At 49.2% G+C, this 57,671-nt stretch carries 47 protein-coding genes and 1 riboswitch (2 of these 48 cut by a window edge); of the genes, 6 read left to right on the top strand and 41 right to left on the bottom strand.

The features are described 5' to 3' along the window. From FGS84_RS22975 to FGS84_RS22860, 24 genes are all read right to left on the bottom strand, one after another. A protein-coding gene (locus tag FGS84_RS22975; RefSeq protein WP_138310649.1) for a hypothetical protein crosses the window boundary here: on the bottom strand, positions 1-226 show its start. It extends 1,013 nt beyond the left edge of the window; 226 of the gene's 1,239 nt are visible here — the first part of the coding sequence; the start codon lies at positions 224-226; its stop codon lies off the left edge, out of view. After that, a complete protein-coding gene (locus FGS84_RS22970) occupies positions 223-1,440 on the bottom strand; it encodes a glycosyltransferase (RefSeq protein ID WP_138310648.1) in 1,218 nt (405 codons plus the stop codon). Before FGS84_RS22970 ends, FGS84_RS22975 begins: the two co-directional genes overlap by 4 nt. Before the next feature lie 84 nt (positions 1,441-1,524). Further along, entirely contained in the window at positions 1,525-2,352 is an 828-nt protein-coding gene (locus FGS84_RS22965) for an acyltransferase (RefSeq protein ID WP_138310647.1), read from the bottom strand. Further along, the gene (locus tag FGS84_RS22960; protein WP_138310646.1) at positions 2,342-3,667 is read right to left on the bottom strand and encodes a glycosyltransferase family 4 protein; all 1,326 of its coding nucleotides are present in this window, start codon (positions 3,665-3,667) and stop codon (positions 2,342-2,344) included. The genes FGS84_RS22965 and FGS84_RS22960 overlap by 11 nt, the downstream gene beginning before the upstream one ends. Positions 3,668-3,673: 6 nt before the next feature. After that, on the bottom strand, positions 3,674-4,648 hold the full coding sequence (locus FGS84_RS22955; RefSeq protein WP_138310645.1) for a glycosyltransferase family 2 protein: 975 nt from the start codon (positions 4,646-4,648) through the stop codon (positions 3,674-3,676). After that, entirely contained in the window at positions 4,649-5,581 is a 933-nt protein-coding gene (locus FGS84_RS22950; RefSeq protein WP_138310644.1) for an NAD(P)-dependent oxidoreductase, read from the bottom strand. After that, on the bottom strand, positions 5,578-6,732 hold the full coding sequence (locus FGS84_RS22945) for a glycosyltransferase (RefSeq protein ID WP_243130042.1): 1,155 nt from the start codon (positions 6,730-6,732) through the stop codon (positions 5,578-5,580). Before FGS84_RS22945 ends, FGS84_RS22950 begins: the two co-directional genes overlap by 4 nt. A 19-nt stretch (positions 6,733-6,751) precedes the next feature. Further along, entirely contained in the window at positions 6,752-7,600 is an 849-nt protein-coding gene (locus tag FGS84_RS22940) for an aldolase/citrate lyase family protein (protein WP_138310642.1), read from the bottom strand. Positions 7,601-7,618: 18 nt separating this feature from the next. Further along, a complete protein-coding gene (locus FGS84_RS22935) occupies positions 7,619-8,221 on the bottom strand; it encodes an acetyltransferase (RefSeq protein ID WP_138310641.1) in 603 nt (200 codons plus the stop codon). 2 nt (positions 8,222-8,223) lie between these two features. Next, positions 8,224-8,877 (bottom strand): sugar transferase, encoded by a 654-nt coding sequence (locus FGS84_RS22930; protein ID WP_138310640.1) that lies wholly within the window; start codon positions 8,875-8,877, stop codon positions 8,224-8,226. Between the two features lie 75 nt (positions 8,878-8,952). Next, the gene (locus FGS84_RS22925; protein ID WP_171042701.1) at positions 8,953-10,218 is read right to left on the bottom strand and encodes a DegT/DnrJ/EryC1/StrS family aminotransferase; all 1,266 of its coding nucleotides are present in this window, start codon (positions 10,216-10,218) and stop codon (positions 8,953-8,955) included. A gap of 240 nt (positions 10,219-10,458) precedes the next feature. Beyond that, a complete protein-coding gene (locus tag FGS84_RS22920) occupies positions 10,459-12,786 on the bottom strand; it encodes a hypothetical protein (protein ID WP_138310639.1) in 2,328 nt (775 codons plus the stop codon). Continuing rightward, positions 12,783-13,271, bottom strand: a complete 489-nt coding sequence (locus FGS84_RS22915; protein ID WP_138310638.1) for a hypothetical protein — start codon at positions 13,269-13,271, stop codon at positions 12,783-12,785. Before FGS84_RS22915 ends, FGS84_RS22920 begins: the two co-directional genes overlap by 4 nt. A gap of 54 nt (positions 13,272-13,325) precedes the next feature. After that, complete coding sequence (locus FGS84_RS22910; protein WP_243130044.1) at positions 13,326-15,356, bottom strand: nucleoside-diphosphate sugar epimerase/dehydratase; 2,031 nt, start codon at positions 15,354-15,356, stop codon at positions 13,326-13,328. Positions 15,357-15,479: 123 nt separating this feature from the next. Further along, entirely contained in the window at positions 15,480-16,160 is a 681-nt protein-coding gene (locus tag FGS84_RS22905) for a hypothetical protein (RefSeq protein WP_138310637.1), read from the bottom strand. Positions 16,161-16,247: 87 nt separating this feature from the next. Next, positions 16,248-17,336, bottom strand: coding sequence for an LCP family protein (locus tag FGS84_RS22900; RefSeq protein WP_138310636.1), 1,089 nt, complete (start codon positions 17,334-17,336; stop codon positions 16,248-16,250). Beyond that, positions 17,305-18,105 (bottom strand): polysaccharide biosynthesis tyrosine autokinase, encoded by an 801-nt coding sequence (locus FGS84_RS22895; protein ID WP_138310635.1) that lies wholly within the window; start codon positions 18,103-18,105, stop codon positions 17,305-17,307. The genes FGS84_RS22900 and FGS84_RS22895 overlap by 32 nt, the downstream gene beginning before the upstream one ends. A gap of 2 nt (positions 18,106-18,107) precedes the next feature. After that, positions 18,108-18,878: a Wzz/FepE/Etk N-terminal domain-containing protein gene (locus FGS84_RS22890; RefSeq protein WP_138310634.1), complete on the bottom strand. Its 771-nt coding sequence runs from the start codon at positions 18,876-18,878 to the stop codon at positions 18,108-18,110. A gap of 42 nt (positions 18,879-18,920) precedes the next feature. Beyond that, complete coding sequence (locus tag FGS84_RS22885; RefSeq protein WP_138310633.1) at positions 18,921-19,676, bottom strand: CpsB/CapC family capsule biosynthesis tyrosine phosphatase; 756 nt, start codon at positions 19,674-19,676, stop codon at positions 18,921-18,923. Between the two features lie 375 nt (positions 19,677-20,051). Next, complete coding sequence (locus FGS84_RS22880) at positions 20,052-20,969, bottom strand: tyrosine-type recombinase/integrase (RefSeq protein WP_138310632.1); 918 nt, start codon at positions 20,967-20,969, stop codon at positions 20,052-20,054. Between the two features lie 163 nt (positions 20,970-21,132). After that, positions 21,133-21,615 (bottom strand): YbaK/EbsC family protein, encoded by a 483-nt coding sequence (locus tag FGS84_RS22875; RefSeq protein ID WP_138310631.1) that lies wholly within the window; start codon positions 21,613-21,615, stop codon positions 21,133-21,135. Positions 21,616-21,697: 82 nt separating this feature from the next. Continuing rightward, positions 21,698-22,510, bottom strand: coding sequence for a tetratricopeptide repeat protein (locus FGS84_RS22870; RefSeq protein WP_138310630.1), 813 nt, complete (start codon positions 22,508-22,510; stop codon positions 21,698-21,700). Further along, positions 22,507-23,730, bottom strand: a complete 1,224-nt coding sequence (locus tag FGS84_RS22865) for a DUF5716 family protein (RefSeq protein ID WP_138310629.1) — start codon at positions 23,728-23,730, stop codon at positions 22,507-22,509. Before FGS84_RS22865 ends, FGS84_RS22870 begins: the two co-directional genes overlap by 4 nt. Positions 23,731-23,744: 14 nt before the next feature. After that, positions 23,745-27,335, bottom strand: a complete 3,591-nt coding sequence (locus tag FGS84_RS22860; RefSeq protein WP_138310628.1) for a DUF5717 family protein — start codon at positions 27,333-27,335, stop codon at positions 23,745-23,747. 268 nt (positions 27,336-27,603) lie between these two features. Between FGS84_RS22860 and FGS84_RS22855 the strand changes: the two genes are divergently transcribed. Next, on the top strand, positions 27,604-28,758 hold the full coding sequence (locus FGS84_RS22855; protein ID WP_138310627.1) for a malic enzyme-like NAD(P)-binding protein: 1,155 nt from the start codon (positions 27,604-27,606) through the stop codon (positions 28,756-28,758). 29 nt (positions 28,759-28,787) lie between these two features. Then, entirely contained in the window at positions 28,788-29,306 is a 519-nt protein-coding gene (locus tag FGS84_RS22850) for a DUF4364 family protein (RefSeq protein ID WP_138310626.1), read from the top strand. A gap of 42 nt (positions 29,307-29,348) precedes the next feature. Here the strand turns inward: FGS84_RS22850 and FGS84_RS22845 are convergent, their stop codons facing one another. Continuing rightward, on the bottom strand, positions 29,349-30,248 hold the full coding sequence (locus FGS84_RS22845) for a metallophosphoesterase family protein (RefSeq protein WP_138310625.1): 900 nt from the start codon (positions 30,246-30,248) through the stop codon (positions 29,349-29,351). Positions 30,249-30,470: 222 nt separating this feature from the next. Beyond that, positions 30,471-30,622: riboswitch (cyclic di-AMP (ydaO/yuaA leader) on the top strand. Positions 30,623-30,796: 174 nt separating this feature from the next. Here FGS84_RS22845 and FGS84_RS22840 point away from each other — a divergent pair. Then, the gene (locus FGS84_RS22840) at positions 30,797-32,215 is read left to right on the top strand and encodes a sodium:solute symporter family protein (protein ID WP_138310624.1); all 1,419 of its coding nucleotides are present in this window, start codon (positions 30,797-30,799) and stop codon (positions 32,213-32,215) included. Positions 32,216-32,237: 22 nt separating this feature from the next. On the opposite strand, the gene FGS84_RS22835 is transcribed toward FGS84_RS22840, so the two are convergent. Next, on the bottom strand, positions 32,238-33,584 hold the full coding sequence (locus FGS84_RS22835; RefSeq protein WP_138310623.1) for an NCS2 family permease: 1,347 nt from the start codon (positions 33,582-33,584) through the stop codon (positions 32,238-32,240). Between the two features lie 19 nt (positions 33,585-33,603). Further along, positions 33,604-35,331: an adenine deaminase C-terminal domain-containing protein gene (locus FGS84_RS22830; protein WP_138310622.1), complete on the bottom strand. Its 1,728-nt coding sequence runs from the start codon at positions 35,329-35,331 to the stop codon at positions 33,604-33,606. A gap of 130 nt (positions 35,332-35,461) precedes the next feature. Here FGS84_RS22830 and FGS84_RS22825 point away from each other — a divergent pair, with 130 nt between their 5' ends. Continuing rightward, positions 35,462-36,373: a LysR family transcriptional regulator gene (locus tag FGS84_RS22825; protein WP_138310621.1), complete on the top strand. Its 912-nt coding sequence runs from the start codon at positions 35,462-35,464 to the stop codon at positions 36,371-36,373. Between the two features lie 142 nt (positions 36,374-36,515). Here FGS84_RS22825 and yihA read toward each other — a convergent pair whose 3' ends face one another. From yihA to FGS84_RS22795, 6 genes are all read right to left on the bottom strand, one after another. Further along, a complete protein-coding gene (gene yihA / locus FGS84_RS22820) occupies positions 36,516-37,097 on the bottom strand; it encodes a ribosome biogenesis GTP-binding protein YihA/YsxC (RefSeq protein ID WP_138310620.1) in 582 nt (193 codons plus the stop codon). 62 nt (positions 37,098-37,159) lie between these two features. Further along, entirely contained in the window at positions 37,160-39,469 is a 2,310-nt protein-coding gene (gene lon, locus FGS84_RS22815; RefSeq protein WP_138310619.1) for an endopeptidase La, read from the bottom strand. A 150-nt stretch (positions 39,470-39,619) separates the two neighbouring features. Next, the gene (clpX, locus tag FGS84_RS22810; protein WP_138310618.1) at positions 39,620-40,939 is read right to left on the bottom strand and encodes an ATP-dependent Clp protease ATP-binding subunit ClpX; all 1,320 of its coding nucleotides are present in this window, start codon (positions 40,937-40,939) and stop codon (positions 39,620-39,622) included. A gap of 76 nt (positions 40,940-41,015) precedes the next feature. Then, positions 41,016-41,597, bottom strand: coding sequence for an ATP-dependent Clp endopeptidase proteolytic subunit ClpP (clpP, locus tag FGS84_RS22805; RefSeq protein ID WP_138310617.1), 582 nt, complete (start codon positions 41,595-41,597; stop codon positions 41,016-41,018). A gap of 180 nt (positions 41,598-41,777) precedes the next feature. After that, positions 41,778-43,064 (bottom strand): trigger factor, encoded by a 1,287-nt coding sequence (gene tig, locus FGS84_RS22800; protein WP_138310616.1) that lies wholly within the window; start codon positions 43,062-43,064, stop codon positions 41,778-41,780. 181 nt (positions 43,065-43,245) lie between these two features. Beyond that, positions 43,246-43,800, bottom strand: a complete 555-nt coding sequence (locus FGS84_RS22795) for a DJ-1 family glyoxalase III (protein ID WP_138310615.1) — start codon at positions 43,798-43,800, stop codon at positions 43,246-43,248. A gap of 157 nt (positions 43,801-43,957) precedes the next feature. On the opposite strand from FGS84_RS22795, the gene FGS84_RS22790 reads away from it, so the two are divergent. Continuing rightward, positions 43,958-44,410, top strand: coding sequence for a CYTH domain-containing protein (locus tag FGS84_RS22790; protein ID WP_138310614.1), 453 nt, complete (start codon positions 43,958-43,960; stop codon positions 44,408-44,410). 167 nt (positions 44,411-44,577) lie between these two features. Here FGS84_RS22790 and FGS84_RS22785 read toward each other — a convergent pair whose 3' ends face one another. From FGS84_RS22785 to FGS84_RS22750, 8 genes are all read right to left on the bottom strand, one after another. Further along, positions 44,578-46,233, bottom strand: coding sequence for a galactoside ABC transporter permease (locus FGS84_RS22785; protein WP_138310658.1), 1,656 nt, complete (start codon positions 46,231-46,233; stop codon positions 44,578-44,580). Between the two features lie 15 nt (positions 46,234-46,248). Continuing rightward, positions 46,249-47,757, bottom strand: coding sequence for a sugar ABC transporter ATP-binding protein (locus FGS84_RS22780; RefSeq protein WP_138310613.1), 1,509 nt, complete (start codon positions 47,755-47,757; stop codon positions 46,249-46,251). Positions 47,758-47,891: 134 nt separating this feature from the next. Then, entirely contained in the window at positions 47,892-49,232 is a 1,341-nt protein-coding gene (locus FGS84_RS22775) for a substrate-binding domain-containing protein (protein WP_138310612.1), read from the bottom strand. A gap of 158 nt (positions 49,233-49,390) precedes the next feature. Beyond that, the gene (locus FGS84_RS22770; protein ID WP_319638370.1) at positions 49,391-50,443 is read right to left on the bottom strand and encodes a galactose ABC transporter substrate-binding protein; all 1,053 of its coding nucleotides are present in this window, start codon (positions 50,441-50,443) and stop codon (positions 49,391-49,393) included. A 53-nt stretch (positions 50,444-50,496) separates the two neighbouring features. After that, a complete protein-coding gene (locus FGS84_RS22765) occupies positions 50,497-51,468 on the bottom strand; it encodes a substrate-binding domain-containing protein (protein WP_138310611.1) in 972 nt (323 codons plus the stop codon). Between the two features lie 31 nt (positions 51,469-51,499). Beyond that, entirely contained in the window at positions 51,500-53,290 is a 1,791-nt protein-coding gene (locus FGS84_RS22760) for a sensor histidine kinase (RefSeq protein ID WP_138310610.1), read from the bottom strand. 65 nt (positions 53,291-53,355) lie between these two features. After that, the gene (locus tag FGS84_RS22755; protein WP_138310609.1) at positions 53,356-54,993 is read right to left on the bottom strand and encodes a response regulator; all 1,638 of its coding nucleotides are present in this window, start codon (positions 54,991-54,993) and stop codon (positions 53,356-53,358) included. Between the two features lie 18 nt (positions 54,994-55,011). Further along, the gene (locus tag FGS84_RS22750) at positions 55,012-56,091 is read right to left on the bottom strand and encodes a pectinesterase family protein (RefSeq protein ID WP_138310608.1); all 1,080 of its coding nucleotides are present in this window, start codon (positions 56,089-56,091) and stop codon (positions 55,012-55,014) included. Between the two features lie 269 nt (positions 56,092-56,360). Here FGS84_RS22750 and FGS84_RS22745 point away from each other — a divergent pair, with 269 nt between their 5' ends. After that, a protein-coding gene (locus FGS84_RS22745) for an amidophosphoribosyltransferase (RefSeq protein WP_138310607.1) crosses the window boundary here: on the top strand, positions 56,361-57,671 show its 5' portion. It continues 96 nt past the right edge of the window; only the first 1,311 of its 1,407 coding nucleotides appear in the window; its start codon is at positions 56,361-56,363; its stop codon lies beyond the right edge, outside the window.

The following is a 57,671-nucleotide window of genomic DNA, read 5'->3' as shown; positions in this document are numbered from 1 at the left end:
TGTACAAGAATGATATAAAAGCGATTAGAAATAAATATTTTACAATAATAGTCGACAATTTCATACCATTTCGTATTGTACCTATCACAATATAAACAAAGACAAGTGCTAACGGAAAAAGGAATGTCAATTTTGCCGAAACCGAAGGCAATATATAATACATTGAAAAGAACACTATAAATATCGTGTCTATCGTTAAAATTCGATTATTTCTATTTTCACTCATATTACACACTCATTTTTATATAATTCTAAATATTTCTTATAGTTTGTCCCCTTATTGAACTCCTTAATAACAAACTCTCTGCATTTTTTAGAATAGCTTTGTTTCTTCTTATTTTTTACTGTCTGAATCGCATCTAAAAACTCTTTAATGTCTCCGTTTCTTACTTTAAAACCAGACATACCATCAACTGTTTCATATACCCCAGTGTCTGAATATGTGACGACAGGAACTCCACAAGCTTGTGCTTCTACGTTAACTAAAGATAAAGATTCTTCCCATGTACAGTTCGTAAATACGTCACATGCAGAATAAATATTTCTCAATTCGCTTCTGTCAAAAATGAAGGGAAATGCCTTGATTTTTTCGGGTAATATCTGTCTCTGTTTTTCTGTACAGCCAATCATAACAAAAACCATATCTTCATACAAAAAATCAATCATCGCAGTTAATAATGTCTGATTAATTGGTAATAACCATTTATTTGCTATACCTAAAATCACAAATTTTTCATTTCCAATCCCATTCCTTATTCTAAAGTCAGAAAAACTTGGCCTAAAAAAATCTGTATCAATTCCATTATGTATTGTAATAATCTTTTTGCATCCCAAAAAAGTCCTCTTTGCCTCATGCGATATCCACTCAGACACTCCAACTATTGTTAAATCATCTACCTTAGACAAATACTTCTTTTTATCCTTTAATATCTTCTTTGAAGCATCACAGAATAATGCGGAGGTATCTTTTTTTTTCTTAGGACAGTGACCGCATTCTTTTAACCACCCATCGCATCTTGCAGATGCATAATGAAAACACCCACCCGTATAAAACCAGCAATCATGTAATGTAATAATTGTTTTTATTCTTTTTTTCGCTAAATAGTCAAGGAGCATATTTAGATAGATAAAGTTACTATGTAGATTATGTAAATGCACAATATCCGGTTCTACTGTTTCAATATACTTTAATAAATTCCATGTTGCAATTTTGGAAAAGTATGCTTGCTTCCCATTTATCCTTCCCAATAAAGCATGAATCTTTTTCCCAAAAGTATTTCCTATTTGATATCCATTAACAATTTCGTTTCTCGACAAAGGTGATGTAGAATATGCAACGTATGAATCAATTCCATTCTCAATCGAAAGTGTATGAATATCACTAACAATATACCCTGTACTTCCAGAAGCATATACTGCATTTATTTGCATTACTTTCATGACTCAATCTCCCTTTGCATTTTATTCGCCCCGCAAATACAGCATTTGGCGCACACTTCTACTTATCCTGTAGTATTCAGTTTTTTACACTATAGGGTTAATATAGTTTTTGAAAAATGCTTTCTTTTTTGATATTTGAATAACAAGCGATGAAAAAAGAACAGTCACCAAGATAATCGCTGTTGCTCCAATATATTTATTCATAAATACAAAGAAAAACACCACCGGAAAACACTGCGGTAATACTGTCAAAAATAGTCTCTGACTCATAAAAATCAGTATACTCATGTTTCGCATCCATCTTGCATATTTTCCATCTGGCAAACGGATTGAAATCAGAAACCCTAAAATACAGAATACCGTAGGAATCATCATAATTGTTAAGTCAATTCCTGTATGCCCTCCCGATATTTTTCGAATCAACAAGGCTTCTGCTAACACATTAACAGCGGCATTGGGAAGTTTTTCAGTCAGCCAAAAAGTCAGCAGTGTGCCGATTGCCAACATTGGCATAAACCAGATTGTATAAAAGGTAGATTGGAAAACCCACCCCTGAATTTTCCATAAGACAAAACCAGCAGATATAGAATTCCAGTCCCAGCGTAAAATTGTAAAAAGCAAATAAGGAATGCTCCACAAAAGGTATATTCTGTAAATTCTCAAAACCTGTTTTTTTACAATACTCCAGCGTTCTTCTCTGTTATAAATCCCCTCAAGTTTATTATAAAGAAGAAATCCACTGATGACCATAAAGAGCGCTACGGCTACAGCATACAGCGAAAGCGCTTCTTCCAATAGACCTGGCAGTGAACCATGCTCGCTAAAATAATGGTAAAATAGAATCAAAAATGCACAAAAAAATTTTCCGATGTCAATTCCCGGATACACGGATTTTGTAATTTTATTTTCCATTACCTTTCCCCCGCTGCTTCAAATTTGCCTGTTCGATTGTATGGATTAGAATACTATCCATACGCCCACGTTCATGGTGTTCCACTCCGCAATCGTATGCTTTTTTTGCATACTCTAAAACTAAATCCGGAGCATTCACCAGTTCAGTCAGTTTTTCTGAAATCTGCTCGTAGCTGATAGCCGTCACTGCGGAGTCATACCGGTTAAAGTAATCAATCGGTGCAATGTCCTTATCTCCGATTGCAAAAATGCACTTGCCACTTCTCAGATAATCCGTAATCTTAGTAGAGAAGGAAAGTCTGGCTGTGTTTCTGAACTTCTTCTCAAGGCTCTCCACAAAAACAAGAATATCCGCTTCTTTCTGAACCGCCTTCACCTGTTCCAATGTCAAAGCACCTTTAACAGAGCAGCCATTACGATTCAGCAATTTGGTCTGTTCATCCGTCAAAGAATCTGTGGTGTAAATATCAAGCGTAATCTTAATACCATCCCGATTGATTCCTCCAAAAGCCTCCGCAATTGCTGCAAGAGATTTCCAACGGCCGATAATCAGCTTACCCGTGTATACCATCTTAATCGGATTTCCGGCTTGATAAGACTCAAACGGATTAAAATCAATCCCTTTCGTCATGACTACGCTATCCGTACAAAAAATCCTGTCATACTCTTCCTTCTGTTTTGGTGCAATCACCATTAGCTTCGTGCTATGTTCAATAATGTACTTGACATATTTACGCAGAATGTGTCGGTGAATCAGAGAAATGGGATTTTTATGTACAGACTTGTAGGTATAATTGTCATCCGCTAAGTAGGACACCACAGGTTTTTGAGTGCGGCTAATAATATACTTTTGGATTCTTCCCATATATATTGTTGGATAAATCGGAATAAACAGCACATCTGCATTAAATTCATCAATAAAATAGTCCAGCTCTGCGGTTTTCCATTTCCCATATTTCCAAACAATTTCTCTGCAAATGGACAATAATTCCCTTACTTTACCCTTATAGGAAGAGTATATTTTTTGTTCTTTTTTTGCTGATGGATTGTCCATAATTGAATCAACAGTCTCGTTATGAACTTCTTTCCCCGTCGTAATGCTTCTGTTCATGACGCTTCTCATGACAGCATTCTCTGAAATACTGAAAAACTTATTACAAACCGTGGTTTTAGGAAACGTTGCTTTTGTATAAATCTGTGCAATACGATTTGGATTCCAGCATTTAAAAAACTCTATCAGTGTATTGATTCCTGTATTATCCCTCCAAGCATTCGTTGTAACAACCAATACCTTTGGGAAATCTTCCTTCTTCATCTATAACTACCTCAACTTACAAATTATCTTCAATACCATCATCAATGCAGTAAATCCGCCAACCTTATATACTCTATAGAAAGTATTAACTCTCGGATTCCTGTGGTAATCCATCAATCCAGCCAATTTTTTCAAATTATTATACTCGCTTTTCTTATCAATATTAGAATACCTTGTATACCCAATAAGCAAATTGCAGTATAATTTTGCCATTGAATTTAAAATTGAATTTTTATAGTCATCTGGTAAATTAATTCTTTCTATTTCTTTCTTCCAAAACGTGATTATGCTAATTGTGTCTGTAAGATTTTTCATTGTCCAGGATACTGAAGTGGAACTCTTGTGCTGCCTGTATATAATATAGCTCTTGTCAATGCCAATAATAGAATTTGCTCCAATCAAAACATGGTAATACCACTCTTGATCTTCGCTCAACAGCCCTTCTTTAAATTCAACTCCTCCATCCACCAGGATTTTTCTGCGAATGGCTTTTGTCCAAGGCGCACAGTAAAACGCATCACATTTCACGAGTCTGTTTACATAGTCTCCTATTGTTTCACTCTCCATTGGTACTGGCATTGAAAAAGTGCAGGCTGTCATTTCATCAGTATCCTCATAATATTTTCTGAACTTATAACAAATGACATCATATCCCTTTTCTGCCTGTTCCCTTATATCATCCAGGAACATTACATCTTCTATATAATCATCACTATCAATATAGACAATGTAGTCTCCTGACGCCATATTGGTTCCTGCATTTCGAGCTGATGCGGCTCCTTTTCCTTGTTTTCGGTGGATTACATGAAATCGCGTATCTTCGTCGCAGTATTGGTCGCAAATTCTCGGACTATCATCCTCCGATCCATCATTGACCAAAATAACTTCAAAATCCCTGCAAGTTTGTGCCAATATACTATCTATGCATTGTCTCAGATATTTTTCTGAATTGTGGATTGGAATTATAATACTGAAAAACATTTATTCTACCTCATTAACTATACCCATTACCTTTTTTCCTTCTATAGCAGATAATATATTCGCTTCACAATACGTTTTTAATCGTACATTAACTTCCTGTGAAATGGCTGCTACGCCCGGCAATATGATAACATTGCGAAGCCTTCTGAATCTGTTCGTAACCGGATTGGGGATACTCTCAAACATATCCAGAACCGCTCCGCCAATAGACCCGGTCTTTAGGGCCGCAAAGAAATCATCCTCCTTGAATACTGCTTTTCGTCCTACATTCACAATCACCGAAGTCTGTTTCATTCTGCTGAGCAGCTCTTTGTCAAAAAAACCTCTTGTACTTTCACTGCCCGGCAAAGTAGAAATTACATAGTCATAGTTTCCAATTTCTTCAGCTAAAGCTTTACGTCCGCAAATAACGCGATTGAAATAAGGTCTTATTTTTTCCCTTTGGGCATATCCATCAGCAATCATGCCAAACCCGGAAAGACGTTTGGCAATTTCCGTCCCAATACTACCAGCCCCCAGAATAATGGCCTTCTTTACATACAGTTCCTGGATTTCAATATAGTGACGTTGAATCTTTGCATGACGATTGTTCGGATTTGAGTGAAGTTTTTTTGCCATAAGCAGCATTCCAAGCACAACAGTTTCTGCAATCGGAACACTATATGTACTTCCGGCATTTGCAACCATCACACCTCTATCTCTGAATTCTTCCAATGGCACTTCATCAAATCCAGCACTTGTTAACTGAAAAAACTTCAAACCAGGAAAATCCATCTTGTCAGCCTTAATCGCAATTGCTCTTGAACCAGCAATTGCAATAACATCGCTGTTATGGTCATAAGCATCTATGGTTTTATATGTAATTTTCATCACTCGTACATCAGAGGGAAATCCACTATTATCTAAATCCTTTTCTGTTAATACAATTCTCATAATGTCTGAGTTCCTCGTTTACTTAATAGCTTTTCATAGTCTGCTTTTTGATTTTCAAGCATAATTGGGCGATTATAATATTGCTTTGTTCTTTCAAATGCTGCTTGCCCAATCTCTTTCGTCCGTCCTACATCCGAAATCAACCTTTTCATTGCACTAGCAAGCTCAGATATATTCTTCGGCTCTACGAGTACACAAGAGATTCCATTCTCCATTACCTCCGAAGCGCCAGGGATTTTTGTAGTAATCATGGCAATTCCCAATGCGCCAGCTTCCTGAAGCACCATTCCGAACCCCTCTCTATATGTCGGGTGAACCAATACATCCATTGCCGAATAGTATTCATTCATCTTCGACCCGTCAACCATTCCGGTCATAACAACCTGCTCTGATTTTCTCGCCCACTCCAAAATCTCAACCGGAACATCGCAATTATCTTCCATAGAGCCAACGATAAACAGCTTCGCATTCGGCTCCGATTCTCTAATTATCCGAAATGCTGTCAGTAATTCTGTAAAGCCCTTATCCACCGAAACACGCCCAGCAAAACCATATACAAAAGCTTCATCAGATATACCGTATTGATTGCGAATTGCGGAACGATAGTCTGCCTTTTTTGAAATATCGTACCGCTGCATATCTACACCAATCGTACCGCCTTTTCCTACAACAATAGCTCTTTCTTCTGGATAAAGTCCTTCTGATACTGCAAATGCCTTATTCATTGGGCTGACAGCCCGGATATCGGTTGAATTTCTACATACCATTTTCTCAATGGCTTTAAAGATTTTTCGAGATATTCCGTCCATTCCAACATAACGAATCCCCCACTGACAATATAACCGGACAGGAACCTTCGTTATTTTAGCTGCAATACTTGCATAACAGGCAGCGTTCGGCGTGGAATACTGAACCATGTCAAACTTTACATTTCTAAAGATTTTAATAAATTCAATAATGGACTTTATGCCAGTAATATCTACACCTCTTGCCATATGTACAGGGATATAATGTATGTAATTTGGCAATGAAATCTTAAATTCTTCGTCATTATCACAAATCAGAGTTACATCATAACCACATTGTTTATGTAAATATTTAGCTGTTTCCATAACAAAAACCTTAAGTGTCAACGACACTGTAGTTATCATGCAAATCTTTTTCATTAAATTATCCTTTTCCTTTTTTATTTGCTACTATTACCGAAACTTTTTCTCGAATTATATCCAAGTTTTTCAGATATTGTTCCTCACTATATTGAGCAACCTCATGCTCCTTCAGCCTTATATCGCTTACACCCTTTACAAAAATAGATTCAATCTCCATAGGGTCTTTTACAATATTGGCATCACAGAAGCCTCTGGAGAGAATAGCTGCTGTTGAACCAAGACGATAATGTTCTGCAATAATATGCTCTGCCGGAAGCATCCCATACCCAACTCGAGCAATTCCACCAAATCCATATTTGATGCCTTTTGCTTTGATTTTTTTGCAAAGACTTGCAACCGTGTCATCACAAATCAGTTCAAACATGAAAGCTTTGTGCATAGCAAGATGTAAATCATTTAGTCCAATATGAATCTCGTCAACTCCTGGAACTTCCAGAATAGAATCAATTTTAGCTGCGGCTTCGGCTGTTTCCACAAGAAGCTGTACCTTTGCCCTGCCATCGACATAGCTCACAAACTTCTTAACATCATCCGCGGTTTTAAACATAGGAAGCATTATTACATCAGCACCTGCCTCAATAGACTGATTAATCTCATCCTCAGAGCTACAATAATCCTCAGCAGCCGTATGTAACGGATTTACTCTGACCATAAGTTCCGCATTCGTAACAATCGGGCGCATTTTTTTTATATCATCAATAGTATGATGATTCCTGACCGTATCCATCCCGCCTTGTCTTTCATCCTTGCCTATGTATTCCATATCAATCCAGATACGATCAACACCTGCTTCCTGCGCAATGTGCGCCGTAAGAGGATTATTTGTAATATACATCAATGTTAATGCCATCGTTTTACTCCGTTTCTTTTAGATAGTGTTTCTTGCCGGAACTCCAAAATATGTTCCGGCTAAATCAATATTCTTCACTACTACTGATCCAGCACCAATCATGCAGTTGGAACAGATAGAAACATTATTGCTGACGGTTGCTCCTGCACCAATCCATGTTTCATTTCCCACAGAGACAGTCCCGCACAAATGGCTTCCCACCGCGATATGTACATAATCGCTCACTTCACAATCATGATCTACGCACGAACAGGTATTGATGATGCAGCCCTTTCCTATCCTTGCTCCCGGGTTGATGACAGTGCCAGCCATGACTACAGTTCCTGTACCTATTACAATGTCTTCCGCAACAACTGCATCCGGATGAATGAGTGTAATCAGTTTTTCATCTGGAATGGATTCCTGTATCCGCCTCCGAACACTTGCATTGCCAATCCCAACGATTACATCAGCATCTATCATTCCAGCTTCGGCACTTTTCCCTGTGACTGGATAACCTCCACATTCATGGATTCTCTCATCATCGTCCAAAAAAACAATCTCACTGTAACCGTTCTTTCTTGCAATATCTGCAACTACCTTTCCGTGACCACTTGCACCGATAATTGCCAATTTTCTCATATTTATACCTCTGTATTATCTTTTACTTCAGCAGCTTCTGTACCCTTAAATTCTTCCATGGTTGCAGAGGTTTCAGAATTGATTCCTTCTCGTTTCAATACAGTCCATACAGTCTTAAAGATGATTTTCCAATCACCAAGAAATGTAATGTGGTCTACATACTCCACATCCAAATCAAACTTTTCTTCCCAGCTAATAAAGTTCCTTCCATTTACCTGTGCCAACCCAGTAAAGCCCGGTCTGACCTCATGCCGTCTCGCCTGATGCTCATTGTAGAGTGGCAGATATTTTGACAAAAGCGGCCGGGGTCCGCAAACCGCCATCCGTCCGGACAGGATAGCCCCCAGTTCCGGTAGTTCATCCAGCGACGTAGAACGAAGCCGTTTTCCAAAAGGTGTAAGGCGCTGTTCATCCGGCAGTAATTCTCCATTTTCACCTCTCTCATTGGTCATCGTCCGGAACTTGTGCAGCTTAAATATCTCTCCATGTAATCCCGGTCTTTCCTGAACAAACAGGACAGGGGAACCAATCTTTATCTTTACCAGAATCGCAATCACCAGCATGACAGGGCTTAAAACAATACACGCAAGTAATGCACACAGAAAATCCTGGGGACGTTTTATGTGCTTTTCAAAAAAGCCTTTTTTATGCCCCATATCCTTTCGTCCTCCTACAGCACTTTCAATGTTATCTTTTTCTTCATGTTTCTTGCCCATTTATGTTTCAGGGCTTCAGAAACAACTTCTAACAATCTCAATAATCTGCTCCTGCTCCTCAACAGTCATCTTGTTATCACTGGGCAGGCACAAACCTCTTTCAAAAATATCCATGCCCACATTCATACAGGCGCCTTTAATATAGGCATTCGTTTTGGCTCTGCCATTTCCCTCACTAGTGATAAACGGGTTCATTCGGAAAAACGGCTGTTCGTGCATCGGCTTCCAGATTGGACGACCTTCTGCATTGTACTTGGCCAAAGTTTCCAGAATCTCCGTCGGGCAGCTTTTACCCGGTTCGCTTATGTAGAGCGCTTTCTGCTCCCCGCGAACCTGTTCACACATGGCATCTTTATCAATCACCATGCAGCTCAACCAAAAATTCGGCTCACTGTTCTTTTCATCATAAGGGTTCATCTGCACAGGAAGGTCTTTCAGACCTTCTTTATATCGCATATAGATGGCTTTCTTTTTTGCGATATGCTCCTCCAAATATGGTATCTGCCCACGCACAACTCCGGCAATCACATTGCTCATACGGTAGTTATAGCCAAGCTCCTCATGCTGATACCAAGGAGCTGCTTCCCGGCTTTGCGTTGACCACTTGCGTACCTTTTCAGCATCCGCTTTGGAATCGGTCAGGAACATTCCACCGGATGAACCGGTAATAATCTTATTTCCATTGAAACTGATGCAGCCATAGTCTCCAAAACTGCCGGTCTGTTTTCCTTTATAAGTAGCGCCCAGGGATTCTGCCGCATCCTCTATGATGGCAGCTCCATGGGCAGTAGCTATCGTTCTAATTTCATCAAGCTTTCCCGGTGTTCCATACAGATGTACGACAACGATTACCTTGACATCCGGGTAAATTTCAAATGCTTTTTCCAGAGCCACAGGGGCCATATTCCAGGTGTCACGCTCGGTATCAATGAAAACAGGGATACCGCCCTCATAGACTACCGGATTCACCGTAGCATCAAACGTAACGTCAGAGCAGAAAACTTTTCGTTGGTTTAACGCTCCTTTTCCGATTTCAGGCTGACCATACATAGCTTCTCCCGCAAGCTTCATGGCAAGATGTAGAGATGCTGTTCCTGCCGATAATGCGACTGCATATCGGACACCAACCTTTTCAGCAATCAATCGCTCTACTTCGTTAATATTCTTTCCTACAGTGGACATCCAATTTGTTTCATAAGCCTCGGTAACATACTTCAATTCGTCACCGTGCATTGTGGGCGATGACAGCCAAATTTTGTTTTTAAACGGATTAATCATCATTTCTCTTTTCTACCTCTCGCATTCAACATTTATCTAATCAGCGGGTTCATATATGAGCTAAAATACGGCAATTAGCCGAGAATGGTAACCCCTTTAATCACATTGATAATTCATGTCTGCCTTTTTTCACTGTTTTTCTATTGTTTTCATTTCTTTTATTCTCTTCATCTATTAACCCGCGAACAAATGGTTCGTCTTCTGTATCGCTTCCCTCATCCTAAACATCCCAACTTTCTATCTCTAATACGACACCGTAGCCTCCGGCACCTCCAGCTCCGCAACCTCATCCGACCCGTAAACCTTAATACTCCCGCCGGCCCCGGTCTCCCATTTCTGGCCGTTGCCGTCAGTCACCTTTGTATTCTTCATCACCTTCCCGGATGCGTTCACCAGGCATTTCCCTTCCCCCGGAATATCGAACACCTCATAGCGGGCAGCCTTATCTGCCTTTTGCATCTTCCCCTTATAGTATGCATAACCGTCCTTGATACCTGTGATACCCTTGCCCTTGATATCAAAATAATACTGTGAACGGGTGGCGCTGACGCCGTCATCCACCATGGCTTTCCCCACCATGCATTTCCTGTCCCCATCCTCTGTGCCGCAGTAATAAAAGTCGCCCTTTACCTCAACCAGACCGAACTGTGCTGCACCGAACATATCGAAAATGTAATACCCGTCGCCGATTTTCTTTATCTCATAGCTGTCCTCGCCGCCGCACACCGGCTTTCCTGTATTATCGAAGTAATACCACTCCTTCTGGCCTGAACCGCTGGCGTCCGGAGGGCCCTCTAACTTCAGCCAGGCGCTTTCCACCTTTTCTCCGGGAATATACTTCTTATCCTTTTCTGTTTCCGGCTGGTAGAAATAACGGTATCCCTTGATTTCAGGCACAGTACTGCTCATTTTTACCCACCCGGGATACATGATGCCGTAGCTGTCAAAACAATAGGTGATGCCGTCCACATCCTTTTCCTGCCTACCGCCTTCGGACCGTTTCTTCTTTCCCGAGGACGTACTGAAGTAAAAGTAAGCATACTGTCCGTGTTCCTGTACATAATCCGCCACATCGGTATTATCCATCCAGCTTTCCGGTATCTCCAGCCATTGCCATCCCGTTGCCCTGGCTCCGTCTTCTGCGCAGTAGTAATAGGAGCTCTCCTTGTCGTCATCCTCCGGAGTCTCTGTAAGCCAGCCCTTGCGCATAACGCCGGAGGCGTTAAAGCAGTAGTACTTCCCGTCAATCTTATGCCACTTATCTACGATGACCTTTCCGTCACGCTCCGCATAGTACCAGTTATTATAATCCGCATTCCTGGAGTCCAGGCCGCTGATGACAAACCATTCTTTTTTCTTCATGGCCCCGTCATCACCCATATAACGCTTGTCACCGTTATTATCCGTTATCCAGCGTTTCCGGTAGTTCAGCCCGTTTGCATCGAAATAATAAGTCCTTTCCGCTGCCGCCGTATTCTCTGCTTCCCTATTCCCAATTGTCTTATATCCGCCCTTTAACACCGCCCCGTTTTCCCCGGCATAATACCAGTTCTCTGTCACTGCCTTGGTAACACTGTTGACATTATCAATCTTGAACCATCCCTTATCCTGAAGCACGCCGTCTTCATCCAGGTAATACCGGTCACCCTTGACGTTGTCTATATACCAGCGCTTCCTGTAATTCAGGCCGTTTGGGTCAAAGTAATACCATTTTCCGTCGATGGCTCCCCATCCTCCACGCCACAGTACGCCGTTTGAATCTCCATAGTACCAATTGGTGTATTCCTGGCCGTTGGAGGATGTTCCGGTGATGGAAAACCAGCCCTTCATAAGCTCCCCTGTGCCGTCCACATAGTAACGGTTGTCCTCTATGTTGACCCAGCGTTTCCTGGGGGAATTGCCGTTTTTGTCAAAATAGTAGGTTATGCCGTCCAGCTCATGCCATCCGTCCGTCACAAGGGAACCATCCGGCTGGATATAATACCAGTTCACATAGGGATTCCCTTTGCTGTCCACGTTCTCAGTGGAAAACCAGCCCGGCTCCGGTCTGGCTCCCTCCTCATCCACGTAATACCGCTTATCCTCTGCTGTAAAAAAAGCCTTTCTGGGTGAATTGCCTCCCGGATAGAAGTAATAATACCTTCCTCCCAGCTCATGCCAGCCGTTAACCAGGATTTTCCCGTCAGCCCCGGCATAATACCAGGCCGTGGAAGGCTTTCCAGAAGGCAGGCTTGGATTGGATGTGACGCTGAACCATCCATTTTCATAGCGGGAACCGTCCTCCTTTATGCGGTAACGCTCCCCCTCCACATTCACCCAGTTGTTGGTGACAATCAGACCATTGCCGCCCAGATACCTGGGAGTGCCGTCCTCCCAGGTAACCCACCGGTTTACCACCTTCTTATCATGCTCCATATAAATCCATTGCAGTGCGGTATCCTGCTGCCATCCGTCCGCCCCATATACGGGTATGACGGATATGACAAGGGCTGCCCATATGCATATAATCATCTGTATCAGGGTTTTTATATGCATCAGAGTTTTCACCTGCATCCGTGTATTCATCTTCATCCGCTCGATTCCTCGCTGTAAACTACCCTACGGGTTTTATCATTATCATTTATCCTGGCATACATCGTATCCAGATATGGTATGGTGGCAGAGGCCCAGGGATATTCCGCCATATAGGTTCCTGTATAGGCGGTCAGATAGGCTTCATTTCCCTTCACGAACTCGTACAAATCACATTCAAACCATTCTGTATGAATGGAAAATATGCCTCTTTTATGAATCAGCATTTCTTCACATCCATATTCCTCCAGCGTCCTTCGCAGCCGATGATACACCACCCTGATATTTTTCTTGGCCGTGCTTTCCTTAATATTTCCATATAAAATATGTACCGCCTGCGCCAACGACACGCTTCCTCCCCTTTGGTTCACAAGGATGGCCAAAAGTTCCTTGGATTTTTTGCTTGGAAAATAGATTACGCTGCCGTTAACAAAAACATCGAAACCATAAAATGTCTGTATGTATACTTTGGGCTTTTCCGGCACACCGGCACCCTCCTTTGCGTGATTTGTTTCAGGAAACTAAATAATGGTATTTCCCTATTTTGTCATTGTTGCATCCTGTAATGTGTTGTATACTGCCATTGCATTATGAAGCTCTCTCCTGCTCCTTGCCGGAGATTTCACCCCAGGCATTATACCATCCCCCGGTTCCGGTCCGGCTCCTTCCCCACAGCCAGGCTCCATACCGGCGGCGGCCTGTGCCAAAACCTCGTCCTGGTCTGTCATTGCCCCATTGGCATCCTCTTGCGCCCTGTAATGGTACTCCGGCACCATCTCGTGGACCAGCTCCCGGATATTGTCCTTCTCCAGCCATGCGGCCTCATCCAGGCGCGCCAGTCCCTTCTCAAACCGTTCGTAATTCATCTCAATGGGCTTTCCTATAAAAATCCTTTCATTTCCGGTCCTCTGAAGTCCCTCCTCATCCATGAGAAGCTCCTCGTAAAGCTTTTCTCCCGGTCTCAGCCCTGTAAACCGGATGTCGATGTCCCTGTAGGGTTCATACCCCGACAGCCGGATTAGGTTCTCGGCCATATCCAGGATTCGCACCGGTTTCCCCATGTTCAGCACAAATATTTCCCCTCCCATGGCATAGGCGCCGGCCTGCAGCACCAGGCTTACGGCCTCGGGTATGGTCATAAAATACCGTATGATATCCCTATGGGTTACGGTCACAGGCCCCCCGTTTTCTATCTGTTTCTTAAACAGGGGAATCACGCTTCCATTGCTGCCCAGCACATTTCCAAAGCGGACCGCCACAAACTCAGTGCCGCTCTTTTGGTTGCACATCTGTATGACCATCTCGCAGAGGCGCTTGCTGGCCCCCATAATATTGGTGGGGTTCACCGCCTTATCCGTGGATATCAGGATGAAACGGCTGGCGCCGTACTGCATGGCTGCCCTGGCAGTCTTATAGGTTCCCAGCACATTGTTCTTGATGGCTTCGTTGGGGCTGTCCTCCATCAGGGGCACATGCTTATGGGCCGCTGCGTGGTAAACAATATCCGGCCTGTACGTGCGAAACAGGTAATCCATGCGGTTGGTGTTGCGGACGGAGCCGATGAGCACCACCAGGTCCAGGTCCGGAACATTCCGTTTCAGCTCCTGCTGGATTTCATAGGCATTGTTCTCATACATATCAAATATAATGAGCTGCCGGACCCCATGGCCTGCCAGCTGCCTGCACAGCTCGCTTCCTATGGAACCTCCCCCGCCTGTGACAAGGACCACCTTACCGCGCACATAACCCATGATTTCGTCCAGACAGACCTGCACCGGTTCCCTTCCCAGCAAATCCTCTATTTCCACCTTTTTAAGTCTGGATATATTTACCTCACCATTCATCAGCTGATATACACCGGGCAGATACTTAACCTGGCATCCTGTTTGCTGGCATATGCCCAGAATGTCCTTTATCTCATCCCCCGGCGCTGAGGGCAGCGCCACATATATGGCGTCAATATTCTTTTGTTTCACAAGCTCCGGTATGTCGTTCCTTGTACCGGCTACCATGACACCGTCTACGAACCTTCCCTGCTTGTCCCTGTCGTCGTCCACGATGCACGCCGGGAAGCCGTGGATTTTCCCGCTGGCCTTCATTTCCCGGATAATGAGGGTTCCCGCCTGGCCTGCTCCTACCACCATCACCTGGGGCGCGGACTCTTTTTTCCAGGCGCGGTTCAATCTGTTCACAGTCCTCTGGAGGACCTGAAAGCTGACGCGGCCGCATATAGCCGCTCCTGCCATCAGGATAAACCACAGGAGATAATAGCTTCTGGGCATCCGCTGCCCGGATATCAATATACCCGCGGGCTGGGCCAGCGCTGCAATGCTACAGATTAGAACCACTTCCAGCATCTCCCGGGTTCCCGCAGAGCCCCACATGATGGCATACAGGCGTCCGCCATAAAATACCAGGGTAACCACCGCCATCTGCAGCAACCCATATATCCGTAAGGCCTGTACATACGCTGCAGGTATACTGTAAAAATCCAAATCAAACCTAAGCCCCAGGGCCAGACAGGCGCAAATCCATACTGCCGCCATGTCATACGCCCAGAGCAGGCACATCCTTACCCGCTTACTGCGGGGAAGGTATTTATCCAACACAATTCTGTCCCTATTTCTCACATTCCCACTCTTCCCTGTTATCTGTGCTTTCACTGTATATTAACCGGACATTCATCCATCCCTCTATTTCTTATATACAACAGACAAGGTACCGGAGCCGGGTACATTAAACCAAAGCATCTTGGCCCCCGCATCCACCCTGGTGGGTTTGATGAGCTGCCATGTTCCTGTCATATTGTTGTAAAATAACACTTCAACGTCGCCCAGACCGTCCAGCAGGTTTGGCACATAGAGCGGGACCTCCACCTGCCCTGTCTTCTCTGTGTTGGTGGCTGCGTCCTTTATCACGATTGCATGTGTTCCAACCAGGGCGTTATAGCCCGCCAGGTCCAATCCCGGCACTGCTTCGTTTAACGGTTTCCCGTTGTTTATGCTGTTGATGGTATTTACCACCGGTTCAGGCAAGCCTGCCACCGCAGCGTCGGTGCCCTGCACAAATTCCAGGGCAGTATCCCCTATCACTGCCTGCCCCCTGCTGTTGGTTCCCACCGCATGTTCTCCCGCTGTCTGTCCCACTGCTATCCCCACTGCATTGTTTCCCTGCCCGGAACTTGTAACCGTGGAATTCGAGGATGCCCCTCCTTTTATTTGGTCCACCTTTTCCCCGATGTCATAGCTGCTTCCGTCGCTTCCGCCTCCCACAATAACCGGCCCTGTTCCCGGGCTGTTGGCCGCGAATATACATGTGGCCTGAGACACGGTAAGGACCATTGCCAGTGTCATGATTGCTGTTCTTTTTCTCATAATTTCCACCTTTCTTTTCCATCTAAGGGAGATTGCTTCTTTACCAGTTTATTATTTTTCCTTCCCTGCCCCGTTCATTTCCTGCCTTCATTCCCAGGGCCTGTAGAACCAATCCAGTACGATTGCCATGATTTCCTCCTGATTCGGATGATATTCGTCGTAAACAACTGTCTCCACGGCTGTTCCCGGCAGAGTAACCATATCTGTATCTGTAAAATCCTGATTTCCCCCTAAAAAGGCCAGGGCCATATCCAGATACCGGTCTTTTGTCATGTCCGTTACCATATACGGTTCTATTTCCCTCATCAAATCCGGAATAAGGCTGTCGTCAAGCCTTGATTTATTCCTTGCCGCATCCAGGAATCCCCTGATATATAATTTCTGGCGTTCCATTCGGACCAGAGCGCTCTGGGCCTTGCCTGTATCCCTGTAGCGCACATACGCCTCTGCCTGTTCTCCACGCAGGGTAACGGTCCTGCCCTGGATAAAAGCAGGATTTACCTGTTCCAGTCCCTGCTCTTTAATGGTGACGGCAACGCCTCCCACCTTATCATTGGCCACAGGCAGAACAGCCATGCTTACTGCCATGTATCCGTCTATGGATAAACCTCCCAGCAGACGGCTCACTGCTTCCGTCACGTACATACAGCTTTTTTCCCTTCCATCCCCATATGCATAAGCCAATGTAAGATGCTGGATTCCCTTGCCCAGCTCGTTCCCGCTTAAATCCGTCAATGTAATTTCCGTCATGGTATCCCTGGGAATTACAAGCATCTTTATCCGGTCCCTGGCCGTATCCTGGGCCACCAGAAATATACCGTCCGCCTGTCCGCCGGAACCAGCCACCCTGGTCTCCTCCAGACTTCCAGGCCTGTCTATGCCCATGCACAGAATTGCCTTTATGTATGTATTGCGCCGGTACCTCTTCCCCCGGTATTCCACTGCGCCGTCCGGGTCTGCCATGGTGTTATCTGCCTGCGGGCGGTGCCACTGCTGCGCCTCACGGGACAATGCCTTTCTTTCCAGATACATCTGAGCGGTTTTATAAAGGAACAGTGCTGCCAGTATGAGAGCCAGGGCCGCAGCTGCCAGCAGCCGTTTCCTGTGGGTATAAAACCGGTTGTTTTTACGGATTCCATGACTGTCATGTGTCCTGTGATTGCGGTGTTGTGTCATTCTTTGTCCGCGCCCCGCTTACTTCATTGGCAGACGGCGCTTTTCCCTCCTCATACCTGCCGTAGTGCCTGCCGTATTTCCCATAATACTTACCGCTGCGTTTTCCGTAATATCTCTCATAGTAGCTGTGCTCATACCCGCCGCCCACCCGGTTCAGCACGGCTCCCAGAATACGGCATCCGCTTTTTTCCAGCTGCCCCCTCACTTTCTGTACAAGACGGTAGCTGATTGCCCCGCTTTCAATGACAATGACAGCGCCGTCGCATTGGCTGGCAACGATGGCTCCGTCTATGATGTTTGCCATTGGCGGAGTGTCAATGATAATGTAATCATAGGTTTCCTTCACTTTGTCAATCATTGTCTTAAACAGGTCATCCTCCAGCAGTTCGGCCGGATTGGGTGAAAAGGGACCGGAAAGAATCATATTCAGGTTCTCCATATCTGTCTCATAGCATATCTCCTCCAGGGTTTTTTGCCCGCTGAGATACTGGGACAGGCCGTTGGGATTTCCATTGATTTCATACCGCTTGACCATGACGGACTTGCGTATGTCGGCATCCACCAGCAGGACCTTCTTTCCTATGTTTCCAAAGGAGGAGGCCAGGGCGAATGCTGTCTCACTCTTTCCTTCGTCGGGCATAGAACTGGTAAACATGATGGTCTTGAGGCCGCTTCCGCAAAACTGGATGTTTGTGCGCAGGGTCTTGATGGCTTCCTCGTAAAAATAATCCTTTCTGCCGGTATTTTTCAGATGTAAGACTCCATCCATTCCTATTCCCCCTTTCTGTTTTTCCCTGTTTTACGTTTTTTACGGTCCTGCTTCCTCTTGCTCCGGTTTCGCTGCTGTTCTTTTGACATACCATCGTCATCCGGAACAGATGCCAGTACGCTCATACCCAGGTATTTTCCCACATCCTCCTCCGAGCGGATTGTGTCGTTCATAATAACCTTCAGGGTTATGATGCCGCAGGCGGCAACGATACATGCCAGCCCGCCCAGCACCGCGTTCTTTCTTATGCTGGGAGATGCAGGATTCTCCGGCACCACTCCCTGTTCAATAATCTTGGGCGGTACCATCTCCATGATATCCCCTATGTAATCAGAGGAAGCATTGGCCACCTCATCCACAATGGCCTTGGCTCTCACCGGGTCCGTATCGGATACAGTCATGTTCAGTATCCTGGTATCCGCTGGATTCGATATCCGTATCCTGGCTTTTAACTGGCCGTAAGTCATATTCAGCCCCTGTTTCTCAATCACCCGTTCCAGCACCGGCCTGCTGGTAATCATCACACTGTAATCCTTTGTAAGCTGGCTTCCTATCTGTAAATCCGCCAGGGACGTCAGGGTAGTCTCTTTTGAGAGGACATATACCATGGCCGTGGATGTGTATACAGGCGTCAATATCAGGCGGCTGTAGGCTCCTGCGCCCAGACAGCCTATGACTGCTGCCAGAATGATTATCCAGGCCCTTTTCTTAAATTCAAACAACAACTCCAGGAGGTCTATCTCCATATCATCTTCTCTGTACAGCTTTTCCATCTTCCTCACATTTCCTTTATTTTGTTTCCCAGGCAAATACATTTACAAAACAGAATCCCTCAATATATATTCCTGGTTCTGTCTGAGAAGCCGCTCCGCCATCCCCCCGGCGCCCTGCCCTTTCCGTTCCTGCTGCATCATCCATCCGGCAGCCTCCCTCATCTCAGGCGGACGTATCAATACCCCATGCATGTCCGTAGCTATAAAATGGATGTTTCCCTTCCGTATCTCCTTTCTGCACCAGACAGACTGCCTGTCAAAAATTCCTCCGCCAAGACTTCCCGCATTCATCTGCAGGTATGCGCCGCACTTAACCAGCTCCTCTGTCCTCCCCCTCTCCCTGAGGCAGCCATACCGTTCCGCATGGGCAATAACCGGCAGGTAGGAAGCCTGAACCAAGCTGCGGACCGCCCTGAACAGCCGCGTATATCCGTCACCCGGCAGAAATTCCACCAGCACATACCGGCTTCTGGAAAGGGTCAGCACCTCTCCCCGTTCCAGAAATAAGGGCAGTTCCTCAAAGTACTGTACTTCCTGTCCCAATCCAATGGTCATCCTTTCCGACAGGGAATGCGCTGCCTCCCCCAGCTGTTTTGCCAGCTCCTTCAGTCTGCCTATGTCCTGCCCGGAAATATAGTGGGGCGTTGCAATGATATGGGTGATTCCCTGTTCATGGGCCAGGTTCAACATTTCCCCTGCTTCCTCCCAGTCAGAAGCCCCGTCATCCACGCCAGGCAGTATATGGGCATGGATGTCTACCCAGCCTTTGGTTTCACCCGTTTCTTTTCTCTCTGCCAACGCGGCTCCTCTCTTGCATACGAAACAGGGAGGCTTTTCACCCCCCCCCCCAGATTCGTATGATGATTTACTATCAAATTCTTCACTGAATTTTTATTGTCTTTTATTATGTTTTCAACTGAAGAACTTCCCTGTTCCTTCCCCATCCCGCGCTTCATGATATGCTTCATTCAGCCGGTTCCCCAGATACCACAGAATAATCATTCTGTGGTAAATATCTGATAAAACAGTTAATATTTTGTTTTATTTAATCCGTGACCATAAAATGAAAGTTAAATATAGATACGCAAAGAAGCCGGCAACCCTTGATTTTGTTTCCGGCTTATGTGCATTGAAGAAAAAACATCAATATGTATATTGACTATCACTGTTTTTTTAGATATACTGTATAGAGTTTTTAGACCTGTGATTTATCATCAGAGACCTTTGTACCACGGAATGATTATTCTGTGGTATTTTTTTTATTACCCCGATTTTCAGCCTGTTAAGTACCCGCTCATGCTCCTTTACGCTGGCAGCCACATAAATGCGGGTGGTTTCAATGGAGGAATGGCCTAATATATCCGCCAGATGGGCCATATTCTTCTCCACCGCATAAAAGCTTCTGGCAAACAGATGGCGGAAATTATGGGGAAATACTTTATCCCGCATGACGCCTGCCTTCATGCAGAGCTTTTTCATGGCGTGGCAGATGTTGCTTCTGTCCAGTGGGCGTCCGGTTCTGGTGCAGAAGATGCTGCCGCTGCGGATGCCGTTCTTTCTGGCAAAGGCCTTCAGCTCCGCCGCCAGATTCTTTGGAAAAATCACAATCCTGTACTTTCCCTTCATGCTGATTTCCGCCTTTCCCTCCATAACGGACTCCACGGTTACATATCTTAATTCGCTCACCCTGATGCCCGTACTGCAGATTGTCATCATGAGATAATACAGCTGGTAATTTCCCTGCCTCCCGGCTGTATCCATCAGCCGCTCATACTCCTTTTCCGTCAGTTCCCGTTTCTCGTCAATATAAGCCCTTCTCTGGACCTTCAGAAACTTTACACGGTACTCACCCAGCCCCATAAACCTGAGGTATGCATTTACTGCCGACAATTTACCGTTGACGGTCTGGGGACGGTACAGGCTGCTGAGATGGCTGCGGTACTGAATCAGCAGCTCCTTTCCTATTTCCTTTTTCCCTAAGAATTGCAGGAACATCTGCAGTTCATAAACATATTTGCTGATTGTAGCATCAGACTTTTCTTCTTCCTTCAGAAAACCCAAAAATTGTTCTGTCACACATGCCATATCCATTGACACCTCCGTTTTTTTCTATTATTTTTCAAAACCAGGGTTTTTATGAAATATAATGATGAAAAAATTAATTGCCCGGAAGCATCCCCTCATACGCCATGGCTGAAATAAAAGAAAAAGCCGATTCCAGATAACCAGAATCAGCTTTCCAAACAAAATACAACTATATACTATCTTCCCCCCACCCTTTACAGACATCAATCCACCCCAGATACCCGGAAGCTGTCTCCAGCTCCGGAATGGTAAGCTTCACTGCGCTGCTGGCGCTGCCGCAGGCCGGGTACACCACATCAAACCGTTTAAGGGACTCATCCAGGTATACCTCCACACCCTCCTTCACTCCGAAGGGGCACACCCCGCCCACGCTGTGCCCCACCATCTCCGTCACCTCATCCGGAGACAGCATCTTGGCCTTTGTCTTAAATTGTTCCTTATACTTATGGTTGTCTACCTTGGCATCCCCGGCAGCCACAATCAGCACCGCCTTCCGGTCCACCAAAAACGATAATGTCTTGGCAATACGGGCCGGTTCACATCCCACTGCCTGGGCTGCCAGCTCCACGGTTGCGCTGGATACCTCAAACTCATAAATCCGGTCCTCCAGGCCAGCCTTCCTCAAATGCTCCTTTGCTATGTCAAACGCCATGATGTAATACCTCCGCTCTTATCCTGTTCTCATCTCGTATTTATCCTGTTCTTGTCTTTGCACCGCTTCACGCCATATAGGCTCAGACCATCATCCGGTATTCCTGCTTCCACCTGCGCACCATCTCCGACGCGCCGCTCATCCGTTTGATGGGATCCTTTTTAAACAATGCACGCAGGGCCCTGACTTCCTCTGCCTGGCCTGCTTCCAGCGCAGCCAGGTCAATCTCCTCGCTCCACTTCCTCTTCCGCTCGTCCGTAAACACGGACTGGTACTTGTCCTTCACATCCAGCTCCGGCGCAAATACAGTGAGAAAATAAATGCGTTTCAGCACCCCGTCATCCTTCCCCAGCTCAAAAGACTTGTCATAGCATCCCAGGGCTTTGTGGAACTGGAACATCATGGCGTAGCAGGCGCCCAGGTTGTTGTACACCTTTGCCAGGAACAAATCCTCCACCACCTTGTCCCTGGGATACTCCAGGATTTTCCCATACCTGGCAGCAGCCTTGCCATACTGGTGCTGGACGAACATGTAATCCGCCCTCTGTTTTTCATACTGGGCCGGATGCAGGGCCCGCAGGGACGCTGTTGTCTGCTTGAATTTCTGTATTTCCTTATCGCTGTAATAATCACATTCCGACAGGAACAGAGCCAGGACCTCCTCCGGCCTGGCGCCGGTCTCCACCAGCTTCTCCATGCGTCCCGCCAGATAATCCATGTCCAAATCCCTGCGGATGAAATCAATCAGCAGGTCATCCAGGAAATCATCCATCACCAGCACCGGGTGGTTGTATACCACATAGCACAGCTCCTGGGAGGAGTGGATATGGATTCCCAGCACATCGATATAATAGGGATGTTTCACAGGTTCCTGCCTGCAAAGTATCAGGCTCATAAATTCACCTCTTGTTTCACCACCGCGCCCGAGGAGGGGAACAGTTCCCCGAATCCCTTGTCACGGATGGACATTGTCATGGTGCCTTCATCGGTAAAGGCCACCTTAAGCTCAACCCGGGTGGTCCTGGGGGGGCGCTCCGGAAATCCGGTCAGAGGAATCCTGACCAGCTTTTTCTTCTTGGAGTCCAGGGGACTGACCGTAAACTCAATCTCCTTTTGTCCGTCCACAATCAAATCCATGGAGCTTTTGGATTCATACCAGTTGTCGCCGTAGGAGGCCACCACCAGCTGGTTCTCTCTCCCTCTGCGTATAACCTTTAAGGATACCTCCGCCTTAAGCCTTCCCTCACAGATGAACACATAGGGGTAAGAGGTTTCCTGATGGGTGTAATCAGCTCCCTTGTAAGCAGCGCCCCTGGCAAAGAGACAGGGCTCCACAAATACCTTTCTCCGGTTGCAGATTAGCCGCATGAAGCCGCTGGCCCAGTCCTGGCGCTCAAATCCCTTTCCCGTCAGAAACACCGTGGAAAACAGCTTCCTGTTTAACAGCTTCTCGCCGCAGGCCGTAAGTATCTTATCAGCCAGGCGGCTGCCGGAGGGAGAGTCCAGGATATCCAGGTTAAAGGCCTCCTCCTGGTTCTGGGCCTCTGCCTGGACCATGTTGCGCCTCATACCTCTCTGGACCTTCATCTCATAATAACACAGGCGTTCGCCGGACAGCTCAAACAGTCCCACCTGGTTGGTCCACAGCTCCTTTTTCTGGCTCAGTACATAGTATATGAAGCCCTCGGTGTGGCTGATAACATGGACACGGTCCCTTGGAATCTCCAGGTAATCGGCGCAGTACATCAGGGTGTCAAGCAGCCTGCCGTCCACGCTCTGAAGGGTGATGACCAGCTGCGCCACCTCCTCTGTTCCGAATTCCTTCCTGGGATACCCTAACATCCTCTCTATGAACAGCTTGAGCAGCGTACCGCCGCTGTAGCAGATGCCTCCGATGGTGGATGTGCCATCCTTGGCCGCCATTTTAAGAAGCTTATCCACGATAACGCCCTCTCCCAGCAGGGTGGCCGCATAAGCCTCCTCACCTGAGAGCCAGACCTCCTCTTCCTTCCTCCGGCAGATGACCGTAGGAATGGTCCACGACTTTTCTTTATCATAACAGCATATCTGGGTATAGTCGTCATTTAAATCCAGACCAATCACTAGACCGTCCATAGACAGCTCCTCCATTACTCCATGGGAAACAGCCTGCCAAGCGCCGCCGACTTCTTAAGATAGTCTTCCATTGCGTTTAAAAGCCTGCTGTCGTCCCTGTCTTTGATTGCTGCTCCCATCTCGTTCAGGCAGGCAAAACGGCTGTTCTCCTTTCCCTCCAGCTTATGGTCGCACTCCACCTGTCCCTCTGCCGCAAGCCTGCGGTGTCCGTCCAGATAGTCATATATCCTGTACTCCATGATTTCTCCCTCAAAGAGTACCTTTTGTTTCACAAAAATCCCCTGGTAAACACGGCGGATATCCTCGCTGTGGAATCCGGTTTCCTCCGGCAGGATTCTCACCTGAAGCTCCGGATGGGCGTCCTTCCTGCCCCGGTATTCCACCATGGCCTTATCCATGATGTCCTCCGGCACCGGAATATGCTTTGACAGCTCCCTGGTATAGGGGAATACCAGTCCTTCCTCCAAAAGCAGGGACGTCATGGTCTTAAGAAGCTCCGCATCCCCCTCATCCACCTTGTCCAGAGTGGAAAAATACCGCGTCAGGGCCAGCAGATAGATAGTGGGCATCCTGTCCTTATCAAAGGTATTGCTCACGGCCTGCTTCAGATATTCAAACACCCTCTGGTCCATATCCTTTTCTTCCAGGAAGTACTGGACGCTCTTCTGGGTAAAATACGCCTTTACCACCATTTCCTTGGTGGTCTTGCGCTTCATATAAAGTTCAAACACGGAATCCATCTGGTCGCAGCACCCGGTAAACAGCATCTGCCCCAGCAGCCGTTCCTCCAGGTCATATGTCTCCACATGCTCCCTGACGCCCTGAATCAGCACCTCGTACATCTGGGATACGGTTCCGTTAAAATGCTCGCACAGATAGTCCAGAATCACGCTGTCATAGCACCCCTGCCTGAACACCTGATGGGACAGCCCCAGAAGCAGGTCGTCCTGGTCAAACAGATTCATCAGTATGGTCTTGGTGCACAGCTTCATCAGCCGCGGCGTAGATATATACTGGCTTCCGTAATCCCGAATCATGCTATAGGCTTCCCGCATATAATTCTGGCTGATTAATGTCTCGCAAATCTGCTGCCTCTGTCTGGCAGCCATGGGCTTTTTATCAATCTGCACCAGATAGGCGCAGTTAAATACACCGTCACCATCCTTGTCCTCAGACGCTTTCCGGCAGTAATAATCCGTCACTGCCTGCATCAGCTTTCCCTCGAAAACAGGGCTTAAATGCATCTGCACCACGATTTCTTCCAGCAATGCAGCCTGCTCGTCCGTCTCCACCCCGCGGTTCACTATATCCCTGCATTCAGAGAGCTTGAGCATGGGATGGTCCGGATACACCTCATAACACTGGGCCAGCAGCTCCGGCCGGTCCATCACAGATACCTTCCAGTGTTTTACATCCAGATACCGGTTGCCGTATGCATCCTGGAACAGGAGAACACTGCGGTCGGAAAACAAAGGCACGTAAGCAGACTGGTTTTCCAGGAGAAATGCCTCCTCGTCCTCCAGCTCCTCATAGCGGACAATGACATACTTCATCCTGGAATCCCCGCACCGGATGCGGCAGGATTTAAGGATGCCCGGAAGCACTCTGGCCACCCGGCTGTCTATCATATCCTTATAAATCATGTGTTCGTAAATAACGGCCATGGAACGGTTGATTCTAGACTGGAACAGCTGTTCCATGGCAAACTGCTCCATATGCCTGGTGTAATTCTGATACAGCTCCGCGGAGGGATTCATATACTCCAATATATTCCGGTAGAGCACCTGACGGCTGTGCCTGTCCAAATCCTTATCATAGGAGAAATACAGCAGCACCTCCTTAGGCAGCAGGTGGCCGTAATCCTCCGGCAGGGCGTAAAGGAAATACTCGTAGAGCCTGGTCAGGTTCACTCCCTGTTCCAGGGCCTTCTCATACCAGACAAAGGCGTCCTTTTCCTTGCAGTCTCCCTTGATGAGCAGGCTGCACACAGCCTCCAGGATTGGCAGCTCCTCGTATGTCTGGTACAGCTTCTCAAATAAGCGCTCCACCAGTTTCCTGTAATGCTTAAGCCCCAGAGCCAGCTCTGCCGCCCTCAGTGCGGTTAAACGGCTGACAATTCCTTTCTGCACCCCCATGTACAGGGCCTGTATCTCAAAATCACCCAGGCGCACAAACAAATCCGGATGGGCTTCCATCAGACGGCAGGCAGAGGCATAGAGAAAGGGGCTGCTGCAGCCCTGGTTGAACAGGGATGCCATGGACCGGTACAGCTCCAGGGGATTCTGGGCCATGGTTTCATCCAGCTTCATCAGCATCAGGAAAAGATAGGGCCGTATCTCCCCGTCCTCCCACAACAGCTTTCTGATATAGCGTACCAGGGATTCCTTCTGCTGGACAGAAGGCTTGATTTCCAGACGCAGAAACTGGTAGAAACAGTATAATTCCACCTGCTGCTCCCTGTGGGCCAGCACATGGTCCCTTGCATCGTCCAGGGCCAGGGAGGCATTGTCCTCCCTGCCGTTTAGTATAAGAAGCTCCGCCTGTATCAGCTTGGCCCTCTCATCCCCCGGAAAATCCGCCCTGAGATGCTCCGTTTCCTTCATCATCTGGTTCAGGAGAAGGGCCGGCTCATAAACTCCCGCCTCATAGTCCAGGCGCAGGGATAAATATTTATACAGACTTCCATGGTCCATAAACCGGTCTGTGCCGGATTCCCGCTCAGTGCTCCCTGCTGCGCGGCGGCCCTCAGCCTCCACAGTAATCAGGAATTCCTCCCCCAGGGATTTGACGCGGATGCATCCAAAATTCCTTCCCCTGTGAAGCCTGGACGGAACAATGCGGTATCCCACCCTGCACCGGCCCTGGACAAAATCCTGGTCCGTAATCCTGGCGGTCCCCAGTTCAATGAAAGGGGCATCCGCGGTTATGTCCGCCGACACATACCCCCAGGTTCCTGCTGCTATATCAATATAATCCTCTGCTGTTCCGGTTAAGTTCTCATATATCCTGGTTCCGGTTTCCAGCCCCAGCTTTACCGGTTCCTTCACCTGCAGGGCCACCAGGAATTCCTCCATCAGGTTCCGCCTGCCCGCCCTTCCCTTCAACCCGTCATAGATGGTACGGACCCGGGAATCCTGCATGAAGGGGGCTTCTGTAAAGTCCTGGTATTCAAACATTCTCAGCGCCTTTTCCTGGTCCTTCTTAGCCAGCAGGGCAAAGTCCCTGGGAGTCTTTAAATTTCCCAGAACCTCCCCTGAATCACCGGCCTGTACACGCAAAGAATAAGGAATCTCCCTCTCACCTCCATTGGTGACCAGGTAAAAAGATCCCTTGATTTCGTCCCCGTGCTCTGAAAAGCCCACGTTGACTTCATATATAATCCGGTTGCGAAGTCCGCCAAAAGCGCTGTTCACTACCCGGACCCTTTCATGGCTGGAATACACCAGCCCTTTTATATGCAGGTTATTGCCGCTGCTCACCAATATCTCGCCACGGATGACCTCACCCGCAGGAACCGAAACCTCCACCCTCTCCGGCGTCAGCACCAGCTCCGGCGAACCATTGTCAATGATTCCCCTGGCCAGACGGTTAATACGTTCCCTCATAGTACCACCTGTATCTTTATCCTTCTGTGTAAAGTGTCCACACTTACGTAACATGATATCACATTTTGGGTGGTTTTAAAAGTTTTAATTGCATCTTTTGTGCAAACCACGGGTTCCATGTTTTTCCATCCATACTCTGTGCTCCCCTCCCCCGGTCCCGGCCTCCCCTAATTTCAAAAGGAACTTGATAAACACTGACAAAATTGTTATGATATATAAAAATGCATTTTTGTGTTTCTATTATATAAGGAAAAGGACGGAATGGATTATGACAACCAATGAAAAAGCACTGCTGCTCCATGAGGAATGGAAGGGAAAACTTGAAACCACATCAAAGGCAAAGGTGGCATCCAGGGAGGACCTGGCTCTTGCCTATACCCCGGGGGTTGCCGAACCCTGCAGGGTGATTGCAAAAGACCCGGAGGCAGCTTACCGGTACACCATCAAATCCAACGCCATTGCCGTTGTCTCCGACGGAAGCGCCGTACTGGGCCTGGGCAATATAGGTCCCCTGGCAGCCATGCCGGTCATGGAGGGCAAGGCTGTGCTCTTTAAGGAATTCGGCGGCGTCAACGCATTCCCCATCTGCCTGGACACCCAGGACACCCAGGAAATCATTGAGACCGTTGTGCGCATTGCCCCTGCCTTTGGCGGCATCAACCTGGAGGACATCTCCGCCCCCAGATGTTTTGAGATAGAGGAAGCATTAAAAGAGAGGCTGAACATCCCTGTATTCCATGACGACCAGCACGGCACTGCCATCGTGGTCCTGGCCGGTGTCATCAACTCCCTGAAGCTGACCGGCAAAAAGAAGGAGGACTGCTGCGTGGTAGTAAACGGAGCCGGTTCAGCCGGCGTTGCCATCACAAAGCTGCTGCTGACCTATGGATTTGCCCATGTCACCATGTGCGATAAGAGCGGCATACTGACCAAGGGAGCAGACGGCCTTAACTGGATGCAGGAAAAAATGATGGATGTAACCAACCTGGAATATAAAACAGGTACCCTGGCAGACGCCATGAGGGGCGCTGACATCTTTGTGGGCGTGTCCGCTCCCGGAATCGTGACCCAGGACATGGTTGCCTCCATGAATAAGGACGCCATTCTCTTTGCCATGGCAAACCCTGTTCCGGAAATCATGCCTGACCTGGCAAAGGCTGCCGGGGCGCGGGTGGTTGGAACCGGCCGTTCCGACTTCCCCAACCAGGTAAACAACGTAGTGGTATTCCCCGGAATCTTTAAGGGCGCTCTGGAAGGCCGTGCTGCCGCCATCACCGAGGAGATGAAGCTGGCTGCCGCCGAGGCCATAGCCGGACTGGTGGATGAAGCGGATTTAAGCGACGAGAACATACTTCCCGAAGCCTTTGACCCCCGCGTGGCAGACGTGGTCAGCAGCGCGGTAAAGGACCACATTAGAAAATAATAAGAAAACCCTGATGGAGTGTGTATGATATGCTGACTGAACCTATGACCTTGTACAAACTGATGAATCTCTATATGCTGAAGCAGGTGAACTTTCCCCTGACCAACGCCCAGCTCACCAACTTTTTCACAGAGCATGAATACACCACCTACTTTACCCTCCAGCAGGCCTTAAACGAGCTGGAAGACGCCGGCCTGGTGCACAAGGAGGCCAGCCACAACAGCACCCGGTATGACATCACCAGGGAGGGCGAGGAAACCCTTAACTTCTTCGGCAAGAACATATCCTCCGCCATCATTGAGGACATGGACCATTACCTTAAGGAAAACAAGTTCCGTCTCCGGGAGGAGGTGGGCACCACGGCCGACTTCTACAAGGGGACCAACCAGGACTACATTGTCCACTGTGAGGTCCGTGAGAACAAAACAACCCTGATTCGGCTGGATTTGTCTGTTCCCGACAGGGAGCAGGCAGAATCCATGTGCAATACATGGAAAACAAAAAGCCAGGAAATCTATGCCCACGTCATGCGGTCACTTTTATCCTGACTTTTATCCATGCCTTTCCTATCAGTCCATTTCCTGTACCGGTTAAAACGAAAGTTGTTCCAATAACAGTTCCAAAATCTGCCGGGCGTTTGAGTCCGGCTTTTTTTCGCATATGTCGTAGATGGTTGCGGCCAGCCTGAAATTCTCTCCCAGATTCCGGATGACCCATTCCCTGGATTCACCTGCTTTTCTCAGACGCAGTATTTTCGCTATCAGGAACAGATACTCCTTCTCCTGCTCCGGACCGGTCACCATACGGGCTTCCGCCTTGGGTGCCTCGGGTTTGGCCGCCGGATGTCCGCCGTACCTGGCTGCCTTTGGCGCTCCCCCGGCCCCTTCCGCCTGTTCTGCTCCCCCGGAAGTTCCGCTCTGGCCGGCTGTCTTTCCCGCCTTCTGTTTATAGCGCTTCTGCTGTTTTTCATACTTGCTGGCCCTGGTCTTCTCTCTCTGGCCGGTGGCTGCTCCGGGCGTGCCGTATCCATGCTCCAGCCAGATAGTCTCCACCTCATATTTCCCGTCCTCAATGGTCATCACTGCCATGGAAAGGGGCAGGGTAAAACGCTTATAACCGCAGCTTCCCGGATTCAGCCAAAGCCTTCCGCTGATTTCCTGCTGATAGTACATATGGGAATGGCCGAATATAACTACCTGTATATCTTTAAGCATGCTGGGAATATCCACACGTTCGTGGGCCATGATGAATTTTACCCCGCCGATTTCAAACCGGTTTACCTGGCCAAGGCCCCCTGACCATCCTCTGTCATTATTCCCCCTTACCGCATACAAGGGCTGGTCCACATTCAGCTTGTGATACAGCATCTGATTGTCAAAATCCCCTGCATGGACAATCACATCGCAGGTTTCAAGAATCCTCTCCACCTCCGGCCGGAGCACTCCATGGGTGTCCGCCATGACCGCCACCCGTATTGGTCCCGTTTCCATTACATAATACCTCCAGATACAGCCGGGCGCCTCTGGATTTCCATTCCGCCCTCTGTCTTATTTTTCATTCATACCTTTATATATTATACGCTAAATGCCGGATATGTCGAGTTGAATCTGAGGCTTTTGCCCGGTGTTGTGCCAATAAAAGGCATTTTTCTGCATATTTCTTTACACGCTCCCCATTCTGTGATATATTTAATGTTAAGATAGTGTTAATATTATACCAAGTCGCTTAATGCTACTATGTAGCAGTGGGAGAACCGATTTTTTGGGGTGTATTCATCCGCCCGGCCTGTTACGGCCCCGGATGATAGGGAACCTTTCTTTCCCGAACCCGGCAGCTAATCTCATAGGCGGAAGAGGGACAGGGACATTCTGGTAAATCATTTTGCTGTATTGTCGTATACTTTTCCGTCTGCATCCATGCAGACGGTTTCTTTTGTTAAGTCCGTTCTTTTCCTTTACCTAAAACTGAATACATCCAAGGATATTCCCCATCACCGCACCCTCCCAAGGCGGCGCCCCAACGAAAGGAGACCTGATATATGCATGAACTCACTAACCTGGATCTGGCCATCATTGTCCTCTATATGATAGGAATGCTTTTTGTGGGCGTATGGTTCGTCAAACGAATCAAGAATACAGGCGATTACTACGTTGCAGGCAGAACCCTTGGCCCCTTTGTGCTGACTGCCACTGTATGCGCCTCCATCATCGGCGGCAGCGCCATGATGGGACGGGCAGGCATTGCCTACACCACTGGCTTTAAGGCGGTCATGACCGCCATCCCCTATCTCATCGGCATGTTCATCTTCTCAGCCATCGCCGGACGTATCCAGGAGGTTGGCTTCACCAGAAACATCAATTCCATACCGGAGCTTTTTCACTACCGGTTCAACCGGACCGCCCGCTGCATCCTGGCCTTCATGATTGTATTCACCATGATGGGCACGGTAGCTGCCCAGGTAACCGCCACCGCCACCATCATCAAAATGCTGGGAAATGAATTCGGCATCAGCTATGAAGCCGGCGCCCTTGCAGCCACTCTTATCTTCATCATCTACACCGCTGCATCCGGCCTTTTCGGAGTGGTGTACACGGATGTGCTTCAGTTCTTCATGCTGATTATCTTTGTCTACATCCTGATTCCCTTTTCCAGCCTGCGGTACCTGGGAGGCTTTTCCTCCTTCTGGCAGAACCTGGACAAATCCTACCTGGTCCCTCATATCAACGGCAGCATTCTGGGCGATATTGTCACCTATCTGGTGTTCACCCTGGCAGGGGCCGAGATGTGGCAGAGGGCCTTTGCAGCCAAGAGTAAGAAGGCGGCCACCCAGGGTATGTTCTGGGGCACTTCCATTTACATGATAACCATTGCCCTGGTATTCTTCATGGGACTGGCAGGAAGGCAGATTCTGCCGGATGTGGTGGCCTCCTACGGAAGCTCTGATGCCGTTGTACCGGCCCTGGCTGTAAGCATTCTGCCTCCCGGCCTTACGGGACTGGCCCTGGCAGGCATCCTGTCGGTCATGATGTCCACTGCGGACAGCTATCTGCTGGTATCTGTCCAGACCTTTGTACACGACCTTGGAAAAAATTTCATGCCGGAAATGACGGAGAAACATGAAATTCTCATGTCCCGCGTCATGTCCGTGGTCCTGGCCATGGGCGCCCTGATTATTGCCCTTTACATCAAGAACGCCTACAATGTGCTCATGTTTGCCTGGTCCTTCTATGCTGCCGCAGCAGGTCTTCCCTCCCTGGCGGCCCTGTACTGGAAAAAAGCCACCAGTCAGGGCATCATATCTGCCATGACGGGCGGCTTCGCGGTATGTGTGGGCTGGAAACTGGCCGGCAATCCCTGGGGACTGGGGGAAACCGTTCCCGGCGCCGTTGTCTGCGGCATCCTGCTGGTGGCAGTGAGCCTGGCCACCTGCAAAAAGCATCCGTGCAGAATGGCGTAAAGGACCCAGCGGCTCTCTGCTGCTATTTAATGATACTGTAAAAATACAGCACGCATACTCCCAGCAGCACATACATGATTTTAGGCATTTCCTTAATCTTGCCGGAGGCCAGCTTCAGGACCACATAAACCGGCAGGGCCACGCAGATTCCATTGGCAATATTATTTGCAAATATGGTAAATGCAACACAGATAAATGCCGGGAAGGATTCCGTAAAATCATCATAGTTGATGTTGCGCATGGAATTGAGCATGCCCACTCCGATGATAATAAGGGCCGGAGCCGTTGCAGCCGACGGAATCATCAGCGCAAACGGCGTCAGCAGAAGGGTAAAGGCAAAACAGACACTTGTGGAAATGGGTGTCAGTCCGGTCTTCCCTCCTGCCTCCACGCCGGAGGAGGATTCCAGATAGGTAGTCATACACGGCATACAGAACAGGCTGCCCAGAGCGGTTGCAATGGCATCCACCTTAAACACCTTGTCTATGCCCGGAAGGTTGCCGTCCTTGTCCAGGAACCCGGCCTTTGCGCCCACGCCCAGGGCTGTGCCGAAGGTAGAGAAGAAATCCGGCACAAACATGGCAATCAAAAACGGCAGATAGGCAAACTGCAGTGCTCCCAGGAAATCAATCTTCATGAACTGGCCAAAGGGAGAGCTGGGCGCCATGAAAAATGCCTCGGGCATCTTAGTCAGGCCCATGGGGATACCGGCCAGAGTGGTAATCAGAATGGAAAAAATCATGTATCCCGGCACCCTCATCTGCTTGGTGATAAGAATCAGCAGGAATCCAATGAGCGCCAGAAGCACGGAAGCAGAACTTAAGTCTCCGAAGGCCAGGTTATTCTTGCCTTCCAGGGCAACAATCAGTCCTGCATTCTTACATCCCAGCAAAGCGATGAACAGGCCCACGCCTGCGCTGACTGCATGTTTCAGGCTGGCGGGAATGGCATTTACAACAGCATCCCTGAGACCGATATAGGAAATCACAATAAAAATAACACCGCTCCAGAAAATTACACCCGCCGTAATTTCAGGCGAAATCCCGCTGTTGGCAATCATTCCCGACACGATTGCCACACTGCCCAGCCCGGGGGCCAGGGCAAACGGGCGGTTTGTCACCAGGGCCATGGCCACTGTGGTGACAATAATCAGCAAAATCATGGATGTGAGCATGACCCCTCTGTCAAGCCCTGCATTGGCCATGATATTGGGGACTGTTCCCAGCACATATGCCATGGTAACAAATGTGGTGATACCGGCCAGAATCTCCGTACGCACCGTGGTCCCATGCTCTGTCAGACGGAATTGCCTGTCAATCCAGGTGCCGGAAGCTCCCCTCTTGGCTGTACCTTCAGTTTCCTTTGACATGATTAATCCTCCTTTTGATTTACTCTTCCATTTTCAACGGCACGATTTTACAGGCTTTTACATCAATCAGCCCCTTATCGGTCAGCTTTAAGGCAGGGCTGGCTGGAAGGGTCAGGGTGCAGAAGGACATGATGGGGTTGTAATGTCTGTAACCCTGGTCTGCCATTGCCCCGCGTACCCCGGCCAGCTTTTCCCCCACCTCCCTTGCCGGCCGGTCCGATAAAATACCGCCCACATTAAGAGGCAGCTCTGCCTGTATCGTTCCTGCATCCGCCACGGCCATGCCGCCCTGCATCTCTATGACGCGGTTAAGGGCAAGCTTCATATCTGCAGGATTCGCGCCGGCCACCAGGACGTTGTGGCAGTCATGTGCATAGCTGGTAGCAACGGCTCCCCGTTTGTGGCAGTCGCCGGTCAGCAGTCCGTATCCAACTGCCCGGCCCTTGCCATACCGCTCGAATACCGCGGCCAGCAGGCAGCCTGAACCTTCCCACTGGAGGATGCCGTCCTTCACCGGCATATCCAGGATTTTTTCCGTTGTCCTGGTGGAGCCATCCTGAATCTCCATGACCCGGACCCGGACTGTGCCGGAATCCGGCTCCATGGGAACCGCAAACCGGCTCTGTTCCTGGTAATCCAGCCGGATACTGTGGTAATAGGGCTCCGGAAAACGCATGTCCCGGGTCTGTTCCGCAGTTACCTGTCCCCTGCTCCAGATACAGTTTCCGTTCTTATAGGTAGATGCAACAGAAAACCCATCCAAATCACTGAGCAGCAGGAAATCAGCTGTTTTTCCCGGAGCAATTGCCCCCCGGTCCAAAAGGTTCATCCGTCTGGCCGGGGTAAAGGAGGCGTTATAGATTGCCTGTTCCGCCGTCATTCCCAGCTCCACAGCCCTGCGCACCAGGGCATCCAGATGGCCCTGGGTACAAAAGGTGTCCGCCATGACATCGTCTGTGACAAAGCAGAAATGTTCCTCCAGACCATGTTCCCTGATGTAGTCCAGAACCTCTCTCCGCAGCATCTTTTCCTGGATTTCCATAAACATGCCATTGGCAAACCTCTGTTCCAGTTCTTCCATGCTGTGCTCCGTATGGTCCCCATTGATGCCAAGATACAGGAACTTTGCCAAATCCAGGTCCAGCAGCGCCGGACAATGCCCTTCAATGGGAAAGATGCGGTCCTGTTGGCGGAGCTTTTTAAGGAACCGGGTAATTTCCAGCTGGTTTTCCCGGATAACGGTCCTGTAGTTCATGACCTCCCCCACACAGGCCACCCAGGGATTTTCCTTCAGGCCTTCCATCTCCTCACAGGTTATGATGCCTCCGGTAGTCTCTAACTCAGGGGAGGTGGAGGGCACGCAGCTGGGAATCCCGTAGAAAATATCAACCGGGCTGTTTTCCCCTGCCCGAATCATATCCAGAACCCCCTGCATCCCGTTCACATTGGCCATCTCATGGGGCTCCGACACAATGGTTGTAACCCCGCATTCCGCCAGCCGCCTGCAAAACGCTCCCGGCGTCAGCATGGAACTCTCAATATGCATATGTATGTCAATCAATCCGGGCACCATGTACATACCCTCTGCATCCACTGTCCTGTCAGCCTTAACTGCGCCTGACCTGCGGGAATCAATGTATAAGAATTTCCCTCCCAATACAGATACATCTGCCGATACAAACTTTTTAAAGTAGCTGTTATAGACCTTTGCCCCTCTTACAAGAAAATCCGCTCTCTCTGTTTCCATGGCGCCTCCATTCAGCAATATTGATGAAACCCTTGATTGTATATGATTTTTATTATACAATGTGCATAGGTAGGTGTCAAAGTCATAATAATCATCCAAGTTATGAATTTTTTTCATTGGAGGTGTACAGATGATATCAAAAGAAATACGGTATATGCTGGCCATACGCAGATATGGAAGCATCACAAAGGCGGCAGACTCCCTGTTCATTACACAGTCTGCCCTGAGCAAGGCCGTAAAGAATATAGAACGCCAGATAGGCTCCCCTCTGTTCAGCCGCATTGGCAATGACCTGGTCCCCACCCATATCGGCAACCGTTATATGGATTATGCGGAAAAAATCTTCCAGATAGGTTCTGACTGGAACTCAGAATGCGAGGATTTATTGGGGGAGGAAAAGGGACAGCTGACCATTGCAGTGGCACTGATGCGCGGCTCCTGCCTGCTGCCGGATATACTGTCCCGTTTTTATTCCCGGTACCCGGATGTACAGATTCATCTTCTGGAGGAATCCCACTCCGTTGAAAAGCAGCTGGCCCTTTCCCCCAATGTGGACTTTGCCATCTATAATTCCACGGCCACGGACCCCGCCCAGACAGCGGAGTACCTGGGACAGGAAGAAATCGTTCTGGTGGCCTCCCCCCATCATCCTCTGGCAGAAAAGGCAGTGGTCAGGGACGGGTATTGCTATCCCTGGATGGATATCCGGCATACGGAACAGGAAGCCTATATCCTGCATCCACAGGACCAGACCACAGGCCGGATATCCGCCGGGCTGTTTAAAAAGGCCGGCATAAACCCGCCGGTCCTTTTGTTTACCCGCAACAGCGATATCGCCATACGTCTGGCAGCCTCCGGCACAGCCCTCTGCCTGGCCCCTGAATCCTATGTCAGGAAAATACATTTTGACAATCCCCCTCTGTGCTTTTCCGTGGGAGAGCCCGCCACTGTGACCACGCTGTATGCGGTATATCAGAAGGGCCGGTATATTCCGTCCTACGGAAGGTATTTTATCGAGCTGGTGAAGGAGCAGTACCAATGACGCCTTCCCAGCAGAGCTTGCTGTAAAACCATACAAAATCAGCGCCAAAAGGCCTGACTTCCTGCAAGTAATACCCATCTGCCAGGAAATCAGGCCCTTTTTACTTTATAAATTCAGGTTCTATTTGAGACATACAGAGCTTCTACAGATTCCCCTCAATAAGGTCCCATATCTCATCCCTGCCCTGCTTTGTCTCTGCCGAAAACGGAATGATGATGCCGTCCTTTTCCATCCCCAGGCCTTCCCGCACCATCTTCACATGCTTTTGCACCTGGCTCCGGTTAATCTTGTCCATCTTGGTGGCGATGATGACGGGATGGTATCCGTTGTAGGTAATCCAGTCAAACATCATCTTATCGTTGGCTGAGGGTTCATGGCGGATATCAATGAGCAGGAACACCATCTTAAGCATCTGGGAATTCCTGAGATACCGTTCTATCATCTTGCCCCATTTTTCCTTGACCTCAACCGCTATCTTGGCATAGCCGTAACCCGGCAGGTCCACGTAGTACAATGCCCCGTTGATGTTGTAAAAATTGATGGTCTGGGTCTTGCCCGGCTGGGAGGAAGTCCTTGCATATGCCTTGCGGTTCATCAGCGCATTGATGAGGGATGACTTCCCCACATTGGACTTGCCTGCAAATGCAAACTCAGGCAATATATTTTCCGGCATCTTGCTGGTCACGCCGCACACTGTCTCCAGATTCACGTCTCTTATAATCATATTTCCTTCTCCTAATTCCTATCCGTTGGCCGTTGCTTGTACAAACGTCTCCGATGCCGCGTCTAAACAAACGCCTCCGACACCACGTCCTCCATGGCCTTTACATACACGATGTCCAGACCCTTGGTGATTTCCTTGGACAGCTCCGCCATATCCGGCCGGTTCTTATCAGGCACCAGTACCTTTTCTATGTGGGCCATCTTGGCTGCCAGTATTTTTTCTTTCAGTCCTCCGATGGGCAGGACCCGTCCCCGGAGGGTTATCTCTCCCGTCATGGCCACCTTGGACTGGACACTCCTGCCCGTCACTGCGGACAGCATGGCTGTGGCCATGGTAATTCCCGCAGACGGCCCGTCCTTGGGCACGGCTCCCTCCGGGATATGGATGTGGAGGTCGTGCTTTTCAAAGTAATCATCGGCAATCTCATATTGGGGGCACACGGACCGCACATAGGTCAGGGCTGTCTGGGCGGATTCCTTCATCACATCGCCTAACTGTCCGGTCATCAGAAGGCTGCCCTTGCCCGGCATCACATTGACTTCTATCTGAAGGGTGTCGCCTCCCACGCTGGTCCAGGCCAGACCGCGGACAATACCGACTTCGTCCTGCTCATTGGCATTTTCAAAGGTCACCTTTTCCTTGCCAAGGTATTTCTCCAGGTTGCTCTCCGTAATCTTGATGGACTTCTTCTTATCCTCCAGGAACTGCCTGGCCGCCTTGCGGCACACGTCCCCGATGCGGCGCTCCAGGTTCCTGACCCCTGCTTCCCTGGTATAGTTGTGTATGATTTTCTCCAAACTCTTATCAGAAAATGTAATCTGGCTGTCCCTCAGGCCGTTGCGCTCCATCTGCTTTGCCACCAGGTAGTCCCTGGCTATGTGGAACTTCTCATTTTCCGTGTAGCTGTTGACCTCAATCAGTTCCATACGGTCCAGCAGCGGGCCCGGTATGGTCTGGGTGGTGTTGGCCGTGGCAATGAACAGGACCTGGGACAGGTCAATGGGCAGCTCCACATAGTGGTCCCTGAATTTCACATTCTGTTCTCCGTCCAGCACCTCCAAAAGCGCGGAGGAGGTATCGCCCTTGTAATCGCTGCTCACCTTGTCAATCTCATCCAAAAGCATCAGCGGATTGCTCACGCTGGCCTGACGCATGCCCTCCACGATACGGCCCGGCATGGCGCCCACATAGGTCTTTCTGTGCCCCCTGATTTCCGCTTCGTCCCGGACGCCGCCCAGGCTGATGCGCACATACTTCTTATTCAGGGCCCTTGCCACGGACCGGGCAATGGATGTCTTGCCGGTTCCCGGAGGTCCCACCAGACATATGATGGGGCTGGTGCCCTTCTTGGTCAGGGCGCGGACAGCCAGGTATTCCAGGATTCTCTCCTTTACCTGCTCCAGTCCATAATGGTCCTCATTAAGAATCTTCTCTGCATGTTTGATGTCATCATTGTCCTTGGACATCTTCTTCCAGGGCAGGTCCAGCAAGGTTTCCACATAGGTGCGCAGTACATTGGCCTCCTGGCTTCCAGCCGGCATGTTGCGGAAGCGTTCAATTTCCTTATGCAGCTTTTCCTTTACTTCCTTGTCAGCCTTCAGTGCGTCCAGTCTCTTCTGGTATTCGTCCGCATCTGATACAGCGTCCTCGCCCAGCTCCTGGCGGATAACCTTCATCTGCTCCCTGAGGATGTATTCCTTCTGGTTCTGGTCAATATCGGCCTTTACCTTTTCCTGGAATTCCTTTTTAATCCTGTATATCTCCATCTCAGTCAGCAGGGTATGCATCACTACCTCGTATCTGGCTGACAGGGAACTGTTCTCCAGCACGGTCTGGCGTATGGTGTAATCCCATGGCAGCTGGATGGCAATCTGGTCCAGCATCTCATTCAGCCCGGTAATCATCATCAGGTTGGGCAGAATCTCCTTGGTAATCTTGGGATTGACTCTCCCATATTCCTCCAGCTTGTCCTTCAGGATGCGCAGCATGGCCTCCTGGGTCAGGCTGTCCAGGTCATCCTCCTCCGCCTCAATGGCGGCAATCTCGCCCATCATGGCCGGTTCCTCGGCATCCAGGCACAGAAGTTCTGCCCGCTCCAGTCCCTCCACCAGCACGCGGACCACCTTTCCCGGCAGCTTCACCAGCTGCTTCACCACGGCGATGGTGCCTACCTGGAACAAATCCCCCTGCTCCGGCTCAACGATTTCAGGATGTCTCTGGGCCACAAGGAACAGTCTCTGGTCACCCACCATGGCCCGTTCTACGGCTGCCACTGATTTCGGCCTGTTTATATCAAAATGCAATACCATACCCGGAAGTATGGTCAGGCCCCTGAGAGCCACCACGGGCATCGTAATCACTTGTTCTCCCATTTTCAATCTTCACCTCTTGTATCTTAACCATTTGAAAAGCCGCTGCAATGCAGGTGCCGGACCGGCCGGAAAACAGGCCTTCTGGTCCGGGTCATATCTGATTTGCAGCGGCCCTTTCTCTCTTCTAAATTGTCACAGGAGCATGACAGCCTACGCAATTTCTCCTGTCTTGCTGTCCCCTCTAAGCCGTTCTGACAACGGTTTCCGGGCAGATGCAGGAGGCATGTCGCGGTATACTAATTCCGGCTGTCCTGCCTTTCTCACTACGTCTCTGGTAATGGTACAGATTCCGATGGAATCATCGGACGGAATCTCATACATAAGGTCCATCATCACTGACTCAAGGATGGAACGCAGTCCCCTGGCGCCAATCTTGCGGTCTACTGCCAGCTGTGCAATTTCCTCCAGAGCCTCCTGGGTAAATTCCAGCTTTACATTGTCCAGTTCAAACAGCTTCTGGTACTGTCTCGTCAAAGCGTTTTTCGGCTCTGACAGGATGCGCACCATGGCTTCCTTTGTCAGCTGCTCCAGTGAAACCATCACCGGCACACGGCCTATGAACTCAGGAATCAGCCCGAATTTGGTCAAATCCTTTGGCTCCACCTTCTTGAGCAGCTCATCGATGTTCAGGTCGTTCTTGCTCGCCACCTCGGCGTTGAAACCAATGGAACCTGCGCTGATGCGCTGCTCCACTATCTTCTCCAGGCCGTCAAAGGCACCGCCGCAAATAAACAGGATATTGGTGGTATCAATCTGAAGAAGCTCCTGGTGTGGATGTTTCCTGCCTCCCTGAGGCGGAACGCTGGCAACCGTACCCTCCAGAATCTTAAGCAGGGCCTGCTGGACGCCCTCGCCCGAAACATCTCTGGTGATGGATACATTTTCGGACTTCTTGGTAATCTTATCAATCTCGTCAATATATATAATGCCGTATTCGGCACGGGAGATATCATAATCAGCTGCCTGGATAAGCTTTAACAGGATGTTCTCCACATCCTCGCCCACATATCCCGCCTCTGTCAGCGCAGTTGCATCTGCAATGGCAAAGGGAACATTGAGAATCTTAGCCAGGGTCTGGGCCAGGTAGGTCTTACCTGAACCGGTGGGCCCCACCATGAGGATGTTGCTCTTCTGCACATCCACATCCATGTTCTGGCATGCCGTAACCCTTTTATAGTGATTGTAAACCGCAACAGACAACACCTTTTTGGCGTCATCCTGTCCGATGACATATTCGTCTAAAAATGCTTTGATTTCCTTTGGCTTCAGGAGACGTATATCGGCCAGTGCAGGGCTTTCCCCTTCATCCTGTCCCTCCAGCTCCTCTTCCAGAATCTCAGAGCACAATTCTATGCACTCGTCACAGATATACACATTGTTGTTGCCTGCCCCGGCAATCATCTTCCGTACCTGATCCTGTGTCCTTCCGCAGAAGGAGCACCGAATCGTGTCATCTGGTCTCATTGGCATACGATACCTAACCTTTCATATCCTTTACTTGCTGTTTTACGTTACCGGCCTGATGCCTTAGCGCTGCGCTGCAGCACTAATGATGTGCGATGATTTCATCAATAAGGCCGTATTCCTTGGCCTCCAATGCAGACATATAATTGTCGCGCTCTGTATCGCGCTCAATTACTTCCAGGGGCTTCCCTGTGTTTGCTGCCAGGATTTCGTTTAATTTCTTTCTTGTCTTCAATATATTCTCAGCCACGATTTTAATTTCCGTTGCCTGGCCCTTGGCCCCGCCGGAAGGCTGATGTATCATGATTTCAGCATTGGGCAGAGCGAAACGCTTGCCCTTGGCTCCGCCTGAAAGAAGGAACGCGCCCATGCTGGCCGCCATACCGATACAGATGGTAGACACATCGCACTTGATGTAATTCATGGTGTCATAGATGGCAAATCCCGCGGATACAGAACCCCCAGGGCTGTTGATATACAGATGGATATCCTTGCCGGGGTCCTCTGACTCCAGGAACAAAAGCTGTGCAACCACAAGGCTTGCGGACACATCGTTTACATCCTCGCCCAGGAATATGATTCTCTCCTTCAGCAATCTTGAATAAATGTCATACGAACGCTCGCCGCGGCTGGTCTGCTCAATGACATAAGGTACTAAACTCATATAACCATCCTCCTAGTTATGAGCACGCGGCGCCTGTTTTCAGGCGTCTGCGCGCAATACATGCCATCCCTCCCGGCCAGTTCTTTCACCCGCCCGGCGGAATGACGTTCACTTATAAGAAACCAGGGAGATTCAAAGCCAGTCAAATAAGCGCTGTGAACCCCCCGTATCATATGTGAATTATACCAGTTTTGCTTCTGCTACCAGGAAATCAACCGCTTCCTGAACAGCAATATCTTCCTTCATCTGGTCCTTATCACGGTCTGACATATAATCCTTTAACTTGTCAGCCTCCATCTGGTAAGTGGCCGCCATCTTGGCAATTTCCTCATCCAGTCTTTCGTCGGAAACCTGCAGGTTTTCAGCCTTTACAACTTCCTCAAGCACCAGTCTGGTCTGGATTCTCTTTAAGGCCTGCGGCTTCATCTGCTCTCTCATCTGCTCCATGGTCATACCTGTATATTTCATGTACAGGTCCATAGACAGACCCTGGCTCTCCATACGGCGGGCTGTATCCTGAACCATGTTGTCAATCTGGCCTTCCACCATCCTGTCAGGAATCTCCATGGATGCGCCTGCCACTACCTTGTCAACCACACGGTTCTCGTTTTCGGAAGCAGCTTCTTTCTGCTTTCTCTCAAGAATCTTTGCCTCAATATCCTTCTTGTATTCATCCAGAGTGTCAAATTCGGAAACCTCTCCTGCAAACTCATCATCCAGTTCCGGAAGTTCCTTTACCTTGATTTCCTTTACAGTCACCTTAAAGGTAGCCGGCTTGCCAGCCAGCTCTGCTGCATGATACTCTTCCGGGAAGGTTACATTAATCTCGCACTCTTCGCCGATGTTCTTGCCAACCAGCTGCTCCTCAAATGTATCGATGAAGGAATGGGAACCAATGGTCAGAGGGTAATCAGCTGCCTTGCCGCCGTCAAATGTCTTGCCGTCAACAAATCCCTCGAAGTCGATGACGGTCTGGTCGCCGTCAGCAACCGGTCTGTCCTCTACGGTCAGAAGTCTTGCGTTCTGCTCCTGCACCTTCTTGAGTTCAGCTTCCACATCCTCCGGCTTAACAGCAGCGTCCACCTTCTCTACCTCAATGCCCTTGTACTCGCCCAGGGTCACCTCCGGTCTTACGGCTACGGTTGCAGTATAGATGAACGGCTTGTCCTTGCCAATCTGCTCTACGGCAACTTCTGGTCTGGAAACGATTTCCAGTCCGCTTTCATTCATTGCCTCCATGCAGGTTGCGTTGATAGCTTCATCGGCAGCCTCCTCATAGAAGATGCCTTCGCCATACATCTTTTCAATCATGGCGCGAGGTGCTTTGCCCTTACGGAAGCCTGGAATATTAAATTTGTTCTTGCTCTTATTGAAGGCTTTTTTCATTGCATCCTCAAACTGCTCTGCGCTTAACTCTATTGTCAGTTTGGCCATGTTTTTTTCTAATTTTTCTACTTGTACACTCATTTTTACGGGTTCCTCCTTAAAATATATGTGGTTCGCCCATAATCCATGAGGGCGCTACACTTCAATGTACCATTATAGCATGCTCATTTTAAAAACACCAGCGTTTTTTACAAAAAAAACTTCCATTCCATCCCACATACCCATGATATGGAACAGAACGGGAGTTTCCCTCGTCCGGATGTTATCCCCAGTTGTACTGGATTGCCGCTGCAATCTTCTGGGCCTGCTGGGGACCCTGAAGCAGGCGAATCAGTTCCAGTCCCATATCAAGGGCAAATCCCAGGCCCCTGCCGGTGGTGATGTTGCCGTCCGTCACAACACCCTGGCTGGTGTAGGACACGCCTGTGAGCTGGTCCTCAAATCCCGGATAACAGGTGGCCGTCCTGCCCTTTAAGAGCCCCATGCTCCCCAGGATGCTTGGCGCTGCACAGATGGCCGCAATCCTTCTGCCCTGCTTGTTGGCACACTCCACAGCCACTCCCAGGCCCTTGTGCGCTTTCAGATTGTTCGTTCCCGGCATCCCTCCGGGCAGGAACAGCACATCCGCCACATCCGGGTTCACATCCTCAAACAGGGCGTCCGTCCCCAACTCAATCCCATGGGAACCAGTCACGTTCCTGTTCCCTGTAACAGACACCAGTGTCACCTCCACACCGGAACGCCGGAGCACGTCCACAACCGCAAGACATTCAACCTCTTCCAGTCCATCCGCAAGAAATGCATAAACCTTTGCCATGATAATCTCCCTTTCCGCCATTTATCGCATAGTAATTGTATTTTATCATTTATCACTTTTCAGGGAAAGAGTTAAATGATATGATTGTAAAATGGAAAAAATAAAAATAGTTAGTAAAATCCACTAATCGACAATCACAGCAAGGAGGTTTTACCATATGGAAATCGAACGTAAATTCCTGGTTCCCCGTCTTCCGGAAGGCTATGACACCCATCCCTTCCATCAGATTGAGCAAGCCTATCTCTGCACCGGCCCGGTGGTCCGCATCCGGCAGGAGGACGAAGACTACTATCTCACCTACAAAGGCAAAGGTCTTCTGTCCAGGGAAGAATACAACCTTCCGCTGACCCGCGAAGCCTACTCCCACCTGCTCCCCAAGGCCGACGGCATTGTGCTCACCAAAAAACGCTATCTCATCCCCCTGGACAGCCCAGGCCATCTGACCATTGAACTGGATGTCTTTGAAGGCCGCTACGCCGGCCTCATTCTGGCCGAGGTAGAATTTCCCACTGAAGAAGAAGCCCTGTCCTTCCAGCCCCCGGAATGGTTTGGCAGGGATGTTACGTTTACGGGGGAATATCAAAATAGTAAGTTGGCGTGTGGGGTTTAGGGGATGCTTGGAGAGGTTAGGTGCATCCGTCCGTGAGGGGAAGAGTGTTTGAGCCCAATATCTAAAATACATGAAAAGGCTGGCTGCGAGTTTTGGCAGCCAGCCTCTTGTATTCAGCCGGTTTTCAGCGTCTTGGAAATACGGGCGGAAACACCTATCTTTTCCAATTACTTCTTCTGGACATACTTCAAGCAGTCAAGTGTTACTGCGGTTATGATGATGATGCCCTCGAATACGAACTGAAGGTTTGTGTCGATACCGAGAATGGTAAGGGAGTAGATAAGTACGGTGAAAATAAGCACGCCCACTACTACACCTGAAATCTTACCGATACCGCCGGTAAAGGATACGCCGCCAACCACGCAGGCTGCAATTGCATCCATCTCCCAGCCCTGGCCGTAAGCAGCGGAGCCGGAACCTACCATTCTTGCGCATTCCAGCCAGGAACCGAATCCGTAAAGGATACCTGCCAGAATGAATGCTCCCATGGTTACCCAGAATACGGAGATACCAGAAACAGCTGCTGCTTCCGGGTTGCCGCCTACTGCGTATAAGTTCTTGCCGAAGGTGGTCTTGTTCCAGATAAACCATACAATCACAATGGCAGCCACTGCCCAGAGAATGATGGTTGGGAACCCGTTTATTTTTGGAATAATCATCTTTGGAATGGCCGGTTCAATGGCGCCGAAGGAAACGCCCTTTGTTGCATAGGTCACAAGACCGAAAATCACCAGCATGTTGGCCATGGTTGAAATAAATGGATGCATCTTAAACTTAGCTGTAAAGAAACCTCCGATGGCCGTAAAGCAGGTACATAAAATGATACACATAACAAGGGCAAATACAACCCTTACGCCAATGGGCATGCCTGTGAAATCAAATACGTGGCCGAACACAGCGCCTGTGTTGATGCCCTGGTGCATGATAATGGTTGCTGTGGTCATGCCCATACCAACCATACGCCCTATGGAGAGGTCCGTACCGGTAAGGAGGATAAGTCCTGCAACGCCCAGAGCCAGGAACATTCTTGGGGAAGCCTGCTGGAGAATATTTAAAATATTATTATAGGTAAGCAGCTTCACGTTTTTCATCACCGGCGCAGCGATACACAGTCCGATGAAAATCAGGATAATAGCGATATACAGACCATTCTGCAGTAAGAATGTCCTGCGGTTGAATGTATATTTATAATTCTCCCATTTCTGCGCCCTGGTTTCCATGAAGGTGAATTTAGACAGGCGGAGCATATCAATCAGATGATACTGCCATGCAAAGGCAGCATGCCTTCTGTCCTTGATTCGCTGAAGCTCCTTGTCCAGGTCCATCTTCGCGTCAAACAGACGGTTCTTATGAACATACTTCTCATCCTTTATCTCCTGATGGTCCGTAAGCTTTGAGAGGGTGTTTTCATGTTCTTTGTTCAGTTGTGCAACTTTTGTGTCGTATTTTTCCTTTGCAAGAATTTTTTCCCGCTCGCAGCTTTCCTTTAAGGGCTGATAATATTCCTTATCAAAATGCGCCTTCAGGTAGCTCTCGGCATCGGAGATTAACTTTGCAATCTCATCCTTATTCTTTGCCTCAACAGCCTTTGCTTTTTCCATCTCCGCGCTGCATGATGCAATCCTGTTTTCCCTTTCATCCTTTGTAAGGGAACGGTCTCTCTTTGTTGCGTCAATACTGTTCTGCAGGGCAACTACCCTGTTTGTACCGTCCGCTCTGAGACTGTCGATTTTTTTCTGAATTTCGCCAACGTACTCCTCAATTGGCTGGCGCAGCTGCATTTCCTGTTCAGCCGTAAGAGTCTCATTGTTTCCTTTCGCCATATCCATGAATCCCCCTTATAGGTATTTTGCACTGAGCCTTAAAAGTTCTTCCTGATTTGTCTCTTTTGTATTAACAATTCCAGAAAGGCGTCCATTTGACATAACACCAATACGGTTTGTAATTCCCAGTATCTCCGGCATCTCAGAAGAAACAACAATGATTGTCTTCCCCTGCTTCGCCATATTGATGATAAGCTCATATATTTCATACTTTGCGCCCACGTCGATTCCTCTGGTGGGTTCGTCCATCATAAACACCTGCGGACTGCGCTCCAGCCACTTTCCAAAGATAACCTTCTGCTGATTGCCGCCGGAAAGGCTGGAAATCATGTCGTCAGGCCCCATACACTTGGTATGCATGATTTTGATTTCCTTTGACGTGGCCTTTATCATCTTTGCATCGGAAAGCGCTATGCCCGACATATACTGCTGCAGATTGGCAATGGTGGTGTTAAAGGTAAGGTCGCCCTTTAAAAACAGTCCGTTTGCCTTGCGCTCCTCGGTAATCATGGCAAAGCCATGCTCCATGGCTTCCTTTGCGCTGCTGAAATTCATAAGGCGGTTATTAAAATAAACACGTCCTGCCGCTCTGGTTCGGACACCAAAGATGGTTTCCAGAAGCTCCGTGCGCCCTGCCCCTACCAGGCCGTACAGCCCGAATATCTCTCCTTCTTTTACGTCAAATGAAACATCCTGCAAATGAGGCTCAAACTTTGTGGACAGATTCTGGATGGACAGAATCACGTCGCCGGGGGTATTGTCAACAGGCGGGAACCGGTTATCCAGGGAACGGCCGACCATTGCTGCAATCAGCTCATTCATATTTGCATCCTTGGTGCTCTTTGTCATAACCAGGTTTCCGTCACGAAGCACGGATATCTCATCGCAGATTTCAAAAATCTCATCCATCTTGTGAGAAATATAAATCAGGGCAATTCCCTGCTCCTTTAACATCCTCATCATCTCGAAGAGTTTGTCAACCTCCTGTACGGTCAGGGAGGAGGTGGGCTCATCCAGAACAATCACCCTTGAATTATAGGAGATGGCCTTGGCGATTTCGCACATCTGCCTCTGTGATACGGACATACGGCCCATGGGCTGGGTAAGGTTTACAGTCATTCCCAATTTTCTAAAGAGCTCGGCGGCTTCCTTTTTCATCCTGCCTTCATCAATTACACCCATGGAATTAACCGGATAACGTCCCAGGAACAAATTATCAATTACATTCCGTTCCAGACACTGATTCAATTCCTGGTGAACCATTGCAATGCCGTTTTCAAGAGCATCCTTTGGTCCGGAAAAGCTTACTTCCTTGCCATTCAGGAAGATATTTCCCTCGTCTTTCTGGTAGGTGCCGAAAAGGCACTTCATCATGGTTGACTTACCAGCTCCGTTCTCACCCATAAGCCCCATAACGGTTCCGCGCTTCACATCCAGGTTGATATGGTCCAGAACCCTGTTCCGGCCGAAGGACTTGCTCATACCGCGTATTGATAAGACGATATCATCTTTCTTATCTGCCATTATTTTACTCCTGTATATGTAGATTGATAGGTTTCAGTATTAAATATTAGGGAGAATTTCTTCTCCCTAATAACAGCACATCTTTACCTTTCCACGATTCTTCTTATCGTGTACTTTTGTTGTTTCAATGAATATTACTGCTCAAGCAGAGATGTGTATGAAGCTGCATTGTCTGTCTTAACCATGTTGATGGCAAATGCGTCATACTGGCTTGGATTTCCAAGACGGTTTGTAATATTGGACTCTGTCTGTCCGTCGCCGCCGATGTAGTCAACCTTCAGGTTGAGAAGCTTATCATATTTCTGAAGCAGAGGCTGATAGGTGGAGCCAAGGAAGTTGTCAGCTGAGTTGTAGATGTTCAGCCATACATTCTTTGTAGCATGGGAAGCCTCATCCAGCTGATTGGATACAGGTGCGTACACCATGGTGGAATCTGTGAAATCTGTATAGTTATCAGCAGTTACAGCTACGTTCAGTGCGTAGTAGGAACGCTCATCTGCCTTGTAAACATATACATCAGGGCTCAGGACATTGCCTGCATCGTCTGCTGTGCCGATACCTGTATCAATATCAACTCCATCCAGTGCATTACGCAGAACACGAAGTGTCAGGTATGCCTGTACGTCTGCATGCTGGCTGATTGTGCCGCCGTAGCCTTCTGCGATAGCAGCCACTGCGTCGCTGTTTGCATCATAGCCAAATGTAGGAACCTTGTTGTCCTTGGACCATGCGTTGAACATGGACATGCCCATGCCGTCGTTGTTGGATGCAACTATATCAATCTGTTCGCCGAAAGAGGAAGACCATGTGCCGATAGCATTGCCTGCTGTGGCGGCATCCCATGTAGCGCCTGCAGAGTTCTTCATCTCCTGGGAAGCCAGCTCGCGGACAACATATGTCTTTCCGCCTACTTCGATGGAGCCGTCCTGTACAACGGTTGCTGTGCCGTCTGCGTTTGTACCAACAGGGTCACTGTTGATGTTGCCGTCTTTCTCCACAGCTGTGCCAAGAGCCTTACGGATACCTCTTGTACGTGCGATGGAGTCGTTGTGTCCGATGTCTCCGATTGCCAGAACATAGCCGATGATTCCGTCGCCGTTGCGGTCAATTGAATCAATGTTCTTCTCAATGTAATCCTTAACCATGGTTCCCTGAAGCTCAGCACCCTGGTTTGCATCGAAACCTACATAATATGTATCCTTATTGAAATTCAGGGCCGTCATATCAAGCTGTCCTGTTGCACTGCTGGATGGCTGACGGTTAAACCATACCAAAGGCTTATCCTTGTTTGCCACCTCTGCGCCTGCTTCGGGTGCCGCTGCTGTATCAGCTGCGGTTGTGTCTGCTGCCGCTGCGGTTGTGGTATCCCCTGCAGCTGCTGTGGTTGGTGCTTCTGTTGGCTTGCTGCCGCCTCCGCAGGCAACCAGTGATAATGCCATGGAACACGCAAGAGCAACACTTAATGCTTTCTTCATTTTTAATTCCTCCCTTATATTTTTGTTGTCTTTGGTTGTTTTTGCTTAACAACAAGTTCATTATACGACCTGATTGTGCATTTTTCCATATGATTTTTATAGAAGGATTATAAAATTTCTTTGATTTTATCCTTTTTCATCGGCGTTTTACATATGACTCACTGGTTTTTAAGCAATTTTGCCTCATCCTGGGTCAGCGCCCTCTGGGGACACCAGTAATATTTTCCTTCCAGCTGCGGTACCCTGGACTTTGGGTCCTGGTTCAGGGACAGGCTCCAGGCAATGTCAAATATGGCCTGGGCATACTTCTCCTTATCGGATTCCACGGTACCGAAGAGATACCCTTCCTCCAGGGCCTTGATACCCACAGGGGTGCCGTCTATGCCGACTACTTTGATGGAATTCGCCCCGATTCCGGCCCGGTGTATGGCGTCAATGGCGCCCAGGGCCATGTCGTCGTTGTTGCTGACCACCAGTTCAATCTGTCCCGGATACTCCTTCAGCCACTGTTCCATAAGGGCCGACGCCTGGCTCCTGTCCCAGTTGGCAATCCCTCCCGTAATCTTCTCCAGAGGCACATTCCCGTCCTTTAAGGTCTGGATGGACCACTCCGTGCGAATCAGGGAATCCTGATGGCTGGTTTCCCCTTCCAGAAGCACATAGCTTACCAGACCGTTGCCATTGGCATCCAGTGTACGTGAATCCTTCTGGTATGCATCCACCAGGATATCTCCCTGGAGCACGGCTGATTCCTTGGCGTCCGCTCCCACATAGTACAGCTTTTCCCATCGGTTCATGTCCTCCTCCACCGGCTCCCGGTTAAAGAACACCACCGGAGTGCCTGCGTCCATGGCCTTGTCAATGATGATGGATGCCGATGAACGGTCCACGCTGTTGATGCACAGAGCATCGCAGCCAAGGGAAATCAGCCGCTCCACCTGGCTGTTCTGGGTATTCTGGCTCCCCTTGGCATCCATGATGTCCAGCTTTACCTTGATGCCTGTCTCCTGTTCATATTCCTTTGCCTTGTCCTCCAGGCCTGCGCGCAGGGTACCGATGAAGGTGTCGTCCCCCCGGTAGAGCAGAACCCCGATGCGGATGGAATTCTTGTCCGCCTGCCGTCCGCCTTCGTTTCCCCTGTACTGCCACAGCCCTATGAGGATGGCCGCCCCCATACAGGCCGCCAATAGATACATCCAATTCCGCTTCACCGCAATGCCCCTTTCCTTACCGCGTCTTTTCCCAATTTACAGTCTTTTCTTTTTTACTCAATGGGATAAAGCATTTTCTCATATGTCTTATCCCTTAATTTGTCCTCATCCACATAAATGGCCTCCAGCAGGGTCTGCTGCTTCTGCCGCGTGCCCTGGATGGCCTCCACGGCCTGCTTTACGCTCAGATATCCCTGGTCAAACTGGTTATACGCTGTCATTCCCGTGACAATTCCCCTGTCCAGGGCCCTGAGTAGGGAGGTGGTGCTTCCGGCGCCGTAGAGCCCTGCCACCCTGCCCTGATATATGGTGTTTTCCTCCAGTATCCGTGTGGCCTGGTCCAGTGATTGTACATCCAGAGCTATAATGGTAATCCTGCCGCCTCCGGGAGAATCTGTTTCCTCTATGGCCTGGCGGTATGTGTCCTGGTTTTCCCTCTCAATGAGCCGATATTGATACCCCTGCTCCTCCAGCACGGTCCTGACTCCCTCATAAACCTGGGCGCTGTCCCCATAGTCCAGCCCCCTGCAAAAGAGGTAGACCGGCACATCCCTGGGGGCCTGGGACGCTGCCGCCCCGCCCAGAAGCCTGCCAACCTCCCTGCCGTCCACGCCGATGGTGTCCGGGGACTGGCCTCCCAGCGGGGGCTGGCCCAGAAGAATGACAGGGCAGCCGGGACTCATGTCCTCCAACTCCTTTACAGCCTCCTCCGTCTTCACCGGCGCCAGAATAACCGCCCTGGTTCCGTCCCTGATTTCCCTTTTTACCAGCTCCATCTGCTGCGCCTGGTCATCCGGGGCATAAAGGGTGATGAAGCTGACGTCCCCATGGAACTCCACCGCCGCCTGGTCCATACCCTTTTTGAAATTCACATAGTAATCGTCGTTATCACCCTCCACGATAACGGAAATGGGATATACCTCAACTTTCTTTTCCGTGATAATCAGGTCCGTGGAGGACATCAAAAACAGCAGGACCAGGATACCGGCCCATATGCACCAGAGAATTTTCCCTTTATTTAACATAGGCTTCCTCACCTTTCCACGATTCTATTTATCATGGACTTTCCGTATTCTTTACTTCCTCATAGGGGATGGCCGGCAGATGGGCCGTGACCGTTGTCCCGTCATCCGGCTCTGACTCTATTTCCAGTCCGTAGCTGTTTCCAAAATACAGCCTGATGCGCTCGTTCACATTCCTGACCCCGATACCGGAGCCTCTGCCCGACGGCACATGGTCCGTATCCCCGAAGAGCCGTTTCACCTGCTCCCGGGTCATGCCCAGGCCGTTGTCCGATACGCTCATATACAAATCCTTGTCCCGGCGCCATGCCCTGATGCGGATTTCGCCGTCTCCGTCCATGAATTCCATGCCGTGATAGATGGCATTTTCCACAAGAGGCTGAAGGATAAGCTTAAGGCTGGCCAGGTCAGTGACATCCTCCCCTGCTTCCACCGTGTAGGTGAATTTGTTTTTATAGCGCATGTGCTGAATCATAAGGTAGTTGCGCACATGCTCCAGCTCGTCCCTGACCGTGATGATGCTCTTCCCCCTGCTGAGGCTGATGCGGAAAAACCTAGCCAGGGCCGTCACGACCCGCACTGCGTCGGACAGGTTTTCATTTTCAATCATCCATACAATGATGTCCAGGGTGTTATATAGGAAATGGGGGTTAATCTGTGCCTGGAGGGTATCGAATTCGCTCTTTCGTTTGGATTCATGCTCCGCCACAATATCGTCCATCAGCCTGCGTATCTGCCTGGCCATGTTCTGTATGGAATTGCCAAGATGCTGTATCTCATAGGAGCCTCCGCTTCTGACCTCTGTTTCCAGGTTGCCTGCCTCGATTTCATTTACAGATTTTTCCAGTTCCTTGATGGGGTCTGTTATCCTGGATGAGATATAGGAATTGATGATGGTCATGATAAAGAGAACAAAAGCAATCATAAAAATCACCAGAAGCTTTGTCTTGATGTTGTTCAGGGACACACCGTCAAGAGGCGTCACCCCCACCACCTTCCAGCCCGTGTATCCCACGGTCTTCACGGTGACAGTGCGTTTTACCCCATCCACGGTCTGCCGGTAATTGCCGTCTCTGAGGCCGGATACCTCCAGGTTGTTCTCCCGGACGATTCCCGAGTCAATCAGCTGGGCCTGGGGATGGTATATGATTTCCCCGCTGCTGCTAATCAGATAGACATAGCCTCCGTTTCCCAGGTTTACCCCGTCGAACAGCTGCTCCAGACTGCTGTAGCGGATATCAATCAGCAGGACGCCCTGGTCCGTGGAAGGGCCCTGGGTGATTTCAACCGCCCTTGACAGGGAGATAACCCACCGGTACTGGTTCTCGCTGCCGTCAAAGATGTACTGGACATGGGGCGTGGAAAAGTGCATGTTTTCCGTCTTTTCCAGGGAGGAGGTAAACCAGTTTTCCCCGGTAACATCCACATTGGTCTTAAGACGGGCCGCCGGCACGGATTCCAGCAGCTTTCCTTCTTTGGACAACAGGGCAATGTTCTCCACATTGTCCTTGTTGTTGTCGTAGAGAAGGGTCATCTCGCTTCCGATGGAGCCGCTTGCCAGGTCCGCGTTCTTGACAACGCCGTAATACAGGGAATCCGACAGCTTCATCACGGTGCGCAGGTAATCCTCCATAGACCTGGTTATCTGATTAATCAGAATCTGGTTCTCCTCCCGGATGGTGGCGGACATCTGGCCCGACAGCCTGGAATACAGGGAAATACCTATAAATATACTGGCGGCCAGGGCCGTCAGCGTAAAGTAGATGAATATAATATACCGTATGCTGGCCTTCTGCAGCTTAATCCTCTGCTTCTCAAACAACATGTCCCCTGCTCCTTTACGCGGCCTGCCTCAGTCCCGTTGCACACGGCGGGACAGGCCTGCTGTATCTATTTTGCCCCTCTGAACTTTGTGGGCGAAACCCCAAAGCGCTTTTTAAACACATAGCTGAAATAGTTCTGCTCCTGATATCCCACCTTGGCCGCTATGACATAGGTCTTGTCGTCGGTCTTGTTGAGAAGCTCCACCGCCTTGTCCAGGCGGACCTGGGTCAGGTAGGCGGTATAGGCCTGCCCTGTCTCCTTCTTGAACATGGTGGAAAAATAGGCCGGACTCATGTGCAGCTGGCGGCATATTTTCTCCACGGACAAATCCGGGTCCTGATAATTGTCCATAATGTATTCCTTGGCCTTCTGGATGACCTGCTTCATGGTATTATCCCGTTCCTGGTTCATGGCCTGGTTCATCCTGACTGCGGCGGAAAGCAGCCAGTGGGCAAAGTCTTCCTTTTTCAGCATCCTGGGTATGACGGCAAAGGTATCTCCCTGCTCTTCCCCTTCCTCTGTCAGCTGGTCCAGGTCCAGGTCATACTGCTGAATCAGCTGGACAATGGAGCTGGACACGCTGAGCATATATGCCTGGCACTGCCTGAAATGCACCTTTGCATCGCTCATCTTATCCATGACCGCCTGTACCGCTTCCTCTATCTTCTCCCTGGGACCGAACTTGATGGCCGCAATAAGCTCCGCCTCATCCTTGCCGTCAAAACTCAGCTTTCCCCCGCTTACAGGCTCCACGTCATTGATGTAAATGGTGCTTCCCGCCCCCACAATTGCCTTATAGCCAAGGGCGTCCACGGCCGCCTTATAGGAACTGCTGACCTCCCCCAGGTCCTGGCAGCTGTGGCCGATGCCAATGGTGATGGGCACCTCCAGAATCTTCTTTGTCTCCTTGCAGATATCCCCCAGCACGTCAATGAGGCCGGTCTGGCTGTTATCCCCGTCAATGGCAGCAATAAGGGCCAGTTCAGACCAGGAGGTCCTGGAAGAGGTGAATACGGATGACCGGCAATAGTTTCCCAGCTTTTCCTCCACAATCTGCATAACTGAAATAGGAATCAGGTCCCTCTCCTTGTGGAGAGGCAGTATGTTCCCCTCCCTGATTTCCTCCGGCTCTATGTCAATGGCTGCAGCCACCCACTTCTTGGCTCCTGCCAGAGGAATGTCGTACTCCGCCAGTTTTTCTTTCAGTACCTGTCCGGGCACCGTGCTTCCCACCAGTTCGTTTAAGAACTGGTCCCTGAGAATGGGAAGGTTGCGTATATAATTTTCACGCAGCAGGTTCACATTCCGTTTCTGCTCAATCTCTTCGTCCAGATTGGATTTGATGCGCTTTAAAATAGCGGTCAGCTCCTCCACGTTCACCGGTTTCAGGATATACTCCGTCACATTCAGCTTAATGGCCTGCTTGGCATACTCAAAATCATCGTAGCCTGAAAAAATCACGATTTTCACTGAGGGGTATTTCTGCCTCACCCGTTCAGCCAGGGAAAGACCGTCCATAAAGGGCATCCTGATATCCGTCAGAATCACGTCCGGCTCCAGGGCCTCCACCTTTTCCAGGGCTTCCTCCCCATTCTCTGCATCTCCAACCACCTGGAAACCGGCTCCCGTCCAGTCAATTTTCCTGATGATGCTCTGCCTGACCTCTTCCTCATCATCCACCAGTATGATACGGTATAAATCCATACGTATGTCCCTTCCTTCTTAAATGTATGCCTGTTCCCCAGGATTCCACCTGTCCGCTCCGCCCAGCACCTTTTCCATGGTGTAGTCCTGTGCCTGCTCACAGGTAAGCACGGCCACCCAGTCCGGCCTGGGAGAGCCATGTTGCGGCGGTTGCCGGTCTGTTATATCCCGGTCCGCTGCTCCCCGGTCCGCTGCTCCCGGTCCATAGCTTGCATATTCCCCGTAAAACAGGGTGGACCGCGCTTCCTTCTTATCCCAGTCATGCCATCCTTCACGGCATATATGGGGACCCAGATAGCAGTCAATGAGAACTGTCCTGGCGTAATCCCTCCAGGGCCGGCCCAGATAGACGCTTTCTCCGGCGCTGTTTCCCGTAAACCGGCAGCTTCTGAACACATACCCATATCTCTGGCCCCTGGGGGTGGATGCGGCAGTCACATATCCCTTTCTTTCTGCGTCCCTGCCAACGGAATATAGTTCGCATTTCTCAAAGTAGGCTGTGGCGCTGCCGAATATAAAGTCTATGTCCCCGCAGATAAAACAGTTCCGGTAGCAGTGGCGCCCGTTTATTCTGGGGGAAAACTGTTTTGGTCCTATAAACCCGTTCTTTTGGATTTCCTTTGGGGGAAGGGGGCCTGTGAAAAGTGTGTCCTGTCCTCCCAGCATCCGGCATCCCTCAAACAGAATCCTGTCCCCGTCCACATACAGGGCCAGAGCCTGTCCCGCCTCTTCCCCCGGACCCGCGCTGTTTTCAAAGGTCAGGTTCCTTGCGGTAAAATCATGGGTGTCCACCAGCACGCTGTAGGTGCGGAATGTCCCCCGCCTGCTTCCGTCTTCCATCAGCATGCCGGCAGACAGGCCGTATGTGATGACTGTGCTGTCCGCCGACTCACCCTCCAGTGTAAGGCGCGGCCTTCTGATTTCCAGCCGTTCCCTGTACACGCCCTTTTTTATGAATATGCAGGCCGGCGGCCCCTCTGCTTCTCCCAGCGCCGCCAGGGCCTCTCCTACTGTATCGTAATCACCACTGCCATCCCTGGCCACTGTCAGGCAAATAGCCTGCTTATCCTGCCCGTTCTGTCCATCTGATTCAGTCACCTGCAAGCCTCCTCTTCCCGGAGTGTACTGCTCCGTGAGATTTATCACAAGTATACCTCAAATGTATGGAATTGTCATCCCGGAGCAGAACCGAAATTCACCGGAAAACCCTTCCTGCCATGCTTATAGTTTCTCATAAGTATAAATAATATATCAATCATATTGTCCTGTACTACTAATATATGTTATGATAAGTCCGTAACCGGCAGACAGGCCGGCACCAATCACAAAGGCGTAAAACAAACACATAGATAAAAGAGGTATGATATATGGGCGGAATATTTGGTGTTGCATCAAAAAACAGCTGTACCCTGGACCTGTTTTTCGGAGTGGATTACCACTCCCATCTGGGGACAAAAAGAGGCGGAATGGCCGTATACGGCAGCCAGGGCTTTACAAGGTCCATCCACAACATAGAAAACACTCCCTTCCGTACAAAATTTGACGGGGATTTGGACGAGCTGGAGGGAACACTGGGCATCGGATGTATTTCCGACAATGAACCCCAGCCCCTTTTGATTCAGTCCCACCTGGGCAGCTTTGCCATAACCACAGTGGGAAAAATCAACAACGAGGCCGAGCTGGTGGCCTCAGCCTATGAAAACGGCCATATCCATTTTATGGAGATGAGCCATGGACGAATCAATGCCACGGAACTGGTGGCTGCCCTGATTAACCAGAAATCCACATTGGTGGAAGGTCTTCTTTTTGCCCAGGAAAAGATAGAGGGCTCCATGTCCATCCTGCTGCTGACGCCGGAAGGAATCTACGCATCCAGGGATAAGTTCGGAAGGACCCCCATTGTCATCGGACACAAGGGCGATGCCTTCTGCGCCTCCTTTGAAAGCTTTGCTTATATTAATCTGGGATATACGGACTACAAAGAACTGGGTCCGGGCGAGATTGTATATATGACGCCTGAGAGCGTAGAAACAGTCAGCCCTCCCAGGGAAGAGATGAAGATATGCTCCTTCCTGTGGGTATACTACGGTTACCCCACATCCAGCTACGAGGGCATCAATGTGGAGAGCATGCGTTATGAATGCGGAAAGCTGCTGGCCAAACGGGATGAGGCGCAGCCCGAGGTGGTTGCCGGCGTTCCAGATTCAGGCATTGCCCACGCCATCGGGTATGCCAATGAATCCGGCATTCCCTTTGCCCGCCCCTTTATTAAATATACCCCCACCTGGCCCCGCTCCTTCATGCCGCAGAACCAGGGACAGAGAAACCTGATTGCCCGCATGAAGCTGATTCCTGTGGACTCGCTGATCCGCAATAAAAAGCTTCTGCTCATCGACGACTCCATTGTGCGCGGTACCCAGCTGGGAGAAACCACGGAATTCCTGTACCAGAGCGGGGCAAAGGAAGTGCATATCCGCCCTGCCTGCCCTCCCCTTATGTTCGGATGCCCTTACCTTAACTTCTCCCGTTCCACCTCAGAGCTGGACCTGATAACCAGAAGAATCATCCGGGACAGGGAAGGCGATGATGTGTCCCGTGAGGTTTTAAGCAGCTATACAGACCCGGACAGCGCCAATTACAAAGAAATGATTGAGGAAATCCGCAAGCGCCTTGGATTC

The organism is Clostridium sp. 1001271st1 H5 (genome assembly GCF_005845215.1).
In the GTDB taxonomy this organism is placed as follows: domain Bacteria; phylum Bacillota; class Clostridia; order Lachnospirales; family Lachnospiraceae; genus Enterocloster.
Note: the sequence above shows the minus strand (reverse complement) of the source record. Positions and strands in the feature narration are given on the sequence as shown.

Bases quoted from the DNA above. Each gene is read 5' to 3' on its own strand.
- FGS84_RS22920 (WP_138310639.1), bottom strand. From the start codon at position 12,786: ATGAAGATGAATACACGGATGCAGGTGAAAACTCTGATGCATATAAAA.
- FGS84_RS22785 (WP_138310658.1), bottom strand. From the start codon at position 46,233: ATGGCGAAAGGAAACAATGAGACTCTTACGGCTGAACAGGAAATGCAG.
- FGS84_RS22925 (WP_171042701.1), bottom strand. From the start codon at position 10,218: ATGATGATTAATCCGTTTAAAAACAAAATTTGGCTGTCATCGCCCACA.
- FGS84_RS22855 (WP_138310627.1), top strand. From the start codon at position 27,604: ATGACAACCAATGAAAAAGCACTGCTGCTCCATGAGGAATGGAAGGGA.
- FGS84_RS22795 (WP_138310615.1), bottom strand. From the start codon at position 43,800: ATGGCAAAGGTTTATGCATTTCTTGCGGATGGACTGGAAGAGGTTGAA.
- FGS84_RS22755 (WP_138310609.1), bottom strand. From the start codon at position 54,993: ATGGATTTATACCGTATCATACTGGTGGATGATGAGGAAGAGGTCAGG.
- clpP (WP_138310617.1), bottom strand. From the start codon at position 41,597: ATGAGTTTAGTACCTTATGTCATTGAGCAGACCAGCCGCGGCGAGCGT.
- FGS84_RS22905 (WP_138310637.1), bottom strand. From the start codon at position 16,160: ATGAGAAAAAGAACAGCAATCATGACACTGGCAATGGTCCTTACCGTG.
- FGS84_RS22760 (WP_138310610.1), bottom strand. From the start codon at position 53,290: ATGTTGTTTGAGAAGCAGAGGATTAAGCTGCAGAAGGCCAGCATACGG.
- FGS84_RS22910 (WP_243130044.1), bottom strand. From the start codon at position 15,356: ATGTGCCTGCTCTGGGCGTATGACATGGCGGCAGTATGGATTTGCGCC.
- FGS84_RS22850 (WP_138310626.1), top strand. From the start codon at position 28,788: ATGCTGACTGAACCTATGACCTTGTACAAACTGATGAATCTCTATATG.
- FGS84_RS22960 (WP_138310646.1), bottom strand. From the start codon at position 3,667: ATGAAGAAGGAAGATTTCCCAAAGGTATTGGTTGTTACAACGAATGCT.
- FGS84_RS22775 (WP_138310612.1), bottom strand. From the start codon at position 49,232: ATGAAGAAAGCATTAAGTGTTGCTCTTGCGTGTTCCATGGCATTATCA.
- FGS84_RS22840 (WP_138310624.1), top strand. From the start codon at position 30,797: ATGCATGAACTCACTAACCTGGATCTGGCCATCATTGTCCTCTATATG.
- FGS84_RS22830 (WP_138310622.1), bottom strand. From the start codon at position 35,331: ATGGAAACAGAGAGAGCGGATTTTCTTGTAAGAGGGGCAAAGGTCTAT.
- FGS84_RS22790 (WP_138310614.1), top strand. From the start codon at position 43,958: ATGGAAATCGAACGTAAATTCCTGGTTCCCCGTCTTCCGGAAGGCTAT.
- yihA (WP_138310620.1), bottom strand. From the start codon at position 37,097: ATGATTATAAGAGACGTGAATCTGGAGACAGTGTGCGGCGTGACCAGC.
- FGS84_RS22935 (WP_138310641.1), bottom strand. From the start codon at position 8,221: ATGAGAAAATTGGCAATTATCGGTGCAAGTGGTCACGGAAAGGTAGTT.
- FGS84_RS22945 (WP_243130042.1), bottom strand. From the start codon at position 6,732: ATGATAACTACAGTGTCGTTGACACTTAAGGTTTTTGTTATGGAAACA.
- FGS84_RS22845 (WP_138310625.1), bottom strand. From the start codon at position 30,248: ATGGAAACGGGACCAATACGGGTGGCGGTCATGGCGGACACCCATGGA.
- FGS84_RS22955 (WP_138310645.1), bottom strand. From the start codon at position 4,648: ATGTTTTTCAGTATTATAATTCCAATCCACAATTCAGAAAAATATCTG.
- FGS84_RS22835 (WP_138310623.1), bottom strand. From the start codon at position 33,584: ATGTCAAAGGAAACTGAAGGTACAGCCAAGAGGGGAGCTTCCGGCACC.
- FGS84_RS22870 (WP_138310630.1), bottom strand. From the start codon at position 22,510: ATGAGCCTGATACTTTGCAGGCAGGAACCTGTGAAACATCCCTATTAT.
- FGS84_RS22895 (WP_138310635.1), bottom strand. From the start codon at position 18,105: ATGGATGGAGTCTTACATCTGAAAAATACCGGCAGAAAGGATTATTTT.
- FGS84_RS22965 (WP_138310647.1), bottom strand. From the start codon at position 2,352: ATGGAAAATAAAATTACAAAATCCGTGTATCCGGGAATTGACATCGGA.
- FGS84_RS22940 (WP_138310642.1), bottom strand. From the start codon at position 7,600: ATGGCATTAACATTGATGTATATTACAAATAATCCTCTTACGGCGCAC.
- FGS84_RS22890 (WP_138310634.1), bottom strand. From the start codon at position 18,878: ATGGAAAAGCTGTACAGAGAAGATGATATGGAGATAGACCTCCTGGAG.
- tig (WP_138310616.1), bottom strand. From the start codon at position 43,064: ATGAGTGTACAAGTAGAAAAATTAGAAAAAAACATGGCCAAACTGACA.
- FGS84_RS22875 (WP_138310631.1), bottom strand. From the start codon at position 21,615: ATGGCGTTTGACATAGCAAAGGAGCATTTGAGGAAGGCTGGCCTGGAG.
- FGS84_RS22765 (WP_138310611.1), bottom strand. From the start codon at position 51,468: ATGTTAAATAAAGGGAAAATTCTCTGGTGCATATGGGCCGGTATCCTG.
- FGS84_RS22930 (WP_138310640.1), bottom strand. From the start codon at position 8,877: ATGGGGCATAAAAAAGGCTTTTTTGAAAAGCACATAAAACGTCCCCAG.
- FGS84_RS22860 (WP_138310628.1), bottom strand. From the start codon at position 27,335: ATGAGGGAACGTATTAACCGTCTGGCCAGGGGAATCATTGACAATGGT.
- FGS84_RS22880 (WP_138310632.1), bottom strand. From the start codon at position 20,969: ATGGATATGGCATGTGTGACAGAACAATTTTTGGGTTTTCTGAAGGAA.
- FGS84_RS22950 (WP_138310644.1), bottom strand. From the start codon at position 5,581: ATGAGAATTGTATTAACAGAAAAGGATTTAGATAATAGTGGATTTCCC.
- FGS84_RS22780 (WP_138310613.1), bottom strand. From the start codon at position 47,757: ATGGCAGATAAGAAAGATGATATCGTCTTATCAATACGCGGTATGAGC.
- clpX (WP_138310618.1), bottom strand. From the start codon at position 40,939: ATGCCAATGAGACCAGATGACACGATTCGGTGCTCCTTCTGCGGAAGG.
- FGS84_RS22825 (WP_138310621.1), top strand. From the start codon at position 35,462: ATGATATCAAAAGAAATACGGTATATGCTGGCCATACGCAGATATGGA.
- lon (WP_138310619.1), bottom strand. From the start codon at position 39,469: ATGGGAGAACAAGTGATTACGATGCCCGTGGTGGCTCTCAGGGGCCTG.
- FGS84_RS22900 (WP_138310636.1), bottom strand. From the start codon at position 17,336: ATGACACAACACCGCAATCACAGGACACATGACAGTCATGGAATCCGT.
- FGS84_RS22970 (WP_138310648.1), bottom strand. From the start codon at position 1,440: ATGAAAGTAATGCAAATAAATGCAGTATATGCTTCTGGAAGTACAGGG.
- FGS84_RS22865 (WP_138310629.1), bottom strand. From the start codon at position 23,730: ATGGACGGTCTAGTGATTGGTCTGGATTTAAATGACGACTATACCCAG.